The following is a 57671-nucleotide window of genomic DNA, read 5'->3' on the forward strand; positions in this document are numbered from 1 at the left end:
GTTTGGCAAGGTTATCAACAGTTAACCCATGCAGCAAGTGTTTATGAAATAATGACTCAATAAATTTGGGTAAGGCTTAGCTGACGGCAGGCAGGCTCCAGTGTCATGGCTCCTGCCTAACAAAAAGTGAAGAGCGCATCCGCCCATTGGCAGCAGTGAACTGTAGGAAAATATGATTTAATTTCTTAAATAGACATTTCGAATAAACTAAATTCATTTTTATGGCAAACAATAGCGTATCATTACACAGAGTACTAAAAGCATCGCCCGAAAAAGTCTTTCGTGCATTTACAGATGCAAATGCTATGGCATCATGGTTGCCTCCCTATGGTTTTCTTTGTACTGTGCATGAAATGGATGTAACAATCGGTGGAAAATTCAGAATGTCGTTTCATAATTTTTCGACCGGTAATGGTCATTCTTTCGGCGGGAAATATGTCGATGTAAAACCCAATGAATTTCTAAAATATACGGACACGTTTGACGATCCGAATCTTCCCGGGGAAATGATTACCACGGTCTGGTTACAAAAAGTCATTTGCGGAACTGAGATCAAAATTATACAGGAAAATATTCCACCGATGATACCTGTGGAAATGTGCTACCTGGGTTGGCAGGAATCGTTGGAAAAATTGACAAAACTTGTTGAGCCTGAAATCCCTGATGCTTAGAAAATCCGAACCTGGCAGACGTGGTGCAGGAGGTGGCATTCTGATTATGCGATGAAGCATGATGTGATAACAAACAAATTTACAAAACATACAGCCATGCGGATACCGGTTATCATTTTCATATTGCTGCTTTCCCGTGCTTCAATTGCTCAGACTTACAGGCCGGATTTGCAGGATAAAAAGCAGACATCCTTAACCAAACGGAGTGTCAGCAACATAGATGAGAATGGTAAAAAGGGGATCAGGATTGAAGCCGGTGAAGGTGGAAACCTTTTAGTCCTGAACAATATTGTTTTCAGCAATGGTACGATAGAGTTGGATCTGAGAGGCCGCGATAAGATGGGACAAAGTTTTGTCGGTTTTGCATTTCATATTCAGAACGACAGCACATATGACGCAATTTACTTCCGGCCTTTCAATTTTTCAAATCCAGACACCCTTCGCCGATGGAGAGCTGTACAGTACATATCAAATCCTGAATACGACTGGAGCAAACTCAGGGAACAGTTTCCCGGGAAGTATGAGAATAAAGTGAATCCGGTACCGGATGGGAATGACTGGTTTCACTGTAAGATTGTTGTAAAAAACAAACAGGTAACTGTCTTTGTAAATAATTCTACCACACCATCGCTGGCGGTAATACAACTGAGTAACTGGAAAGAGGGGAAACTGGGGCTCTGGGTGGAAAACGGTTCTGATGGAAGCTATGCAAACCTGGTAATAATGAAAGAGTAGGAGAGAACCTTTATTTACATTGTATCGATCGTAACAAACGCACTGGGACTGATGTTTTGTTTCGTAACATAGCTCCAACGCAAACTCGCAAAGGTTTTAACCAATCTTTAGAAATAGTCTTGTTAAATACATTTATTGATCAAATACTTCCTTTCTTTGGGCGTTAGCAAAATCTGACTCTTAATCCAATGAAGATTACGACCATTACTGCTAAGCTCATTCTTGCTTTTTGTTTGTCATTTGCAATTGTGCGCGCCCAGGATAAATCCCCAGACAGAATTGCTGTCACAGCAAAACGAATGATTGATGTCCGGACGGGTAAGGAAATTACAGATGCTGTCATTTTAGTTGAAAAGAACAGGATAACCGGTGTTGGCTCCAATCTCAGAATCCCGGATAGTGCACAAATAATTGCTCTTGGCGATGTAACGCTTCTTCCCGGGCTCATTGATGCACACACGCATCTTCTTCATCAGTATTATTCAAAATATGGCGACGACAATTCCAACAGAATTCTTGAAATGACCCAGCTTGGTCCTGCAAAACGGGCTATGCTGGGTGTTCGTTTGGCGCGTGAAATGCTGGACGCTGGTTTTACTTCGGTGCGTGACCTGGGGAATTCCAGTGTCAATGCAGATATCGCTTTGAGAGACGCGATCAATAGTAATGATGTTGCAGGTCCGAGGATGTTTGTATCGACAAGAGCGCTTTCTCCAGTGGGTGGACAATTTCAGTCGGTTACACCGGAAGCCCAGCATTTATTGAACCAGGAATATGTTCAGATCAGCGGAACAGAAGAGGCAAGAAGAGCTGTGCGACAGGCCATTTACGACGGTGCTGATTGTATAAAGGTGATTGTCAATTCAGGTTCGCGCAGATTATCTGTGGAGGAGATAAAGGTGATTGTTGAAGAAGCAAAACGCGCAAATCTTCCCGTTGCTGCGCATGCAACAGACGGGGATGGTCCATCTATGATCGCGGCGGAAGCGGGTGTGAGTTCTATCGAGCATGCCTACACGATTTCAGAAACCGTACTTGCCCTGATGGCAAAGAAGAATATTTTTCTTGTACCTACCGATGCAGCCGGCGTTGCTAAATACCAGGAAAGAATAAAAAGGGCGCTGAAAGCCGGAGTACGAATTGCGATAGGCTCGGATATTTACTACGAATTTTCCGGAATGACACGCGGGCAGGTGAGCGTGGGCATGTACAAGACCTACCTCGCATCAGGAATGACCAGTATTGAAATTCTTCGTGCTGCGACAATTAATCCTGCCGAATTGATCGGGAATAATTCCATCGGCTCGCTTGAGGTGGGTCGGTTTGCGGATATCATTGCAGTAAAAGGAAATCCTTTGACTGATATCAGCGTATTGGAAGGAGTGGTTTTTGTGATGAAAGATGGAAAGGTGTATAAGAAATAAAAAATCGGTCTTAAAAATTCCGGGCAATCAATAATCAATGTACACATAGCAAAATATTAATCTGTGCCTTATACCTTGTAATCTCTTTATGCACATTCGGTCAGGCTGAACCTGGATTTGAAAAAATTCTCGCGCTCCGGTTCCCGCATAAATCATCCGTTGATGGAAACTGGGTTTATAATTCAGACATTGCTAGTATAAAAAAGATCGAAAAACAACTGGTAAAAGCAGTTTTTCCAAACATCGATTTTTACGACGTAATACTGACGAATTCATTTGGATTTGAAATTTACCAGGGAAGCTGCCTCATTTTATATGATAGAGTGTCTTCAAAAGTTGAATTGATTGAGCCAGTTTGGTATGGAGGTACAAACAAGTCGATTATAAAAAAAATTGTAGGGAAGAAATTTTCTGATCAGGCTTCATTACTGAATTTTCTGACAGAATTTCACGAATTAATGCTTGTAGGGTCCGGTGGGAAATACATAGCAACTTCGCTGTCAGAAAGGGTTGTTACTTACAATTTGGTACAGATTAATGGTTCTGCAAATACCGGATCAAATTCCGGGGATGATGTATGGCTTAAAATAAAGGTTCGTACAAGAAAATCCAGAATCGTCAGATACAAAGAAATCAACCGATGGTGATCGTTCAGTTATTGCCTGTTAGTATCACTGGTTTACTTCTGAATAGACATGGCAAGGTAGAATTTACCTCGCCGCGCCACCATCAATAGTCAAACATACGCCACTCACAAATGATGCTTCATCGGATGCCAGGTACAGGTAACCGTTAGCAACGTCATCCGGATAACCCCATTTTCCCAGCGGGATCTGTGCAATGCTTTGCTTTTTTACTTCTTCAGGCATTTTGTCTGTCATCGCGGTATAAATAAATCCAGGTGCAATGCAATTGACGGTGATATTGAATTTTCCAAGTTCCATGGCCCACACTTTTGTCATACCAATGATGGCTGTTTTTGTAGCAACATAATTGGTTTGTCCGAAATTGCCGCGGATAGCCACATTGGATGAAGCTGAAATGATGCGTCCGTAATTCTGCTCTTTCATGATCGGTGCAACAGCTTGTGTACAATTGAATACACCGGTAAGATTTACCGCCAGGACATCATCCCATTCCTGCCTGGACATTTTCAGCAATGTTCTGTCTTTGGTGATACCTGCGTTGTTGATCAGAATATCAATCCGGCCAAAATGTTTATGGGCCTCTTCAACAGCATTCAGCACAGCTTCTTCGTCCGTCACTGACACTTTTTGAAAAATAGCATCACAGCCTTCTTTTTTCAAAGCTTCCACGACTTCATTTCCCTGATCGGTCAGGTCCCACATGATGACCTTTGCTCCCTCGCGGGCGAAACGTTGTGTAGTTGCCAGGCCAATTCCATTCGCACCGCCGGTGATTAAGGCTACTTTGTCTTTCAGTCTCATGGATTACTGTTTTTATGCAATGTAATCAATGAATTAAAATATTTATTGCAGGAAAACTTTTTTTATATTGTTTGTCAAACTGCCTTAAGAAATATGAATCGGATACTGCTTGTTATTTTGATCATCTTTGTGTCATTCTCGCAAACGTTAGTTGCACAACCCGGAACACTAACCGAAGCTGCTCCGGAGGCGGGTGGTTTTTCCGGAAAACGACTTTCGCTGCTGGATTCAGGTATGAGCAGCTGGGTGCAGAAAAACTGGGTGAATGGGTCGGTGGCATTGATTGCTCGAAAAGGGAAAATTGTGTTTTATAAATCCTATGGTTATAACAATCCTGATACAAAAGAAGCCTTAAACAAAACCGGAATATTCAGGATTGCTTCACAAACCAAAGCAATCACGACAGTTGCAGCAATGATACTATGGGAAGAAGGAAAATTTTCGCTGGATGATCCAGTTTCAAAATTTATTCCTGCTTTTGCTAATCAGACTGTGCTGAATACATTCCATTTAAAGGATACAACATACACCACCGTTCCTGCTAATCGTCCTGTGACTATCCGGGATTTACTTACGCATACTTCGGGTCTGGGGTATCCGGGTATTGGTACTGCTGAAGCAAATGCGATGTATGCGAAAAAGCAGATTACCGGAGGTACGGGAACTAAGGAAGAGCGTTCGTTGGCGCAGGCAATGGATGTATTAGGTGGTACGCCTTTATTATTTCAGCCCGGAACAAAATGGATGTATGGACTCAGTACAGATCTGCTGGGATATCTCATTGAAGTCTGGTCAGGAATGACGTTGGAGGAATATTTTGCAAAGCGCATTTTCCAACCTCTGGGTATGGAGGATACATATTTCAATGTACCGGCTTCGAAAGCGTCACGGGTCGTTAATTTTTTTCAGCAGGATTCAACAGGCGTTACAAAGAAAGAAGACAAAGTCTGGGGTGGCACACTCGATCTTTCGTATCCTACTCAGCAGAAGAAATATTTTTCTGGCGGAGGAGGATTGAGTTCCACGATTTATGATTATGCTGTATTTCTGCAGATGTTGCTTAATCAGGGAGCCTATGGAAACACTCGTATTCTCTCACACAATACTGTCCGCATGATGACGATGAACCAGATCGGTGATTTGTTCGTCAATGGTTCAGAAAATAAATTCGGTTTTGGTTTTTCTATCATCACAGACAACGGCAGCAGACTGGGTCCGAGCCAGGCGGGTACATATGCATGGGGCGGTGTGTTTTCCACTTCCTATTGGGTCGATCCGAAAGAGAATATGTTCGCAATTATTTACAGACAAATGTGGGGGCCACATGTAACGGATACGGATAGGGCTTTTAAGCCGCTGGTATACCAGGCGATCAATGATTAGTTACACTCTGGCATTGAACTTGAAGGTTTACAGTTGAAAGTGGTAGCTGAGGTGCATAGAATGATATTGGTAACAGCTGTAAAAATCAGCATGTGACCAGAGAAACTGTCAAATAGATCGAATTTATTTCAGCCAGTTCACGACTAACAACCAGGAAAATCCCTATGATCATCATTTGTATTCAGATCAGACCACGAATGATCTGCAGGACCTATTAAAACATGGTTATAAAGAGTTTGAAATAAATGTGGCAAGGCCTATTATTGAAGAACGTTCAGAAAAAGTATTCCTGAATAAATACAAAAAAATGTCAACAACCTGCCAGAACGTTTTTCGCAAAGCAATGTAGATTCTGTGGGAATGATTGGCACTAAAGTTCATCACCGGTACCTGAAGAATTACGAATCTAATTTTTTAGATTGTTATGGCCTTGCTGAAGAATTTCTAAATTCTGTCTCGTTTAGTAATACTGTAGGCACCTGCATGTGTTTTCACCTTCTGCTGCTGTAATTTTCTCTGTTGTAAATGGTGTTTCATCCTTGGAAACGCCTACCGCGATTTAGTAAATTTGTAAAGATTGATGCCGGTATCGATCAAATCCATCAGCGGCTGCCGATGGTGAAAATTGTTAGCTAACACTTCGCGAAGACGAATGGATGTGTGGATGTAGTGCTGGGTACCCGGGCACATCCGCTATATCCATTTGTTTAAAAACTGGAGGTGGAGGTGGGGGAGGGAGGGCCCGCAGGGCTGGCTGTGGAGTCGCTTTTTGGGGTAGAAAATGAGAAATTATATCAGCATCAATCGGCAAATTCGAACATGATATAAAACCGTGCATAAGAAATTAAGATTTCAAATAGCTTTCCATTTCTTTTTAAAACGTTTTAATGTGTCTGTCATTAAATCAGTTGGACAGCAGATTATAGTTAAGCTTTCAAATCCAATGGTAATTTCTTTGCAGCGATAAAAAATAACACAGCCGAAAATAATTCGATCACAACAATGATAGACATCGCCCATCGCAATGATTCATTCTGCAACGAAGGTGCAAGCTTGTCGCTGATAAATCCGATCACCAAAGGACCCAGCCCCAGTCCAATGAGATTGAGGATGAAAAATAAAATAGCCGAGGTCATAGCGCGCATGGACGCAGGCACCAGGCTATGCGCCACAGCAATCGATGGACCCAGATACATACCTTGCAACGATGCACAGATGCCCAGGCAGACAATGGATACAACCGTTTGTTGAATGAATAAACCCCCTAAAGCAAAGAGACTGGCCAATACAACAGATACAGCAGGAATGCGCAGGTACAAACGTTTGTCATTTTTTCCATAGCGATCCGTCAGATAGCCGCTGAAGAATGTACCAAACGCTCCTCCGATCCCGAAAAACAATCCGAGCACAATTCCGATTTCCGTACTTTTCATATGGTGCAGTCTCGATAGAAAAGACGGCGACCAGTTACTCAATCCGTAAATACAAAAAACATTCAGCGCGGTAGCAAATGACAAATAAGGAAACGAGTTCGTGGAAAATAATTTTCTGAATACACTCAAAACCGAACCGGATTCATCGGCTTTTTGTGCATTTACATCAGTTGATCCTCGAAGAGGTTCTTTCACGGTAAAGTAAAATAAAAGCGAAAACAAAACGCCGGGAATGCCAAGTGCAAAAAACGCAGTTCTCCACCCAAGTGTTTGATTGAGGTATCCGCCCATCAGAAATCCGATCATGATACCAAAGTAGATGCCGGAAGAATATACCGATAATGCTGTTGATCTTTTCTCCGGAGGAAAATAGTCGGATATCATTGCATGCGCCGGCGGACTTCCACCCGCTTCACCAACACCTACGCCTATACGTGCCAGTAATAGTTGTAAAAAATTCTGTGCGCGGCCGGATAATGCTGTCATCAGACTCCAAAGTCCAAGAGAAGCAGCGACAATGTTCCGGCGACTTGTTTTATCTGCCAGTCTCGCAATCGGCAAACCCAAAGTCACATAGAAAATGGCGAAAGTAAATCCTGACAACATACCTAGCTGCGTATCTGAAAGTTTCAGTTCTTTCTTTATTGATTCCTGCAGAATGACGAGCAACTGACGATCGATAAAATTAAATATATATACCAGCGTAAGCATGGTCAGTACGAAGTAGCGATAAGAGTTGCGGCTTGAATTATTCATAATGCAAACGAAGAATACAGATAACCATTATCTTTTGGCATGGCGTTCCCTTAATGCAGATTTCAGGAATTTACCTACAGAAGTTCTGGGTATCGCATCTATAAATTCACATTCATCCGGCAACCAGAATTTCGCGAACATTCCAGAAAGAAATTCAATCAATTCCCTGGATGTCACCGATTGTCCTTCTCTCAAGACGACGTAGGCAAATGGCCGTTCGATCCATTTTTCATCTGGAATTGCTATGACTGCTGCTTCCAGAACTGCAGGATGACCCATCAAGGCGTTTTCCAAGGCGAGAGAACTGATCCATTCGCCGCCGGATTTGATTACATCTTTACTGCGGTCCTTGATTTCGATAAATCCATCATGGTCGATTGTAACGATGTCGCCTGTTTTAAACCAGCCATCATCGGTAAATTTTTCTCTTGATTGATCCTTGTAATATGATGATATGATCCATGGTCCGCGCACTTCGAGTTCCCCCATGGCAATTCCATTTCGGGGAATCAGTTCACCGGAATCATCTCTGCCCCTCGTTTCAACGAAGGGAACAGGCAGGCCCTGCTTAATAGCGTAATCATATTGAGTCTCCTTATCCTCATTTGATAGTTTGCTGGTGGTGACTGAAGTTGCTCCTAAAGGCGACATTTCCGTCATACCCCAGGAGTGGAGAACGCGAATACCATAACGTTCATCGAATGCCTTTACAAGATGTCGCGGCATAGCAGAACCACCCAGAATCATTGTGTGCAACGCCAGATCATGGTTTACCGGATCTGCATCAAGTCTGTTGAGCAGGCCCAGCATTACTGTCGGTACGCCGGCCGTAATCGTTACTCTTTCTTTTTCGAACAAGCTGATCAGGTTGTCTGCATCCAGATAGGGTCCGGGGAAAACCTGTGTTGCGCCGGTAAATGTGCAGGTATAAGGTAAGCCCCACGCACATGCGTGAAACATCGGCACTACCGGTAACAAAACATCTCTTTCGTTAACTCCTACATCTCCGCAACTGAACATGAATGCCATTGCGTGCAATACAACAGATCGATGTGAATACAAAACGCCTTTCGGTTTACCTGTCGTTCCGGAAGTATAGCACATAAATGCTGCGGCGTATTCATCTTCTTCAAAGGGTTTGAATTTTGATGCATCACCGCTGTCCACAACCTGTTCGTAGTTCAAATATCCATCGGGTATTGCTTCGTTTGTTTGTGGAATGACAATCACCCTTGATGAATTTACTGAAGACCTGAATTTTTCAAACAGTGGCAGCAACACCTGGTCCACAACCAGTACTTTATCTTCTGCATGATTAACGATATAGCTCAGGTCATCGTGATTTAAGCGGATATTGAGAGGATGTACAACCGCACCAATGGATGGCACTGCGAAATAGGCCTCCAGATGTTGATGATGATTCCAGCTCAGCGTTGCGATGCGGTCGCCTTTTTCGACGCCCAGTTCTGTCAATGCGGTAGCCAGCCTTTTCACCCGCAATGAAAAATCTTTGTAGGTGTATCTGTGAATTCTTTTATCCGGTAATCGCGTAACGATTTCCTTGTGAGAAAAAAGGGATTCTGCCCTTCGCATAATAGTAGGAATAGTAAGCTGATAGTCCATCATCAGACCTTTCATACGGCATAATCGTTTGTTGAGCCTGAATATAGTTCAAAAAATATTTTATCCCGAATTATCCCCCGGCAATGACGGCATGCGATGAGATTCAATGGACTATGATAATCATCGAAATCTTCACGTTTAAATCACGAAAATGCCTGTTGTTTTCAACGCATTTTCCGGCGAAAAAAGGGTGTCACACCTCCCAGGTTTATAAGACCTTCAAGGTCTAAAACCTGCCAGGTTTCTAGACCTGGCAGGTCTTATAAACCTGCCAGGTTTGAGAGACCTGCGAGGTCTTAATACCTGCCAGGTCTGAAATTCTGCCTAACTTCAAGGAATAGTATTTGCTTAGTCTTTTCACTTAGACCGCAGATCATAAGATTTTCATCACGTCGTTATTTTTCCGTTGATTGTTACTTTAAGAAACCACCTTATTTAAATACTTCACTATTCAAAATAGTAGGATGAATAAGTCATTATGGTGGTTCAAATTGACGTCAGTCTGCTTTTTCCTGGCATTGTCGTTCGCGTCAGCAGCCGGACAGGATACAATATCCATAAAATTCGATATTGAAAAAGAGGGGAAAATTATCGACAGCCTCGATAAGGAGTTTGCAAAACATTTTCTCAACGGCGACTCAGCAGCGATATATTCCATGTATGCAAGAGATGCGAAATTTGAAGACCTGAAAGGTGCTGAAATCCTGCAGTCCTGGGGAAAGCATATAAGAAATTCCATTGCGATGGACTCGCGAAACCTGGTGTTTACAATGACCTGTCTGTCGACAGACCTTGAATATCTGGTGGAACTGGGCATTTATGAATTCCAGGACAGCAACGGCGCGACCAAATACAAGGGAAAATATTGCGTCATCTGGAAGCAGGAAAATGGCATGTGGAAAATGTTTCGGAATATGGGATTGTAGATGACTTCACTAAATTGGAAATTCAAAAAAAAAGTATGCATTTTATGACGCTAACCAGGACAGTAATTTTATTGAAGAATACAAACCTTGAAGTAGATATTCGCCCTGCTAAAGCGATTCGTGAAAAACGAAAAGAAGAATAATTTTACATCGTTCAGTACTTCCCGCTAGCCATTCCGGAATTAACCAATTTCCAGTTTCCTTCAGAAATAACTTCAATGTTTCCATCAACTACTTTAATGGCAGTCTGGTCGTCGATCAGGTAAGATGGGATGTCGATAGTCTCTGCAAGCTTTTCGAGATTAGCGAGCGAATTCCCGGGAAACCATTCATGGTCCAGGTGAGGATGTATTGCAATATCAACTAAACCAAGACATTTATCGGAGCTGGCAGGAAGCGTATGATTTCCATATGTGGTACCATAACGGGTCATGATCATACTTCCGGCACTAAGCCCAATGTATACCAGGTTGCTGAATGATGGTAGTATTTCGGCTAGTCCTGATTGTTGCATCCAATAGGTTAGGTATTGACAATCGCCGCCGCCGACCAATAAAACGTCCGTCTGCTCAAGTAACGGAATCCAAAGTTCCTTTTTGATGCTGGGTAAAGCGGTGAGTTCAAGCAAGCCCAGTGTATTCCACCCAAGATCGCAGAAGGGGTCACCCAATGTTCCGCAGATCACTTTGCGTACGATCTCACCGCCATCAGGTATACCGTAAATCGCGGTAGGTACAAACAGAGCATTCGCTTCTGATACAGGTTTACCAAGGAGTTCCACCAATGCATAATGGATACTTGCATTGCTTATACCTGCGGACGTAAGAAGAAGTTTCATTTTTATTTACTTCGGATGAATGGTTGAATCTGGAAAGGCTGATTCAGGTTTTGAAAATATATTATAAATCGGGCCTGATCAACAAGGGCACTAATATTTCACCAAATGATTCATATATACATTACATCGCAGTCACACCACAAACGTTGGCGAATTATTTATGCATATCCGGTTTGCAAGGAAGTGTAACCGAGATAATTTTCTATATTTATTAAATCCCTCTTATCAATGTACCTGAAAATTCCTTTTTTATTTTTTTGCATGGTTGCTGTAGCACAGGGCTATAGTCAATATTCCCTGATTGGCAGGTGGCGTCGCGTTGACCCTGATCAGAAATTACAGAACACCAGCAATAAGAAGCTCAACAGAGGCGATCTTGAAATCAGGATTGATTCGACTTTTCATATTGCGGGAGACACTGTTACTAGCTCCAGCCTGCCTGGCTGGTATGTCGGTCAGGAATATCATGGGAAATGGGATTTAAGAGGTAAAAATGCGTTGACCTTATGGTTGAATCCCGGCGGGGATAAAATACCTGTAAACTATATTATCATTGAACTGACTAAACGTAAATTGGTATTAAGATCCTCACTACATCAGGATGATAAACACCATGATATTACTTACCTGCGTTTGTGATGAGGGAGTTGAATGAAAATCAGAGTGGCACCGAATTCCCTGACTTTTGTACTTTTACAATGCAATTTAACTTCTGTAGGAATTAAACATTCCTGTCATGAAATCCGAAAAGTCTCTTTTGGTATTCTTCCTGCTCGTTGTATACATTAGTGCCTGTAATCTGAATTCCTCCGCACCGGAGAAGGCATTTATACATGATCTTCACTTAAAAACAGGAGAAATTATTTCCTGCGGACCTCCTGATAAGGAGTTTGGTACTGTGAGTTTTGAAACATCCTGTGATGAAAAAGTGAAAGCTGACTTTAATACCGCCTTAGCGCTGCTTCATTCCTTCGAATATGATGAGTCAGAAAAAATGTTCGCTAAGATTATAGATAAATCACCTGGCTGTGCGATCGCATATTGGGGTGTTGCTATGAGTGTTTATCATGCTTTATGGGAGCCTCCGTCTGAAGCTGATCTTATAAAGGGATCCAAAGCTGTTTCCATTGCAAAATCGATCTACAATAAATCCGAATTGGAAGCCGGTTTGATTGATGCTCTCGCTGCGTATTATAAGCACTGGGAGAAATCCAACCCACGCGCAAGAAGTATCCAATTTGAAAAAGCTATGGAGGATGTTCATAACAAATTCCCTGCTAATAGTGAAGTGTCAATATTTTACGCACTGTCATTGAATGCCTCTGCAGATCCATCTGATGGCTCATATATAAACCAGAAAAAAGCAGGTGCGATTCTCGATTCGCTTTATAAAGTTCAACCCAATCACCCCGGAATTGTTCACTATATCATTCATACATACGATTATCCGGTGATTGCCAGCCTGGGTTTGCCTGCTGCAAAAAGATATGCGCAGGTGGCGCCTTCATCAGCGCATGCTTTGCACATGCCTTCACATATATACACACGTCTCGGGATGTGGGATGATTGCGCTGAAATCAACCTGCGTTCTGTTGAAGCTGCCAAATGTTACGCGCATTCCGCAGGAATAATGGGGCATTGGGATGAAGAGCTGCATGGACTCGACTATATCGTGTACGCATATCTGCAAAAAGGAGATGAAGAGGCTGCCAGAAAACAGGTGCAATACATAGAAACAATCAAGGAAGTCCATCCGGTTAATTTCAAAGTTGCATACACTTTTGCAGCTTCGCCTGCAAGGGTTATGCTTGAGAATAGAAACTGGCAGGGTGCTTCGGAACTGCAATTGCATCCTTCAGATTTCCCGTGGCAGAAATTTCCCTGGCAGGAATCTATTGTACATTTTGCGCGACTGTTAGGTGCCGTACATACAGGCGAAATGTCTGCAGCAAAAACGGAGCTCGCAACGCTGAGTGTATTAAGAGATACGTTGATTCAGCAAAATGATAAGTACAAATCAAACCAGGTGCAGATCCAGGTTAAAACCGGAGAGGCCTGGATTGCCTCGATGGAAAATAAACAAACGAAAGCATTGACTTTAATGAAAGCTGCTGCTGATATGGAAGACAGCGCATCAAAGCATCCCGTTACGCCGGGAGAGGTTTTACCCGCTCGTGAACTGTATGCTGACATGCTATTTCAGTTAAAACAATATGACCTGGCATTGCAGGAGTATGAAATGGCATTGCAGAAAAGTCCGAACCGTTTTAATAGTTTGTATGGTGCGGGCGTTGCTGCTGAGAAATTGGGTGATAAGGGAAAAGCTATCAACTACTACGAACAACTGGTATCTGTAGTCGGTTCCGGATCACATCGACCTGAACTCATTGCAGTAAGAGAGTTTCTGAAAACACACAATAGTAGTGTGCGGAAATGAACTATGCATTTTTATTTTCAATTGATTTCGGCTTCGTAGACAAACAAGGAATATGAGAAAAGTAATTGCTGTAATGAATATGTCTCTCGACGGATATTGCGATCATACCGAAATGATTGCAGACGATGAAATGCATCAGCATTATACTGATCTGTTGAATAGTGCCGACACCTGTTTGTATGGAAGAACTACCTACCAGCTGATGGAAGATTTCTGGCCAATACTGATCAGAAAACCGATGGGCGTGAAAGCGATGGATGATTTTGCTGTGGCGATCGACAGGATTTCAAAAGTAGTTTTTTCTCATTCATTAAAAAACGTCAGCTGGAAAACGGCAAGATTGGCAAAACACGATATCGAAGAGGAAATTGCTGAAATCAGGAAACAGCCTGGTGGAAATATCCTGGTGGGAAGCCCTGGCTTAATTGTATCGACGACGAATCTCGGCCTTGTTGATGAATACCAGATCAGCGTGCAGCCGACGATCATTGGAAAGGGTTTGCCGCTCTTTAAAAATATCCAGGAGAGAATCAATCTCAGGTGGATAAAGTGTAAAACATTTGGCTGCGGTGCAGTAACGCATTATTATGAAACGAAAAGAGATTAGATATGTATCGGCATTCATCCGTCCTTGTGATAAGCCCGGCAGATGTCTGAATGATACGATTGGGCTGGAAGCTGATTTTTTCGATCTTACCCGGGCGGTATCACCCAGGACGTTTTTATACAATTTACTTGCAATCATCGATCTATATTTGTCCGAAAGAAAAATCGACAATGGACAAATTAAAAATATCGTCTGCCCAGTTCGAAAATAAAAGTGGCGACAAGGCGTACAATCTTTCAGTCATCGACAAACTTTCAAGACAGGCCGCGGAAGAAGGATCGGATGTGATTGCCTTTCATGAATGCTCCGTCACTGGTTATACTTTTGCGATGCGTTTGTCAGAAGAAGAAATGCTTGAACTGGCAGAAGCCATACCCGATGGTGAAAGTGTGCAGCAGCTGATAGAAATTGCAGGAAGAAATAACATTGCAATTCTGGCCGGATTGTTCGAGAAAGATAAAAATGACCAACTGTTTAAAGCCTATATCTGTGTGGATAAAAACGGGTTGCTTGCAAAATTCAGGAAGCTGCATCCTTTTATCAATCCGTACCTGACCCCAGGAGATAGTTATTGTGTTTTTGAACTGAACGGATGGAAATGCGGAATACTCATTTGTTATGATAACAACATTATCGAAAATGTGCGCGCGACAAAACTACTCGGTGCAGACATCATTTTCATGCCGCATGTAACGATGTGTACACCATCATTGCGACCAGGTGCTGGTTTTGTCGATCCTAAACTATGGGAAAATCGTGAGATCGATCCTACATCATTGCGAATGGAATTCGACGGATTGAAGGGACGTGCCTGGTTAATGAAATGGTTACCCGCACGTGCATATGACAATGGGATATACGTCGTATTTTCCAACCCGATCGGGATGGATGATGATCAATTAAAGAACGGCTGTTCGATGATCCTTGATCCTTTCGGTGATATTCTTGCCGAATGTCGTATGCTGGGGGATGGTTTCGTAACGGCAACGATCACACCGGAAAAATTAAAACAATCCGGTGGTTATCGATATCTAAATGCAAGGAGACCTGATTTATACAGAGACATTATCGGAGTCGCACACAAGTCGGAACAAAAAGTTGTTTGGTTGAATAAAGAGAAAATGGAGTAGAAGACCAGGTGAAAAATTCAGTTGAAAAGCAATAGAGAGTATTCAATAAGATCTGAAGTCAAGGTAATTGAAATTGCATTTAAGTGATGATTTGAATTCTGTAGAATTTCCCAGGCGATGAAAGAAATACATTGTCCCGGAGTGATTTCAATGGCGCCAGCCTTCCGCTGCGGCAAAAGTGGACTTTTTAAAGCCGGGCGTTAAGCAAACAACATGTTATATAAAAACAGCCCGCCTGTATTATTAATGACGATGACGAAAAAATTCAATGCCCGGTTAACAAAGACGTTCTCGCAGTCGAAAAAACAGGTTGTCGAATGAAAACAACCATTGGTCGAAAAAGCGATTGTGCGACAGCGTTACTTTCTGGATAATGCAATCTATTGGATATCCCCGCGTTTTTTGATTTAGCCCCGCCGGGTTTACGCATTGAAAACTAACTAAAAGAAAAACATATGATTGTTTACGGAACCAGGAGCAAGGAACTTTCAAAAGAACATTTGGTTGATAAATGCCCCAATTGCGGAACACACAACAGTGTTGATGTTTATGTATTTCAAAAATATGCACATGTTTTCTGGATACCACTTTTCCCAATGAGTAAAATCGGTGTGAGTGAATGTTCGCATTGTAAACAGGTGGTCAGGAGTAAGGAGATGTCATCGACTTTAAAATCAAATTTCGAAGAGATTAAAAGTCGTGTCAAAACCCCCATCTGGACATTTTCCGGTTTGGCGCTGATAGCAATTATTATTACGGTTGGTTTCATCAGCGATAAAAAGAAAGACGAACGAAATGCACAATGGATTTTAACTCCACAGGCAGGAGATTTTTTTGAAGTTAGAACTGATACACGACAATACACGCTTTTTAAAGTTGACCAGGTGGAAGGTGATTCCGTGTTTATCCGAATGAGCAGTTACGAAACAAATAAAATCTCAGGTCTGACTGACCTTAAAAAGAAAGAATTTTCGGAAGATGTGTTTGGTTTTGCAAAGTCTGAGTTGCAAGACATGCTCGGTAAAGGTGAGATCATCGATATTGAAAGGAAATAACTGACAAACTATATTGCATTATTGCGACCACTCACAAATTTTCATTTGCTATCGGCGCAGTTCATAATTTTATGAGATCGGTTTGATTGTGAAAGTGAATCCGATCAGTTATGTCAAAAGCTGCAATTACCGGCATCGCACCTTTTTTCATCGTTAAAGATATTCGGTTGCATTGGCGTTTTACCGTGATCGTCTTGGCTTTGAAGACACCTTCCGGGGACCATCCGAAAACGATATCTTTTTCGGCATTGTGCAACGTGGCGCTTCGATGATATTTCTGAAATCGATTGGTGTGGATCCTGTTCCAAATTATACACGTGATAACAAACAGGGCATTGCGCGCGTTGGGATGCCTACATGCATTTCCCGATCCGGATGCACTGGCTGCGGAATTCACCTCCCGCGGTGTTGAATTTTTTCTGCCCCTCAACGACGATTATGATCAGGAAGATGGCTTACGAGGTTTTGAAATAAAAGACGCAGATGGATATGTGTTATATTTTGGAAGAACGAGAGAAAGATGATGCTATAAGATCCTTCCGCTTTCCACCAAAGTGCATTGCTCAAAAACAAAGGAGAATATTCTGTCGAAATAGCGTTTTTTTCACTTGTTTTTTCAAAAAATCCGTTCGAATTTGCTGAAAGCTCCCAGGTATCCGATACTTGCAAGTATCGGATACCTGGCGGGTTTTGCCGGATCAACTTTCAGGAGAGGTATACTCATATGATAAAAAACGAAAGCCAACAGAACTTTGATGTTAATTGCCCGGTAGTATATTGTTCTGCTTTCCGAATTGGGAACTAATGGAAAACACATTCTAATGGAAATGACTGACCTTGCCGCCTACCTGGTTATACTTTCTCTTTTTTGTTTTTCCCGAAATGAGCTGACGTTTAAGATCAGTGACAGCCTATCTTAATATCCCCACATTTGGTGGTAGTGTGATGCTGAATTATTTCCGATGTTTATGTTGCGTTAGCTATCATGCATTATGATAGAAAGAACCCACATTCCCACCGTACCTTAGTAGTGGACTAATTTAATGTCTAATAATAAAAAACAAATATGAACCCGAACAAAGTTTTATGGGAAAAAGGTGATTTCACAAAAATTGCTTCGACTATGCGTGACAGTGGCGAAGAGCTTGTGGCCAGTCTTGGCGTGAAAAAAGGCATGAAAGTTCTTGACCTTGGTTGCGGCGATGGCAACACTGCCATTCCGTTTGCAAGAACCGGTGCCGATATCATTGGAGTCGATATCGCGCAAAACCTGGTGGATGCAGGTAATGAAAGAGCAAGAAAGGAAGGTCTTGGCAATATCCGGTTTTTTGAAGGCGATGCTGCTGATCTGAATGGTCAGAAAGATGGAGAGTTCGACCTGACCTTCAGCATCTTCGGTGCTATGTTCGCATCAAATCCGTTTAAAGTTGCAAATGAGATGGTACGTGTTACAAAGAAAGGAGGAAAAATCATTATGGGAAACTGGATACCAAATGATCCTACATTGGTTGCCCAGATATTAAAAATCAGTTCTGCATATACACCGCCGCCGCCCGAAGGATTTATTAGTCCTATGACCTGGGGCGTTGAGAAAAATGTAATTGAGCGCTTTGGTGCTGCAGGTATCCCTGAAGAGAAGATTTCGTTCGAAAGAGCACTTTTCATTTTCAGAGCACCTTATTCACCAAAAGAATATGTAAGTGTGTTTAAGAATTTCTACGGCCCGACAATGAATGCATTTGATGCGGCTGCTAAAAACGACAAATCTGATGAGTTGCAGAAGGAACTGGAAGATTTGTTCAATAAACATAATACTTCTGCTTCAACTGACAAAACCGAAATCACTGCAGCATATCTAAAGGTGACTGTTCAGTGTTAGCGTGGTTTAATATCATCTGGTTCAATTCAGAATTCTAATGTCAGAATTCTGAATTGAACTTTTATCTTGTCTTTGAATCGATCTTTTCTGAAAAGACAGAACTAATAAAAATGGGCAAACATTTTCTGCAGGGCATTGACACGATCATTATCAGGGTTTCTGATATAGAACAATCAAAAACATGGTACACTGAAAAGCTTGGCATGTCTGTGATGTTTGAAGAAGAAAATACCAGGCTCGTCGTTTTGGATACTTTTGGCCCGACAAGTTTAACCATCTGGGAAACACCGGAGAAGATTTCCGTTAATCCGAATAGTTCTTCTTATCCAATATTTAAAACGCCCAATGCAGAAGGCTCGCGTCTTGAATTGATAAAACGTGACGTTAAAGCAGGAGAGATTAACACAGATGAATTTGTTAGTTCTTTTGTTTTTTATGATCCGGATGGTAATATCCTTGAGCTTTGCCAGGTACATTGATAAAAACCCGGTTGCGGAATTGAATGCTTTTAAAAATAAAGGGGATTTCAGCATCATTTAGTTAGTGATTTTCCGATGCGCCGTCTGCATTACTCTTTTTCGCCAGGCCTGGGATTAAATCAAGTCCAATGTGTGGGTGGCGAATTCCAACTACATGATTTATTCAATTCAACATTTCTTCGCGTCTTCGGCGTATATTTTTCCCCGCCTTCAGCATTACGGCTGTTCACCTGGCCGAAGGCTTTTTAATCTCTCATAAGGCTGCAGATCGCATTGCACTTCTCAACACCGCTGGCTTTTTTACTCCGGAAATCCTATTTTCATATCTCACTAATCACAAACCATGAGAATAACATTCTTCGTCGCTCTGCTCTCGTTCTCAACAAGTCTCTCTGCTCAAACAACAGCCGACGAGATACTCGGCATCTGGCTCACTGCAGGAAAAGAACCAGCCAAGATCCAGATCTATAAAACCGAAAATAAATTTTATGGAAAGATTGTATGGATGAAAAACCCCACCGAAGCAGGTGTCGTTCGTACAGACAAAAACAATCCAGATAAAAACAAACGGAGCCAACCCATAGTCGGACTACAGATTCTCCGAAGTTTTACATTCGACGGCAAAAAGGAATGGGAAGCTGGAACGATCTACGATCCGGAAAACGGAAAAACTTATAGCTGCTATATTTCATTAAAAGACAAAAACACGTTGAAGGTCCGTGGATATATTGGCGTCAGTCTGTTGGGCAGAACCGAGATCTGGAGCAGAAGTTCCCTGTGATCATTGCTATTGCCGGGAACATGTATATTTTTATAGCTGGTTGCTGGTCGAAAATCAGTACCTGCGTGTATTTATTAATAAATGAGATATGACAAGAAAATTTGCCCTGCTTTTCACCGCGTCTTTAGCATCTTCTTTTGTTTACGCACAAAGAACCAACTGGGATAGCCTCGGAAAAGAATCTGCAAAAACAGAAGTATATAGTCCTGTTCCTCCTAAAGTCACTCCAGGTGCAACACCTGCTGATGCTCCTTCAGATGCCATCGTTCTTTTCAATGGTAAAAACCTCGATGCCTGGTATGGTAACGATAGTACAAAAGCACCGGGCTGGACGATTGCTGATGGCATTATGACTGTTAATAAAAAATCCGGCGGTATCATGACCAAACAAAGGTTCATGGATTACCAGATGCATATTGAATGGAGAATTCCTTCAAACATCACAGGTAAAAGCCAGGCCCGCGGGAACAGCGGGATTTTTCTTGCTTACCTGGGCATCGAGAATACTTATTTCGAAGTCGGGTATGAAGTGCAGGTACTTGATAATTTCACCAACGAAACATATGTAAACGGCCAGGCCGGATCGATTTATAAGCAATCGATTCCTCTGGCAAACGCATGTAAAAAACCCGGTGAATGGCAGACGTACGATATCGTATGGCACGCTCCGCGTTTCAATGCTGATGGCAGTTTGCAGAAAGCAGCAACAGTAACGGTGATCCATAATGGAGTTCTGGTACAGGATCATTATGAACTGAAAGGAGACACTCCATGGATCGGCGCACCAGAGTACAAAGCACACGGCGCTTCTCCGATTCGTCTTCAGTCGCATGGCGACCCCAGTGAACCCGTGAGTTTCAGGAATATCTGGATAAGGACACTTTGAGGAGAATATAGAATACAGAATACGGGATACAGGGAAGAAAACTGAAAACAATAAACTGAAAATACCACCTGACATCAGGTAGTCTGAAAACAGGCAAGCGGATGCATTTCGCTCCGGGGAGCGTCCTGTTTGAATCTGAATTCATAATGCTCAGTACGGAAAACAGAAAAGAGATAAAGTTTACATAGAAGTTAGCAATTCACTGTACAGACGGCATTAGTTCTGTTAACCTGCCGACCGGCAAGCAGTCGGACAATTTCCGTAACGACAAAATTCTTCAGATTTCGTCTATGGTCACAGCGCTGCAGCCTTGAATCAGCCAGCCTTTAAAAAATGCAGGAGAACGCATTAAATTATTAATATTGATGTCACCTTTTAAATTTACCCAAAACATTTTTATCTCCTGACTTCGTAAAGCCTATTTTAAAAATGTCGCCTGAAAAATTCGCGATTACAATTCATATGGTATCAAGCCTCGATGGCTTTATTGCCAGAAAAGACAATAGTGTTTCCTGGTTTGATACGTCTGATCATTTTGAAAAAGGCGTAGATATCCCTGATGAAGAAGAATTCAACAAAACGGTGGACTGCTACATCATGGGATCACGTACTTATGAACATGCGCTTGAATTGTCCGGAAATTATGGATGGGCCTATGGAGAAACGCCGACAATTATTGTTTCTCAACGATCACTTCCGGTCAACAGAAAAAATGTTGAACTCTACAACGGCAGTCTGATGGAACTCATCGATTGTCTAAAATCAAAATATAAAAATGTCTGGCTCGTTGGTGGCGCACAATTAGCAAAGGAATTTATCAGACTGCATCTTGCAGATGAGTTAAGGATTTCAATTTTACCGATCATGCTCGGTGATGGTCTTCTGTTGTTTGATCACATCGGCATTGAACAATCATTGCACCTGAAAAATGTGACAGGATTCAGGAATGGAATGGTGGAGTTGTGGTATGAGATAAATAAAACAGGATACGGAATGCAGAATACAGGAACAGGAAGAAAGTGAAAACTGAAAACTGGGAAGAAGGCAATAAGCAAAAAAGAAAAACAGAAAGCAGTAACAGTAAGAAATCGTATTGCTAACTACTCAGTTCGCTTATTCTGCTATGTGCCTTCTGTGACCTACGTGGTTCAAAAAAGTTCCTTTGTTTTTTGAACCACGTAGTTCATATAGGTAACATAGGCACAATAGAAAGTTTTCAAGTGGTTAAGAAAATTAGAAAGGAGCTGAAAACAGGATGTTTTCTACTAAATGAGTGTTATCCACTATGTGCCTTCTGTGGTTAAAAAGAACTGAAAACTGAAAAACGGGCTGCTCAAAGCTGTAATCAGCGAACTATTCCCCCGTCTCATCATCCGGTGCATCAACAGGCTTGGATTGAGGGGATCCTTTCTGTCGTAAGAAAATAGAAAATATTACAATTGCAAAAACAGAAAGAAATTCACTCTGCCAGTTCTGAAATGATTCAAACCAAAATCTGCTCTTGCCTAAATACTGATGAAAAGTAACAGCAGCCAGTTCCTTCGCGGCGCGTTTTTCATTTTCATCTTTCAGACTTCCATATAAATGCAATGCGAACGATAGAATGAATAAAAAAAAGAAGGCAATGCTCAGGGAGTTCTTGTAGAGCTTTAAAATCAATCCTCCTCTCTTCACCGGCCACGGCGCGTCCTTTTTCTTAGGATCTGGTTCACGATCAACTTCCTCAGGTTCATCACAGCTTTTCGATTCTGATGAACCTTTCTGTCGTAACGAAATCGTCAGCAATACAAACAATCCCATCTGCAAAAATTCACTCTCCCAATTCTCAAAGGTCGCCTGGATGAAATGACCTGATTGAAGATATGCTCCCATCGATAGAGGAGCTTTGTTTTCTTCTTCCAGCTCATCGTTGTTGTGATTAAACCCCGTAAGGATTTGACCGCCGAGCGATAAAATAAATAATGCGATAAATACGATTGACAATCCGTTGTTGCGTATGTACTTTTTCATGACTATCGTATCGGATTACTAATTCTGTACCAGCAGGCATAAGTTTTGACCATATCACCATGTCCGGCTGATTAATCAACATTAAATAATCCAGATGGCAACCACAAAGAGTGCAACAAATTCCCCCAATCATCGATATTTCAGATGGAAGGCTGTAGAGTGCGATATACAAACCGAAAAAATTACCCCGGTCCGAAAAAAAATTCTTTTCGGACTTACGAAGAATTTCAATTAGTCATTTCAGACGGTCATAATCGGACAGTTTGCCTTTTCGGAAACAATTTAAACGTGTAGACTACGGAGGAATTCTCAATGAGAAATGGCCTGAGCGTTTCCATTTATGGATGTATTATAGATTTTCTCTTTACTCTACTCTCTTACCTCTGACACATAAAATCTTAAGACATGAAAGCAGCCGTGATACATGGTGCGAGCAAGATCAGTTACGATACCGTTGACGACCCGAGAATCGAAAAAGACAGAGACATTATTTTAAAAGTGACAGCAACAGCTATCTGTGGATCAGATCTGCATATTTATTCCGGTGGTATTCCGCAACCCAGGCCTATGGTATTGGGTCATGAATTTATGGGTATTGTCGAAGAAACAGGAGCTGCAGTCACCAATCTGAAACGAGGCGATCGAGTGGTAGTTCCATTTCCAATTGCATGCGGTCATTGTTTCTTCTGTGAACATCATTTACCTGGTCATTGCGAAAACAGCAATCCTATGAACTATGGACCTGAAGGAGGAGTAATGACCGAAAAGGGTGGTGCATTGTTTGGCTACACTGATTTGTATGGCGGATACAATGGAGGGCAGGCTGAGTATGTGCGCGTACCGTATGCTGATTATGGTCCGCGAAAAGTTCCGGATAACTTAACAGATGAGCAGGTTCTCTTCCTTACAGATATTTTCCCTACAGGTTATACGGGTGTCGACTGGGCAAATCTTCAGGGTGGAGAAACTGTAGCCATTTTCGGTGCAGGCCCTGTGGGAATAATGGCTGCAAAAAGTGCATGGCTGAAAAATGCAGGAAGGGTAATTGTTGTCGACACACTTCAGTATAGGCTTGATAAAGCCAGGCTCGCAGCGAATGCTGAAACTTTACTGTGGGAAGATAATGGTAAAAATGTAATTGAAGGTATCCGTGCAATGACGCAGGGTCGCGGTGCTGATGTGTGTATTGAAGCTGTAGGATTTGAACCCGAAAGAACTTTCTTCGATAAAGCAAAAGCATTGATTAATGTGGAGAAAGGTTCACCAAAAGTACTTGAAGCGTGTATGAGTGCGGTGAGACGTGGAGGTTTTGTGTCAGTACTTGGCGTATATCCGACGCCTTATGATAATTTTCCGATTGGTCAGTTTTTTGATAAAGGAATAACATTGAAAGGAGGACAGGCTCCTGCACAGAAATACATTGACCTTCTTTTGAAATATGTAGAAGAAGGCAAAGTAAAACTTGATGATGTCATCACGCATCGTCTCCATCTTTCAAAAATTTCAGATGGATATGAAATGTTTTATGAGAAAAAAGACAATTGCGTGAAAGTGGTATTGAATCCCTGGCAATAAATATTGTGCTTTCCTTACTGAGATGTTCAGAATTCCGCTGAACCCCACACTTTTTGTGTAAATGAAATGATTGTAATGAATGTGAGTAACATTCGGCAATGAACTATTTAGACTAAAACTGAACCCACAAAAATCAAATCATGTTAACCGAATCTTTAATTAGCAGGCGAAAAGCGATCGCAGGATTATCAGCCGGGCTCACGACTGCGATAGCGGTGCCAGCGTTTGCGAATGAAAAAAATTCACCTGCAACAATGCAGGAAATCATCGACCCAACCAGTAAATATCCAAAGCCCCCTTTCAGGTCTCAATCCCAGCCCTGGCCCGGTCTTGCAAACAAAATGGATCCAAAACCTGATCACGGCGAAAAATCATACAAGGGATCCGGTCGCCTGAAAGGAAGAAAAGCCTTGATTACTGGTGGTGATTCCGGAATTGGAAGAGCAGCTGCTATTGCATACGCACGTGAAGGTGCAGATGTTGCCATCAATTATTTTCCTTCTGAAGAAAACGACGCACAGGAGGTGATTGCATTGATGAAAGATGCAGGAGTGAAGGCTGTCGCTATTCCCGGCGATCTGCGCGATGAAGCGTTTTGTAAAAAAATGGTGGCCGATGCGGTACAGGCATTGGGCGGATTGGACATTCTCGTCAACAATGCAGCACGTCAGCAGACAAGAGCTTCGATACTCGATGTGTCATCCGAAGATTTTGATGCAACGATGAAGACGAATATCTATGCGCCCTTCTGGACGATCAAGGCTGCACTACCGCATCTCAAACCCGGATCAGCAATCATCGGAACTTCCTCGGAACAGGCGGAGAATCCATCTGCGGAACTTTACGACTACGCACAAACGAAAGCGGCGACTTCGAACTATGTGAAGTCGCTGGCCAAACAACTCGGTCCGAAAGGCATCCGTGTGAATGCGGTCGCCCCTGGTCCGGTATGGACACCTTTACAGGTAAGCGGCGGAGCGACACAGGAGAAGCTTATGAAGTTTGGCGGGAATACGGCCCTGGGCAGACCCGGACAACCCGCTGAGCTTGCTTCCATTTTTGTTCAACTCGCAGTGGAAGATGCAAGTTTTGCAACAGGTAGTGTTTATGAATCCCATGGCGGTGGAAAAGTGGAATGACTCTAAAAGGTTAAATCCTTAGTCATTAATTCTTCAACAAAATATCAGAATCATGGAAAGACTAAAACAATACGTACTGATTACCGGGGGCACTTCCGGTATCGGACTCGAACTTGCGCGCATATTCGCGCAGAATGGTTATAACCTCGTGATCGTCGCCCGTGATGAGATCGATTTGCAACAAACAAGGGAAACATTATCGGGATATGGGGTGGAGGTAGAAACCATTGCAAAAGATCTTTTTGACAACGACCAGGCCTTTGAAGTATATGAAGAGGTTAAGGCAAGAAACATCACCATAGATATTCTAGTGAATAATGCCGGCCAGGGACAGTACGGTGAATTCAAAGACACGGACATCTGGCGCGAACTCTCTATCATTCAATTGAATATTTCCGCCCTTGTTATTCTTACAAAACAATTTCTTTTTGAAATGCTCGAAAGAGGTTCGGGCAAAATTCTCAATACATCTTCTATTGCGAGTAAAGCGCCTGGGCCTTATCAATCGGTCTATCATGGAACGAAAGCTTTTGTTCAATCGTTTACAGAAGCCTTAAGGAACGAAGTGAAAGACAGGGGAATAGTGGTAACCGCATTGCTGCCGGGCGCAACAGATACTGACTTCTTCAACAAAGCGGATATGCTGGATTCGAAGATTGTCCAGGAAGGAAAACTTGATGACCCTGCAAAAGTAGCCCGGGATGGTTATCATGCGCTGATGAGAGGAGATGATATGGTTGTTTCAGGATTTAGGAATAAGATCAACGTGGCGATGAGCAATATTTTGCCTGATGAGTTTGTTGCAAATAATATGTCGGATAAACAGGAGCCCGTGAACAAAAAAACGGGCAAAAAATAATTGAGCGTATCTAAAAAATTTAATTCGATGGCTAATACGTATAACAGCCGGGATGTCTATCCTGGCTGTTTTTATCATGCTTACGAAGGATTTGTTCGCAAAATGATTTTTAAGGATTGACAGTTAGTATGTGCAAATTACCAGACGCTGTCATAAAATTTTATTGCGACTGTTTGAAACTGGATGAAAAATTATTTCCGAACTTTGAAAACGAATGCGGCATAGGGTTTGACTTGTTATAATACCAGGCCATCCACCCCCAATTCCCAATATCTTTTGAATTTATTAAACGCTGTGCCCTTGGCGTATTTTTACCTTTTCAAAATTACCAGGCTATGCGAACAGAAAAGATTAAAGCGAAGACCAGGGTTTTGGAAGAGCTTTTAAAAATCCAACCAGATTCTAAAATTGAAAAGCTTTTTAAAAAAGATCCTGAACCGAAAAAAGAAAAGGAAGTTAAGTCTCACAAACTTCCGAAGTCACAGGAGAGGATTTTCAAACCGAAGAAACACGATTTTCTTTGAGTGATGAACTCTTGAGTCTGATTCCTGAAACATGGGTTTACACTATTGTTTGATAAATGTTGTGGAGTTTTTCAACATAAAAGCTGGATAATCATCTCCGGTCAACATCTGCAGTTGGAATAACCAGCATACCGTGTTGCATTTATATTTCATTTGTTTTTTCTGCTTCACCGCTTTTGGTTTTTTTATTCCTTCCTGTATTCCTGTATCCCGAATTCTGTCTTTTCCCTTTCAGTTGAATTTAAAATATGCGTAGTACAATGTAAACGAAAACACAATGTGCCCTAAGAAAATTACTACATAAAATAATTTCCATGGCGCATCCAGTCTGCTGCCGTCTCGGATCTTTTTCAAAGTGATCCAACTCACGACAGCAACCACGCCGAGAATCAATCCGCACGTAAGCCAATCACCGAACACGGGTGTCGTCTGTAAAAGTTTTGGTGCCCAATAGAGGCACACAAACGCAAAGAATATCCCGATCAGGTAGTGAATGATAGTTGCTAGAGCCCAATAAGGAAAAAAATTCTTCTGATTTACGCGTTCTGATTTTCTTTCGAGAAGGCGGGTCAGGATCCTGATCACAAAAAGATTTTTCTTCAGCAGCATCGCTGCCATGTTCGTGAACAGTGTCATCACGGCTGTCGCTGCCAAAGTAGATAAAATAATTTTTGCTATCATTTGCAGGTAGAATTATTTCTTAAATACAAAGATATTGCTCTGCTATTGATCTGATGTGATATACAAATGGTTCCGGCATGCACCGGAACTGAAAACCGAAAAGGGTCACCCAAACCTTGAGAGGCTGCTTAGCGAACAACGAACAACGAACAACGAACAACGAACAACGAACTTGTTTAAACTATCAACAACGAACTGTAAACAATATACAGGGTGTTCCCGCCCTGAACCGTGAACTATCCACTTTGAACTCCCTCGTGGCATACACTTTGAAACCTGCAGGTTAACTAATACGATTTGTTATGCTCAAAAGAGACGGCTACACACATAGCTTGTGGCAGGATAATCATGAGCCATACCTACCTGTGAACAAACCTGACCCTAAAACTATTTTTGATGTCATCATTGTTGGAGGGGGAATCACCGGGGTGAGTACAGCATATCAACTGCAAAAAGCAGGGAAAAAATGCCTCATAATTGAAGCATATAATTTGTGTTTTGGTACAACAGGCGGCACTACTGCTCACCTCAATACCTTATTGGATACTCCCTATTCGACGATAGAAAAAAAATTTAATGAAGAGAAAGCCAGACTTGTTGCTGATTCTGTTCAGGATGCGTTGAAATTGATAAAGGCCAATATCAGAGATCTGGACATCCGGTGTGAGTATGAAGACGCTGATGCATATCTTTTTGCTACCGATGATAAGCAGGTAAAAGATCTGGAGAAAATTGTTGAGGCAACTGTAGAAGCGGGCCTCCATATGGAATTTATTGACCAGATACCGATATCGCAGGAATTTTTAAAAGCGGCTTATATAACTGGCCAGGGAAAATTCAATCCCATTCCTTATGTGATGTCTCTGGCTGCAGAATTTGAAAAACTCGGCGGAAGAATGCTGACGCAGTCGCGCGTGATGGAGGTGAAGGAAGAGGGCGACAAATTGAATGTAAATACAGAAACAGATACCTGGATCGCTGATCAGCTGATTTACGCAACACATATTCCTCCGGGAGTAAACCTCCTGCATCTTCGTTGTGTTCCGTGGCGAAGTTATGCGCTGGCAGCAACATTGGCAGACGATAACTATCCTGATGATCTGATTTATGATATGGAGGATCCGTATCATTATTATCGAACACAGACAATCAACGGAGAAAAGTTTTTGATCGCGGGAGGAAAGGATCATAAAACGGGGCATGAAGAAAATACGGAAAGGCCTTTTCAACTTCTGGAAGCGCATGTCCGGAAATATTTCGATATAAAACATATGGTAAATGAATGGTCCTCCCAGTATTACGAATCTGCGGATGGGCTTCCTTACATCGGGCACCTGCCCGGCACACCTGAAAGAATTTTTGTTGCAACCGGTTTTGGCGGAAACGGAATGATCTACAGCAGTGTTGCTGCGATCGTGCTGAGAGATATGCTTACAGGCCTTGATTCGCCTTACGAAAATTTGTATGATCCGAACCGATTGAAACCGGTTGCTGGTTTCTCCAGTTTTGTACAACACAATACCGGAGTCATCAAAGAATATTTTAAAAAGCTTATACCATTTGAGAAGATCAGCACCTTGTCAGAACTGGCGGCAGGCGAAGGGAGACTCGTGCGGTTCGGAGATCATTCCATCGCACTTTCAAAAGATGCCTGGAACAGGTTTCATGCAGTAAGTCCGAAATGTACACATCTGGGTTGCGAAGTACAATGGAATATTGCAGAACAATCCTGGGATTGCCCATGTCATGGTGCGCGCTACAATACGGACGGAAAGGTGCTGAATGGTCCGGCACATGAGGGGCTGGACAAAATAGCGGTTGATGGTCAACGTGAGATACAGGCCAATCATAAAGGTCTGAAAAAAGATTTTTAAAAAAAGGATTTCATAATAAGGAAAGTATCCGTTTGCAAAAAAATGCATTTGCTGCTCTATTGCGTGAATTCAGAATACTAAACAGATTATTCAAACTCTAAAACCACAACGATGCCTACACAGGAAAGTAAACTTCCCGATAATGTTCCCGTGAACAGAAAGACCGAAAACCTGGAACCGGATATGGAAATCGCCACCGGAGAATTTATGACGACGGACCAGGGCGTAAGAATTAATAATGATTCCGATTCGTTAAAAGCCGGTGATCGCGGTCCGACTTTGATGGAGGATTTTATCTTCCGGGAGAAGATGACGCATTTTGATCACGAGCGCATACCTGAGCGCATCGTGCATGCGCGTGGCTCCGCAGCCCATGGAGTATTTCAACTGTATACTCCTTTACCGCAATTAACAAAAGCAGGATTTTTGAATAAGGCAGGACAGGAAACGCCGGTGTTCGTGCGGTTTTCTACGGTTGCCGGTTCGCGCGGATCAACAGATCTTGCTCGTGATGTTCGTGGCTTTGCAGTTAAATTTTATACTGACGAAGGAAATTTTGATCTGGTGGGAAATAATATGCCCGTCTTTTTTATCCAGGATGCAATCAAATTTCCCGACCTCGTACATGCCGTTAAACCGGAACCGCACAACGAAATTCCGCAGGCGGCTTCAGCGCATGATACTTTCTGGGATTTTATTTCCCTGATGCCGGAATCCGCTCACATGATCATGTGGCTCATGAGCGATCGGGCAATACCACGGAGTTTAAGAATGATGGAAGGATTTGGTGTCCATACATTCCGACTGGTTAATGATAAAGATGAATCGCATTTTGTGAAGTTTCATTGGAAACCTTTGCTGGGTGTTCATTCTGTAGCGTGGGACGAAGCACAGGTGATATCAGGAAAAGACCCTGACTTTCATCGCAGGGATCTCTGGGAAGCGATCGATAAAGGAATTTTTCCTGAGTGGGAATTAGGTATACAGGTAATTCCCGAAGCGGATGAACATAAATTCGAATTCGATCTTCTTGATCCAACGAAAATAATTCCGGAGGAATTAGTACCTGTGCAGCGCATCGGTAAGATGACATTGAACAGGAACCCTGATAATTTTTTTGCAGAAACTGAACAGGTGGCATTTCATGTAGGCAACGTGGTGCCGGGTATTGACTTCACCAATGACCCATTGATGCAGGGTCGTTTATTTTCATATACGGACACGCAACTGATCCGTCTTGGTGGTCCCAACTTTCATGAAATTCCAATCAACCGATCAATCGTTCCTGTACATAATCATCAGCGTGATGGTTTTATGCGTCAGCAGATCAACAAAGGACGCGTAAGTTATCATCCCAATTCGCTGGGCAGCGGATGTCCTTTTCTCGCAGGTAAAATGCAGGGTGGATTTACATCTTTTACGGAAAAGATTGATGCGCAGAAAATACGCATGCGCAGTAAAAGTTTCCGCGATCATTTCAGCCAGGCGACATTGTTTTTCAACAGCCAATCTGAACCAGAGAAACAACATCTCATCGATGCCCTTTCATTTGAATTAGGAAAAGTTGAAACAAAAGAGATCAGGGAAAGAATGGTATCGATACTTTCTATGATTGATGATGGACTGGCGGCGAAAGTGGCGCTGAACCTGGGTTTGAAAGTTCAGAAACCGGAAACACCCATCAATAAAAATATTCCTGCTGATGGTAACCCGGATGATTACGAGCCAGTCATCATGAAGAGCAGCGTGGAAAAATCAGCACCGCTGTCAATGGTAAATACAGTGAAGGATTCCATTGAATCCAGAAAGATTGCCATTCTTGTTGCTCAAGGTGTTGATGAAAACAGCCTCATCGAAATGCAGGATGCCTTAACAGAAGCCGGAGCAGTAGCCGAGATAGTTGCACCAAAACTCGGAACGCTGAGTGCTGAAAAGGATACGATCGTTCCAGTGAAGCATAGTTTTCTCACTGCTTCGTCAGTAATGTTCGATGCAGTATATGTACCGGGAGGAATAAACAGCATCGGTACATTGATGAAAACACCGGAAGCGATTTATTTTATAAACCAGGCATATAAACATTGCAAACCGGTTGCTTTTGATGAATCAGCCAAAGAGATTCTTGCAAAAACGAATATTGGTGAAAAAGATGACATCGATGATGGTATTATCGTCGGTGGCGATGTGAAGTCACTGGCGACAAGTTTTATTGAGGCGATTAAGCAACATCGGTTCTGGGAACGGGAAGCGTTTCATAAGAACCCGGCGTAAGAAGGAGACGGCAGACGGCAGGAGTTTATAGGTTTTATTTTTCCGCGTTTCCGATTCAATGATTGATTTGTTTCTATGTGCTTAATTTTTTAAACCACATAGTCACATAGAAAACACAGGCACATAAGAAGGATAGATTTCTTTGAGTGACAGGCTTCTTATGTGCCTTCTGTGTTCTATGTGGTTCAAAAAAGATCTACACACATCACGCAAACATAAAACTGGAAAAAGAAATCCCAAACTTGATAATACAGAAGTGCCGATTGTCATGCAGAAAAGCGTCTGCTATGGCAACCGACCACTGACACCGTCTGCTCCAAAAAATATCCAATGAACAATTACACCCAATACGTAGGTATCGCTGCCGGTATCTTCACCGCAATATCAATGTTGCCGCAGCTGATCAAAATAGTCAGAACGAAAAAAGCAGAAAGTGTTTCCCTTTTTATGGTCATAATTCTGTTACTCGGTCTATCCGCTTGGGTACTGTATGGATGGTTGAAAAAAGACTGGCCAATAATAGTGACAAACGCATTTTCAATTGTAGTGAATGTGCTGATTTTTATTTTTTCTGTCAGGTATAAACAAAAAAACGGCGACGGGAACTGAAAACAGAAGCAGAAACTGACACAGAAATAGAAAACAGAAAACTGAGAACAGATAGGAGATTAGTCGTAGAGACGCGATGCATCGCGTCTCTACGACTAATCCAGGCAGAATGCACCTGGCATGACAGCTGACAACCAAAAAAAAATAAAATAATCTATGAGCCTGATCTGCTATCATGCATCGCATGAACAATTTCCACCTTCTGAACTGCTCCGTCTTTCTGTGCTTGCAGAGAAGACCGGGTTCCAGGGGATACATTCTTCCGATCACTTTCATCCCTGGAGTTCAAAGCAGGGACAAAGTGGATTTACATTCAGTTGGATCGCTGCTGCAATGCAGGCGACACAGATTCCATTCAGTATGGTATGTGCGCCCGGGCAGCGATACCATCCTGCGATTGTAGCGCAGGCGATAGCAACGCTGGGAGAGATGTTTCCTAAACGATTCAGTATTGAACTGGGCAGTGGTGAAGCACTGAATGAAGCTATCACCGGTGATCCTTGGCCCGATAAAAAATCAAGGGATCAAAGACTTCTGGAATGTGCAAAAGTGATCCGGTTATTATTGCAGGGAAATATTGTTGATTTCAACGGATTGGTTACAGTGAAACATGCGAAGCTGTATACACTACCCGAATTTGTACCCGAATTATTTTGTGCTGCGCTTACCAATGAAACTTCAGCATGGGCGGGTACCTGGGCGGATGGTTTGCTCACCACAGGAGGAGAAGAAAAAGATATACTCGAAAAGATGAAATCATTTTATAAAGCGGGCGGAGAAGGCAAGCCCGTGTTTCTCCAGTTTGCATTTTCTTATGCGCATTCGATCGAAGAAGCTAAAAATGGCGCATATGATCAATGGCGTTCGAATGTGATCGACTCGGAGAAATTTGCCCGGTTTTCAACGGTAGAAGAGTTTGAAAAAGAAGGAGAAAAAAACTCTGTAGAAAGTGTAATCGAAACTATCCGGGTTTTTGATGATATGGAACAGATATCCCATGAGATTGATAAAATGAAATCAACCGGTGCCGCGAGAATTGTACTACACAATGTAAATACCAACCAGGAAGAATTTATCAGAGATGCGGCTGTTCTTTTCCGGTAGTTAAAATTTTTGACGATGATGAACAAAACAATTTTTCAGTTTTTTCATTGGTATTTTCGGAAAGAAGATAATCTCTGGAACAATTGTGCAGATCAATCTGAATATCTCTCCCGCCTTGGTGTTACTGATATCTGGTTGCCGCCAGCATATAAATCGGCGATCGGAGCCGATGAACCCGGTTATGCAGTATATGATCTTTTCGATTTAGGTGAATTTGATCAGAAAAATTCTGTTCGTACCAGGCATGGAACCAAGGACGAGTACATCAACTGTATAAAACGACTCGCTGAAAAAAATATCGATGTTCTTGCCGATATCGTGTTAAATCACCGGATGGGAGCAGATGAAAAAGAAAAAATCCGGGTGACGAAGTTCAAAGATGAAAATCGGCTTGAACCTCAGTCAGGTGAAATGGAGATTGAGGCGCATACCAGATTTACATTCCCGGGCCGCCAGGGAAAATACTCAGACTACATATGGGATGCACAAAGTTTTACCGGCGTATGTGAGGATGGAATACCCGCCATAATTCATAACGAATGGACTAAAGACGGATGGGATGAAAACCTGGATGAAGAGCAGGGGAATTATGATTATCTGATGGGATGTGATGTAGAGTTCCGGAACCCGAATGTTCGTGAGGAGTTGGTGAAGTGGGGCATATGGTATATTGAAACAACCGGAGTAAAAGGTTTTCGGCTGGATGGCTTAAAACATATTCCGCAATCATTTTTTCCGGAGTGGCTGGATCGGATAAAGAAACATTTCAACAGGGATTTTTTTACCATAGGTGAATTCTGGAAAAATGACCTGGCGATGCTCGAAAAATTTATTCAGCTGACCGATGGGCGAATCCAGCTCTTTGATGTTCCGTTTCATTTCAATTTGTACGGGGCATCAAAAGAAGGACGCAATTATGATCTTCGTCAGATCCTTGACAACACATTAGTGACCAAAGTACCACAGCTGACTATTACGTTTGTCGACAATCATGATACGCAACCTGGTCAGTCTTTGGAATCATTGGTAGAACCATGGTTTAAGCCACATGCGTATGCACTGATTTTATTAAGAGAAGGGGGTATTCCCTGTATTTTTCATCCGGCACTTTATTCTGCAACCTATAAAGAAAAAGATGAAAAAGGAAAGGAAAAGGAATTTACTATTCCGAAAATTGACATACTGGACATTATGATGAAAGTGAGAGCGCAGCTGGCTTATGGAAAACAAACAGATTATTTTGACGACCCTAATGTTATCGGATGGGTTAGGAGTGGTGTTGAAGAAAAAGCGAACTCCGGACTAGCTGTGTTAATTACCAATAAAGAGGAGTCATCAAAAAAAATGAGTTTGGGAAAAGAGCATGCAGGAAAGACAATGGGAGATGTGGAACGAAAGTTTGACGATGTAACATTGAATAACGAAGGCGTTGGCGAGTTCCATGTTGCTGCGGGTTATTGCAGTATCTGGACGTTTAAAGGCGCCCTGAAATAGATTTAATGTAAGCTAATGTTTTGATTTACAGGCGTAAAGTAGAGGTATCTAGAAAGTGCGCAGGGATTGGCATGGTTATCGATTTAACCAGGATAATTCCAACCGTCCCAGGAAAACATACATCAGGCATCACACCCTTTGAAAGTGATAATGCTAATTTTTGCTTATTTCACTTTAAACAATTGTTATGGTTTCTGAAAATGCGCGAGCTGATATTCAACTTCTGAAAATTAAACTTGCATTTGAAAAAAGAAATTTTCGAAACGCGCTCAGAGATGATTTTGAGTTTTCTTATCTGAAAAATATTCTTAGCCGCATCCGTTCGATAGAAAAAGATCTTGTGCGTTCTGATTTTAGATTAAAAAGCTGATTTGATGTATCAGCGATCCGATGCAGAGCTACATTGAAGAATTCTATTTTCATTATTCTAAGAAAGAAACTTTCATGTTTATTAACTCCCGGATTACACGTAGCTAATCAGTTGCCGTTTATTTGGGATATAAAGTAAAGTTGCATTGCGAGGCACAATCTCCCAAAACCCTTCAGTTGCTTTCATTCGAAAAGTCATCTTTTTTCAGCGGCAGAATTTTCACAATGCCCGCCCGATACCAGGAAAATTTGTATTGTCTAAGAATGTGCCGGACCGGGTTTCTGAGCTTCAGGCTATTCACAAGGACTCTTCAAATTCTGTAGAATGAATAATGATTGGCCGGGTTAGGAAAATAATAAAACCCCAATAAAAACGCTGGCAATTTAACAGATAGTTTCCTGGTGCGGTGATGTTCTTTACGTATATTCTTGCGGACGGCGGCATATAAATTGATTCTCGTGAGCGAATTATTCACTCACGATGAGACAGATATTCTATTCGCATAAAATTTTACTTTGTTTAGCTTTTTCATTTTTAGTTTCTCATATCAGTGCCCAGGAAAAAATTCAGACTGACCGACCCGATCAATCTGATGGCGCATCGGTCATTTCAAATGGGAAATTTCAGTTAGAGTCCAGCATCATATATGCGAGAATTAAGGACTCAGCAGGATCATATATTTCATCTACGCTTTTGCGGTATGGTTTATTCAAAGGCTTCGAGTTGCGCGCAACAGCTGAGCAAGGAAAGAACCGCGATCTGTATATCAGCGAAACCGTACAAGGATTTTATCCATTGACCATCGGATTCAAATCAGAATTATTACAGGAAAAAAAGTACACGCCCGCAATATCGCTTGTAGGATATCTTCAGCTGCCTTTTACTAACCACAACAGCAAGGGCTATTACTGGTCACCAGCCCTATTTCTGATTGCAGAAAAGAAGATTGATCATCTGATGATTGATGTGAATGTAGGCCCGAAACAGGCTGCATTTTCCAATGAATGGTCTGTGCAGTTCAGTGGAGATTTAAAATACGAAGCAGGTGAACATCTGAATGTTTTCGGTGAATATTTTGCGCAATGTGACTCTCACCAGCCGCAGCACAATGTAGATTTCGGCGTGCAGTTACTCGTTACAAAATCGGTGGAACTTCACGTGGCTGCAGGTTCCAGTATTCATTACCGACCACACAATTATTTTCTTTCGATCGGTGGAGGCGTAGCCTTTTAGAACGGCTGCAGGTTTACAGCCACCATGTAGTGTTACCGGAAATGTTCACCTGCTGCAAGTTTAACACCATCAATAAAAATAAATAGCCCCGAGCTTAAGTGGTAAGACAAAAGCATCGGGGTGTTTCAGAAGAACTAAATCTTTCTGCGACTGCATCTGGTTAAAATTTTGTGCCATCAAAAAAGCGTATGACTTTCATCCGGACTAAATGTAATATTAGGGCCGATGTCTCTGATTTTCGCTACATTTCAAAAAAAATAGAATGAAGTCTGGTCCGATTATTCTTATTGAAGACGATGAAGATGATAAAGAGATTTTTCAAACCTGCCTGGCTGAATTAATCGTGACCAATAAACTTATTTGGTTTAACAACTGCGCTGAAGCTTTTCATTATTTGAAAACTACCTCCGAGCAGCCATTCATAATATTCAGTGATGTCAATTTGCAGAAAATAACCGGTATCGAGTTTAAGCGCCAGATCGATTCGGACCCCCAGCTTCGACGAAAAAGTATTCCATTCATTTTTTATTCAACCTCAGTGTCTCAGGATACGGTAGATAAAGCCTACATCGAATTGAGTGTACAGGGCTTTTTCCAAAAGAAAAGTTCTTTTCTCGAGGTTAAGAATTCAATCCATATGATTCTTAGATACTGGAGCGAATGCCGGCATCCTAACACAAGATAGCGAAGAAACATGCCGGCTAACCGAACTTTGAATTTGAATGCCTAAGACGATCTCTGAAGTATCCCCGGAGCCGGATAGTTAGGATGCGGAAATTGCATAGTTTTATGAGAATGGGAGAAGTTTCGACTAACCTTCGCTCCCGCACGAATAGGGAGATTCATAGAATTAACTGCTGTATTTTTTCGAAGATTTGCACGGAGCTTTATGCTTTTCGCGCCGGATGGATTCAAATCATAACTTCCATTTAAGATGGTTCATTATGGAGTACACAGTGCTTCAAATAAAAACCGAACAATACAGATGAACCACTAAAGTTATTTTGTCCTATGCCTTCACGGGAGCACGGAAATTATTCCGGAAATTTTGCCCATATAATTTCAGACGATGATATCAGCAAAAATCAGTGGGAGATTGGGTAGTTAATTCAGCATTTCTTGTCAGGCCCACCTCGATGTGTATTTCGATCAGTCATCTTCTAAAGTCTGATCGTAACTTAAGGCATTCGGTTTAGTGGAAAAAGCAATGCAATCAAAAATGCTGACTGCATTGCTATCAGGCCAAACACAAATAATTATTCTTCTTCCTCTTCGCTTTCCTCCCCGCCTTCCTGTTCAGCTTCCCAGTTGATATCGTTTTCTGCAATTTCAGTCAGACCAGCATCTGTTTGTTTTTCTTCTTCGAGAGTTGCAGCCAGGAGTTCTGCAACATCATCACGACCCATGGTGCGTGCAAGTGAAACGAGTCCGCCATAAGTTGCGATTTCATAATGCTCTACTTTTTGAGCCGCCATGATGATACCTACATCACGGGTCATAGAACCGTCCTCCGTTTCTTCAACAATCGATTCTCCTTCTTTGATCAGGCCCTCCATTGCATCACATTTCTTGGCCTGCGGCTTTTTACCCATCAGTTCAAAAACCTGTTCAAGCCTTGAAACATGTTCTTCTGTTTGTGTAATATGCTCCTCGATTGCATTCTGCAGCTCTTCAGTGGTTGCTGCATCCTGCATTTTTGGTAGTGCCTTCGTAAGTTGCTTTTCCGCCCAGTAAATATCTTTCAGACTGTCGTGAAAAAATTTATCCAGTTGAGAATTACCTTCTACAGGCTCGCGTTTCAGTGAAGGTCTTTTCGAATCCTTTCCCGCTGTTTTATTGTTGCTTTTGTTTGCTGTTTTCTTAGCTCCTTTAGCGTTTGCCATGGTTGATTTTTTGGGTGTGTTAATAATCTGTTTGTGTCAAATCCTATGCCCGCTGGTCTGTTATTCGCATAGGAATCAATACATGGTAAAAGCATTGAAAGGCATTTCAATTTTACCCGGCATGAATAAGCAAATGAAGACAAAAGCAGATGTGAAGAAAATATTGATTGAACCACACGTTCAATTCATCGCTGATTTCTTAATAGAAAAAAAAGAGTCAATTTCTGTGGCGGAAAGTGTTACCGCTGGCCTGATGCAGCTGAAGTTAGCGTCGGCAGAAAATGCCTCGGAATTTTTCCAGGGAGGAATGACTGCGTATAATATCGGGCAAAAATATCGTCACCTGAAAATCGATCCTATCCACGCCGCCACAGTGAATTGTGTTTCGCAACAAATTGCTGAACAGATGTCCTTGTCAGTTTGTGAAATGTTTTCCAGTCAGTGGGGGATAGGCATCACAGGTTATGCGACGCCTGTACCGCAAGGCGGGTTTAAGCTCTTTGCATTTTATTCTATCAGTTATAAAAACAGGATCGTTTCAAAAGGAAAGATATCAGCCGCGGAAGAAAAGCCAGACATTATACAGGCTTTGTATGTTTCATCAGTATTCGAAAAACTGAGACTTTGTATGAAGCAACACTAAGCGTAATGATTAATTCCGCATTTTCATCCGGCACAATTTTTTATCCATGTATAAAAAATTACTACTATGGGAGAAAATTCCAGTAAGAAGAATGAAGATGGCAGGCGGGTAAGTCAACAACCTGAAGAGCAGGCATACCAAAAATCGGAAGCAAAAAAAATCACAGGCTCTTCTTCCAAGTCAAAGTCAAAGCCCACTAAATAACATTTATTTCAGCCCATGCCTCAAGGCAGATCAAAAGATCGGTAGTGAGGTTTTTCATATTTTCCAACCATAGCCCCTTGAAACATGAACACCATAACGTTTCAGATCAGGTTTCTTTACAGAGGTACCAACTATACAGCCGAAGCGATACGATATAGTAATCATTTTAATGAAGTTTACTATATGGTACAGGAGCTCCGTCCTTTCCGAAGGATGGAGTCGAATGTTTTCTCTATTGACAAATACGAAAAACGTTTTGAATTCACCGGTGGGTACAGCCCGCTGAAGCTGGCGATTGCCCACGCCATTGAAAAGGCCTGCATTGAGAGGAATCTTTCCTGCTTCGAAATCGAAGAGCATACAATATTCTGAATGAATGCAGAATTTTCTCTTTACCGGGTATTAAACACCAGGCTGTTTAGTCTATTTTATTTTTACTTTGCATCTTTGCGGAACGTCATAAGCTATTGAATAAAAATATGCGCGAACCATCTATATTTTACATGCAAACTCTGCACTGGAAATCCATAGTACAGGAGATTATGGACAAGGGAGATCAGAATTTAAAAGACACCATTACCATCCTGCCCGTCCGCGATCCGGATTTTAATCATTACCTGGTCGTTTCGCTTTCTGACACTGGAGATGAGATCTTTCAGAAATTAGGTGGCACACTATTGGAGAACCAGGGTTTGAAGGAAAGAATTTCTGCTTTGCCGAAAAAACCTTTATTCGGTAAAAAAGAAAACCTGGACTACATAAAATAGTGTCTGATTGTTGTCGATCAGGGACGGTGCGTTCCAAGCATCTTCTTAATGAATGCTATAATCTCTCGTGAATATTTATTGTCGAAATACTCAAAGCTGTGCCCCTGTTCTTTATTCAGCCGGTCAGCTCTGAAAATCTTTTTGCCATCGGCGTTTTCAACAATCATTGGAAATTCGGGCAACTCAATATCTGATGAGGATTTTTCAATCCGGATGTTTATTGGCTCCGGGTGATGTTGTGTTGTATCAATATCGAAAAAGACTTTTGCTTCACCTTCATCCCATTTAAAAAGATTTTCAAATGCGGCCATCTTTCATTTTTTTTTTGACATTAATCCGTTTCCGGGAAATGAAATATCAAATACCGCTCCAACCCGATTTGTAATGAAAATTCCGGCATGACCAAAATGCCCGGGGTAAAAATACCTTTATTTAATTGACTGTTGAAGCATGGCCGGTACATTACTCAACATTTGTCATATAACTGTTGACAATTTTGGCAATAAAATGTTCTCCGCCTGGTTTTACCCAGGTGTTCTTTAATGATAGGAAGATTGCATCGTAAACATTTTTTCTTTGTATGTGCCAGCCAGTGTTTTTTCAATGTGTACTCTTTCTTCCAATGCAGAAAATCAAAGCTGTAATTACGCACCTCCCTGATCAGTTCGGAAAGTTTGCGCGATGGAATGCATTTGATGATACTCAGTGGATGAATTTTCGTTCTGTACAATACTTCGTTCTTGATGATATTCCCTGAACCAGAGAAGATATTCTGGTTCAATAGCGCGTCACAAGCCAGCATTTCCGGTGAAGCCATCAATTTTTTTCGCGCAGCTTTCGCGTTCCATTCATCAGCCATAATATCTGCATCCCAGTCATAGATTTCGTCCAACGGAGTATCAATGATTTTTAGTGAGCATGCATAAAAACTAATAAATCCTTTTCTGAAAGTCAAACGAAGTCGTGGCGATGCATCTTTTTCTTCATTTATTCTGTAGGATCCAAATAAAAGAAAGTGAATTCTGACCGAAAATCCATGAAAACAAATAAGGAAATGTTTGCCCCAACTTTTGAATCCGATAATTTTTTGATCTGCGATTCGCTGAATATCTTCCTTGCTGTTACCCGTAACTGCAATTACTTTTTTGTTTTCAAAAGGTTTTACCAGCTCTTTCAGAATAACAATTGACGGGCCTTCAGGCATGCTGTCTGTTTAAATGTAGCCAGTTAAAAACCAATGCCAGATGAGTTGGTCTTGCCGGTATTCAAGAAGTGCAGTTACATCAGATGGCTATCCGGTTTTCCATTTCAGTTTAGAGTTTCATATGAAATGATTGCAGGTGGGGAATTGAGTATCCGGCGATGCTATGAATAAAATCCCATATATGAGTGAGAACTGTGTAATAAAAGGGGCGTAATAAACGAAAGATAGTTACACAAAAAGCCTGAATGAAAATTTTTACAAACGATGTAACGGCGATTCACTTCTATTAAAATTCAATCCTGTCAGTTTCAGATTGAAAATAAAACGCTGTGCATTTTCTGCTTTTGCCAGATGGGGCAAGGGTTTGAGAGTCCACCAATTTCTGAATGCAGGCGAAAAGAACTGCCACTAACAAATAATTGAAAAGCCGGTTCATACTTTTTCGTAAAATACCCGGTTGCATGGCACGGGATTTAAACATTTACTTTCGGTTTTTCATAGGAATTGGAACTTACACACGCGGCTGGGATGTCTATCTTGGCTTTTTTTTGAAAGCATTTTTTTTAATCCGACCTCAAGAGAACGAGACTGAACCTCAAACCACAAAAAGCATTAGCCATGGGCTGATGCTTTTTCTGTCAAAACTTAATGGTTAGCACCTGCCGGACCAATGTCCGGATATTTTGGTAATCTCTCTATATCTGTGAAGGGCTATGGATTTTAAATGGGCCGGGTGTATACCTGGCTTTTTTCATTCGTGCAGACATTAGTGGAAATGCATCTGGATTTTTGGGAAATGACGAATGCCTGAGGTGTATACAATTTAAGATGAAATTTCCTGGTGTTAAGTGAAGTGTGTTTTCCAATTTTAGTAATTGGAAATGATTTGATCGATCAGACCACACCGGACTCGCCGGAAACCGTGTGTGTACCGGAGAGTCGGCGGCGAACGATTCTCTGCCAGCTCCTGGGTAATTGTTGACAACATTATTTGACGCAGCCAGACTCGCCTCAGGCGTTGCGATGGCAGTGATCTGATCTCCGGGCCAGGGTCAGTTGTGCAAAACAGCGAATGTGAATATGAAGTTGACGCCTGCACTTGTTCTCAATTTCATTCTATCGCTGACATCAACTTGTTTCGCTCAAACAAAATTGCATTTACGATGTCAACACCTGGCGCCATCCGGGAACTGCATGTTATTCTCGCGGCGGAAGATACCGCAATCCTTCGCTGACGAGCTACAGGAGAATAGTGCTGAATCATTAACACGAAACTGAAAATCATCGTAAACTCTGGAACGGTACAAGCTCATTCCCGATGCTGATTTTAAACGTAGTCTTTGATGGTAAACAATGCCAATGGTCGGATCAGATCAATTGGCTGATTTGACCTGATGGCAATGGCATTAAATTTCTTATGCAGGGAATTTCAATCATTATATTCGCTGAAAAAAAATGCAGTACCTGGGATTTCTTGCTTGTGCAACGGCGATTTTCTATGCAGGTAGAAAACTTTCATTTTATGGGGATCTTCTGGCAGAAAAAACCGGGCTGAGTAAGGGTTGGATTGGTTTGATACTGATGGCTTCCGTTACCTCATTACCGGAATTAATGGTCGGTATAAGTTCTTCAGCTATTATCAAATCTGCCGACCTGGCTGTCGGGGATATCCTGGGAAGTTGCGCATTTAACCTGGGAATACTTGCAGTGATGGATGCGTTTAGCCCTGGACGTAAGCCTTTATTCGGGATCGCTTCCCAGAGTCACCTGATTAATGCAGGCCTTGGAGTAGTTTCCGTGAGCCTGGTCGGACTGGCTTTGTTTCTGCCATATGATTACCCGATTATGCCATGGATTGCCTTATCAAGTATTGTTTTTATTATCGTATACTTTTTATCTGTTGCCATAATATACAGGAATGAAAAAAAACTGGCGGCATTGAGTCCCGTAGCGCAACAACATGATGAGGAGGGGAAAAGACTTCCGTTAAAAAAAATCATTCTCTTCTACAGTCTTTTTGCCATTGTAATTGTTCTCGCAGCGCTCGCATTGCCTTATTTTGCCGAACAGATAGCAGAATCCACAGGGTTAGGTAAATCATTTGTAGGTACGCTCTTCCTGGCTGCTTCTACTTCCTTACCGGAAATAGCTGTATCACTTGCTGCCATCAGGGCTGGATCGATCGACCTGGCAGTGGGCAATCTGCTGGGAAGTAATATTTTCAATATTTTCATTCTTGCAATTGATGATATCTTTTATACCAAAGGATTTCTCCTGAAAGACGCTTCTGAATTTCATCTTATATCAGTGCTGGCAACCATAATGATGTCGGCAGTTGCAATCATAGGATTGAGTTACAGATCGTCCACCAAAAAATTTGTGCTTGCACTTGATTCGGCTATAATTTTCGGCGTATATATTGTATCACTGGTTTTTATTTATCGACTTACTGCCTGACCCGAACCAAGCTTTTCAATAATATGAATTGCATTCTGAACACCGTTCTCCGTGTTCAGTTTTGTCTGCATTAATTGTGCATGAGCTTGCAGCGAACTGTCATTTACAAGTCGGTCTGCGGCTGAAAGCAGATCAGTCAACGTTAGCTTCTTTGCAGGGACGGGTTTACATGCGAGATTCTTTTGATATGCGATAGTTCCCCAGAAATGCTGATCGCCTAAAGGGTACAATACCGGACAGGTGAAAAAGGGTGTACCGGCGCGTAAGCATGCGGCGATGGTGCCTATTCCTCCATGATGAATTACACCTTTCACGAGCGGGAAAAGTTTCTGGTAAGGAGCTGACTCCACGAGATGAATATTTTTATTTTTGTTGAAACTTTCCGCCTTTTGTAGTCCCCAGCCCTTGATAATGATGAGCCGGTATTTACTGGAAAGACTATTTAGTGCATCATATACATTTATTTTCGTTTCAAACGGCATGCTGCCGAGCGTAAAAGCAAGCGGCACTGTACCTCCATGGATAAAATCCAATGTCTTCTGATCAGGTTCCTGTTCTTCTTCGTCGAACCAGAAACCACTGAAGTAACTGGAGTTCGGGTAGTCGTTCGGTTGAGTAAGAAAATGCGGACTTATTCCATAGATCGAAGGCAATGGTGGCTTTTTGAATTTTGTAGTGATGCCGATTTTTTTCCGGAATTCATTGATGGGTTTATTCATCATTTTTAATCCGAGATCTGTAAGTTTATAGCTCGACCTGTTTAAAAACCGCGGAAGGTGCCAGGAACTGAAAACAGGATTACCAAATTCACTGGTGGGTTCGATAGCCGGAACAACATTCGTTTTTATAAATTTTGCATTGCAATTGTCCATGAAGTATTCGGCCATTGCTTTTACGTGAAACAGTACGCAATCGCTTTCTCTGGAGATTGAATAAAATGTTTCCAGTGCACTGATCATCATCGGATAAATAAGCCGGTGTAAATGTTTGCGGGCGCTGAGCGGATTGCTCATCATTTTTTTGCCTTCTTCCGAATTTAAAATGGCCTGGAAATCAGCTTCGACAGGTACAAAGTCAATATTATAGGATTCGATAAGCGAAGAAAAGTTTTTCGCAGTTGCTATTACAACCTCATGCCCGCGGCTCTTCAGCGCTTTGCCGAGAATTGCAAAAGGCTGTATATCGCCACGGGTGCCTAGTGTAAGCAATGCTATTTTCATTTATGCAGCAATTACAATTTTTGTCGAAAGATTACCTGGCAGGAGAAATGCCATACGCAATCATCTTCGTAAACTCTTTTATCAGGTCGCCGGGCTTTCTGAATATCTTCGTAAATGCTTCGTTGCTCACCAACGAACCATAGGATAAAATCAATTGAATCAGAAAATCGATATTAACATCGTCTCTGATCAGTTTTCTGTTTTTTGCTTTTTTAAATTCAGATTTTATCAGCTTCCATTCTTCCTGTGTTCTCTGGTTAACATACGCTCTCAGTTCCGGCCCGGGATTACCATAAAAATCCTGGATGAATTCTTCGCTGATTCCCCTGGTCCCTTCTGATTTAAGGTCGATCATGTTTTTCAGGAATTCTTCTGCAGTCGAAGATGCAGATAATATGATTCGGAATTTCTCATTCGCTGCATTCACGGAAGTATCAAAGACGTGTTTGGCCAGTTCCGTTTTATTGGTGTAGTAACGGTAGAAAGTCATCCTGGAAATGTCTGCTTTCTTACATATATCTTCCACGGAGACCTTTCTCAATCCAAATTTCCAGAAGAGAACTGAAGCTGCTTCAACGATCCTTGTTTCTGTAATCTCCATCAGCAAATATTATAGAATGTGACAAAAATAGTAAAAATGGAATATAATCGTAACATTATTCAAAATTTATATTGCTGGCTTTTTACAGTCCATCCGTTCCGGCTTCACTGATTACGCAGGGAGTTTGACCAGGTGATTATCAAATTACAGTGAAGGAAATCCGGTATGGTATGGCCGGGAAGCACTGTATTATTTGTCTTACATTCATACCCGACTAATCAGGTGGATATGAAGAAACAGATCAGATCCGGTTTCGTAATCATTTTTTATGCAGTGATTCTTTTACGTGCATTAAATCTCTCTGGTCAGACCAATCGTGTCATGGAATTTTTTCCGCAGGGAACCATCCTGCATAGCAATGTTCACTACAGCAAGGATACCATCGCAAAACATTTGCTCGATATCTATCTTCCGGCAAATGCAAAAGGGAAAATACCCCTGGTGATTTTCATTCATGGTGGTGGCTGGATGCACAATGATAAATACGCTGACATGGGATATATGAAAAAAACCGTGGCAGAGATTGTATCCAGCGGTTATGCGCTTGCATCTATCGATTATCGGTTCAGTTCACAGGCGGTATTTCCTGCGCAGATACAGGATTGTAACCAGGCCATTTCATTTTTATACGACAACGCCGGTAAGTACGGTTTCGACAGAGCGAAATTTGCAGTCATGGGATTTTCTGCGGGCGGACATCTCGCTTCCATGGTCGGTCTTTCAAGAAACAATAATGTTGAAGGGTTTTTTGTGCCCCGTACGAGCAGGTTTTTCCAGATCAAAGCGGTCGTTGATTTTTATGGTCCTTCAGATCTGTTGTTATTTCCCGGCAGCGAAGACCCTAAATCTCCCGAAGCATTGTTGATTGGTGCTGCTCCATTTGACAGGCCTGATCTTTCCAAAAAAGCAAGTCCGGTCACCTATGTCGATAAAAATGATCCACCTTTTCTGATCATCCATGGAGAAAAAGATGATCAGGTGCCACCACGGCAATCACATTTATTGAGTTCCTGGTTACGAATGGTGGGTGTTCCGAATGAATTGATCATTGTAAAAGATGCACCACACTACGGGCCGATGTTTGATGTGGATGAGATCAGGAGTAAGGTGATGAGTTTTTTGAAGAATGTATTGAGGTGAGGTAGCAGGAAGGATAATGGCGGCAGGAGATTTACTTCAGCGAACGTAAGAGGCAACAGGCAACAGATACAACGCTGTGAGGCTGCTTTTTTCGATATCTGTTCCGTCAATAGAAAAAATAGATTCGACGAAGAATTTTGAATGCATTGGGTTATTGCAGAAAAACACTGACCTGTTCTTATTGCCTGCTGACTATTGCCTTTCTTCACTGTTTCTGTTCACTGTCTCTGTTCACTGTCTCTCCTTATACAATATTATCCTGTTCATTTGCCTTGTTCGCATGAATGCCCCGGTGTTTTCCGGATGAAACAGTTTTATTTATATTGAATCATGAGAGGTTATTTACTGAGTTTTCTCCTGATGATTTCTGTTTCAGTCCCGGCGCAAAAAAACGTTTCTTTTTCTGATGCAAGGCGGAATGTTTCATTTGATCTTAACTGGCGTTTTTTAAAGGACAGTCTGGTGAATGCTGAACAAGAAAATTTTGATGACTCCCGGTGGAGAAAACTGGACCTGCCGCACGACTGGAGTATTGAGGACCTGCCACGAAATTCCGAAGACACCATTTACGGACCATTCGATAAAAAAAGCGTCGGTGCCGGATCAACAGGCTTTACCGTCGGCGGAACCGGCTGGTACAGGAAAAAATTTGTAGTAAAAACTGCAGATCTGCATAAAAATTTCACCATTTATTTTGACGGTGTATATATGAATGCTGATGTGTGGGTGAACGGTCACCACCTGGGCAATCACCCTTATGGATATACGCCTTTCTACTATGATCTGACTCCTTATCTGCATGTACCAGGTCAGGAAAACGTAATTGCAGTAAGAGTTAAAAATAAGGGGAAGAATTCACGCTGGTACAGTGGTTCCGGTATTTACCGCAATGTGAAATTATTCATCACTGATCCCCTGCACATAGAACCATGGGGCGTGTATATAACAACACCTCAGGTATCTGCCGAAAAAGCAACAGTACATATCAGAACAAGTACATACCGTCCGCGGAATAACCAGCAAAAACTAATTCTTGTTACTACCATTTTTTCTGATGCAGGCAGGCAGGTTGGCAAAGTTCAATCCGACATTGCTGCCGGGCGAAAAGGAGAAGATACCAGCGCACATAGCATTGTGATCACGAGGCCAGCTTTATGGTCGGTGGAAACACCTGTTTTATACAAAGCAGTCTCTGAAGTAAAAGAAAATAACAAAGTAATCGACAGGGTGGAAACGAATTTTGGAATCCGGAGTATTTCATTTTCTGCAGAGAAAGGTTTTCTTCTGAATGGGAAGAAGCTGTTGTTAAAAGGCGGTTGCGTGCATCACGACAATGGTCCGCTGGGTGCCGCAGTTATTTATCGCGCAGAAGAAAGAAAAATACAACTCCTGAAAAAGAACGGTTTCAATGCGGTCCGTACGAGTCACAATCCTCCCTCTGCACAATTTCTTGAGGCCTGTGATCGGTTAGGGATGCTGGTTATAAACGAAGCATTCGATATGTGGGAGCATCCAAAGAATCCGGAAGATTATCATCTCTGGTTTAAGGAATGGTGGAAGAAGGATCTGGATGCAATAATTCTTCGCGATCGCAATCATCCTTCTGTAATCATCTGGAGCGTAGGAAACGAAGTGTATGAACGGGCTGATAGTCCGGGTATAAGAATAGCAAGACAACTTACGGAAGAAACCCGTCGTGTGGATCCAACCCGACCCGTAACCGTTGCTCACTGCGAATTCTGGCAGCACCCGGGTTACAAATGGGATACGACTGCAGCTGCTTTTGCACTCCTGGATATTGGCGGATACAACTACATGATGTCCGAGTACGAGTCTGATCACAAAAAATTCCCCGATCGTATTATTCTCGGTACAGAATCTCATGCCCTAACAGCATTGGAAAACTGGAACTTGGTAGAAAAGCATCCGTATGTGATCGGTGATTTTGTCTGGACAGCTTTTGATTATATGGGAGAAGCTTCTATCGGGCATACTACATACGACAGTATAAAAAAGAGACAGGTACTGCTCGGCTGGCCCTGGTTCAATGGATGGTGTGGTGATCTCGATCTTATCGGCAACAAAAAACCTCAGTCATATTATCGTGATATTGTCTGGCATAACAGTAAGATTGAAATGGCTGTACACCGGCCTGTTCCGCAGGGAATGGTTGAAAATGTAAGTGCCTGGGGATGGCCCGATGAACTGCAAAGCTGGACATGGCCCGGCCAGGAAGGAAGGCGGTTGCAGGTGCGTGTGTTTTCGCGTGCGCCGATTGTAAGATTGCTGTTGAATGATAAAGTGATGGAGGAGAAAACGATTGCAAAAGACAGTATCACCGCAACATTCGAAGTGCCTTATCAGCCGGGTGTACTCAAAGCTGTTAGTATAGAAAATGGAAGACAGACCGGTGCTGTTGAACTTAAAACAACGGGTGCGCCTACACGATTACGTCTCGTGCCCGACCGGCCAACTATACGGAATGATAGAAATGATTTGTGTTATGTGATGGTAGAAGTTGTTGATGAGAATGGAGCCGTGGTTCCGGAAACAGAGATCGATATCCGGTTTTCTATCAACGGGCCCGGAAAGATAGCAGGTGTCGCTAATGCAAATCCTGTTGAGCTCGCAAGTTTTCAGCAACCACATCGCAGGACTTTCAATGGACGATGCCTGGTGATTGTGCAACCAGTCGGAGGTAGTGGGCCGGTCACTTTAAAAGCAATTGCCAATGGCTTGAAAGCTGCGGAGCAGCTGATTAAGGTGGGAAAATAATTTCTGTTTTCTGGGATAAACTTGAATTTTTCTTCGGTAGATCTTTGGCAGATGCTGTATTAATGTCGGATGAAAGTCAAACCGCAAAGCCAGCAGCCAGGTATACAGCCCGCAAAGAAAATACAAAGAAGTTGTATGTTTTAAGTTGTATGATTTAGGTTATCTCCTGATTGTTACAGAAGATTGTTAAACTGAACATTCCAATTCGTCAATCGCAGATCAGCACCCGTACTTCCCTTGGCTGTTCCTTTGCGAAAACCTTTGTTGTTTCCTTTGCGTTTTGATGTTGGCTGTTGAAAGCTGTGGAACAGTACGCTGGCAATTCGCAGCAGTGAGGAAGTTAAGCGAATTAGCAAAAAAGCGAAGGTGGGGGAACGAGCGGTAATTAGAAATTGAGAAGAAACCAATAAATCTGATCATCAAAAGTGCAAGATTCTACTCCAGAACATAATTTACACCATCATACTGGAAACCCACAATCCCTGAACGATCAGCAATAAATAAAGAGTCAATTCCATTTGAATATCCTTCGTTATGGAGCAGCAAAATTACATCCGGGTACTGGTGATTTCCAATATTTACGTTGGATAATCGCTTTGCAGATTTTCCCTGTCCGGACTTTGCAAAAATATCGCACATCACAATATTCGGTTCCCCCTTACTGTAAGCATTCAGGCACAGCCAATTTGAAGACCTGAGAGCGAGATGAATGGAGTCTGTTCTCGCATCGTTCAGGTAGAGAGTTGTTTTTATATATTGGATCTGGTAATTCTCATCGCACTCGTTGACCACCAGCTCTGTTTTGTCTATGGCATTAATTCGGAACACATGTGTATTGTTGCCATTGTCCGTAAACATCAATTCCCTGTTGCCAACTGCAGGCAACCAGCTTTTTTCTTTTCCTAACAACATTGGCTTTGTGGTACAGTTGGTGCATTCCATCGATGAGGTAAGGAAGTATATAAAGAGCAAACTCACTATCAGAAGGTTTCTTTTCATAGACACATGCTGTCAGAATCTCATCGCGGAATACCAGCATCAAAGGTGAATCAGGAACCGGTAAAATTCTCTGATGCCGGATGTCAAAGATAAGGTTAATCACGGTACAGGGGGCAGCCAAATTCAGCGAGACAGAACGTCCCCGGCATCAAATAGAACTGCGTATAATCAAGGTCGGTTGTATAGTGTGCGAATCCTTTTCGATAATGAATTGCAAAGGAATTTTGATGTCAGCGTTGGGGCGGATGTAAGCGCGAAAGCGCGAAATGCCTTGCACCTGGCCGACGTTAATTTTCGTTTTCAAATTCGCCTCCTTATATTCAGCATTTCTACAAAATGCAACAGTTCAACGAACAACGAAAAACGAACAACGAACAACGATGAACGAACAACGATGAACCAATAATCAGCAATCCCTGATTAATTCGCTGTTGATCCGACAGCAACAGGAGCCATTGCAGCCTTTTTTATTTTGATAATCATTTTAACCCGGTACAACAGAAACACAGCGGCCAGGCCGATGATCATTACGATATAGCCAAGGGTATTATAATGTTCGAGCGGACTATGCGTGGTTTTTTGTACCACGATACTGCCGGCAACAGCTGCGCCGATACCTCCGGCGATTTGTTGTAAGGAAGAATTGATACTCATGAAAGCGCCGCGGTCCTGCATTTCAGGAATGGAAGTCGTTAGCGCCATCGCAGGTATCATGCGACTGAAAATGGTTGCCATCATGATCACGTTAAATACCATGATGATCCACAACGGCTTCGGAGTAAGGTTCGTGTATATGCCCACCAGTACCATCATTGCCAAAGAAGCAATCACAAACAGATTAAATTTATCCATCCGGTCACTGAGTCGGCCAACCAGTGGCATAACGATCAAAGATGCGACGCCTGCTACCATAAAAAGCAATGGAAGCTGCGTTGCGGTGACGTGCAGATTATTAACAGCAAAAGCGCTGCCGAAAGGCATCATCATAAATCCACCGATAGAAAGGAATGCGGTAGCTGCAAAACCGATACGATAATTCCTTTTTGAAATTGTCCTGTAAAAATGCGTGAGCACGGAATGATCATGCTGCATTTTGAGATGTGCCGTGACAGGCTGCAATTTCAGAATAATGATAATGCAGATGATGATCGCGAGTATGGCTATCATAATAAAAGCCGACTGCCATCCCCACAAATTGGCCAGGTGAAGACCGATGGGTATTCCCAGCACCTGGCTCGCGCTCACACCGATCTGCATAATGCCCATCACGCGTCCTCTTTGTTCGAGCGAAAAAAGATCTGTTACGATGGCCATTGAAATGGAACCGATCACGCCACCAAACAATCCAGTAATAAGCCGTGCAGCCAGCAGCAGGGGATAGGTATTTGCCAGTCCGCAGAACACCGTTCCTGCAATAAAACCGGTATAAAAAAACAACAGGAGCTTTTTCCGGTCGTAACGGTCAGCAAAGCCGGCTGTCAACAGGCCGGAAATCCCTGCGCTGAACGCATATACAGAAACAGCGAGGCCGAATTGATCCGGCTGCAGGTCCATCGATTTTATCAGAAAATCCCCCAGGGGAGACATCACCATAAAATCCAGGATCACGGAGAACTGCGTCAGAGCGAGTAAAACAATTGCAAGGACCTGGTAGGGAGTAAATGCCGGCGGTTTGCTCATGGGTGCAACTTTACATGAAGCCAGCAATATTAATGCATTCAGCCGGAGATTAAAATCAAATGAGAAATTATTTCTGTAGGCAGGATGCCGGCCGGCCCCAACGTCTCAACGTTGTATGATTCAACAGGTTGGGAGTGGTTTTTATGAAATCATGTTTCAGAATTTCTTGAGATTTGGTATGGAATTTTATCACTACGTAATTGAACCCAGGAGTTCAAACCGGGATTTTCATTCAACCATTTTAAATTAAAAAAGATGAAAAAGTTAGTATCAGCCGCTGCCATCTGCCTAATGCTCCTGTCATGCGATGAAAAAAAGATTTCTGCATCTGATGTACCATCAGCTGTCGTATCCGCCTTCAACCAGAAATATCCCGGAGCCTCTGATGTAAAATGGCAGATCGAGAAAGAAAACGATAAACAGATTTACGAAGCGGAATTTAAAATGGATGGTAAACAGATCGATGCTGAGTTTGATGCTGATGGAACCTTTATAAGAGAAGAATAGGTGTCGTCATCACAGTTCTGCAACCAACTTAAAATTCATAAGATCAGATTTTGTGAATAGGGGGGGATTTGTTTGTCAGTTTTACCATAGGCGCTTACAGAAATTTATTCACGCTATTAGCTGTAATATCTTCGATCATTATATACTAAACAACTTCTCTTTGCCGGGAATACGCAAGGGCGCTAAGGACGCTCTAAGATAAAAACTTCGGACAACCTTCGCGTCTTCGAGGCCGTCACCGGGTTGATTTCAGAAACTTTGCATTTTTAGCGTCAGAGTAGTATTATTGACGCGTGGAATTTAAATAGACTATAGTGAACGTCTTCACTTAGTAAATTCTTCACCGTTGAAATATAACTTATGATCAATCCTCACCGAATCATTTTATCAGCATTATTTATATCAACAATTTGCGGTGGAATGCAATGTGACAAAGAAGAGTATCAACATCATTTCCTGGAGAAGGTGGAACTTTCCCCTGAAAGAAAAAGTTACAATGTTGGCGACACCATCTGGCTTCAGTATTCAAATCCCGACAACAGGTTTTTTGATAGATTCAAGCGCCTGGATTTAGGTATCGATTCCGCTTTAATCAGTTTCGAGCTAAAGCTTAATGCACAATACAATACGCCGGTCGGACCACCTGATGGTTTTTGTGATTTTGTAACTGCAGGAGGTGTAAACAACGGACGCTACCTGTATGATTATCGTACTTCGCTGTCAACAATGATTGGCTGTGATAACAATGCCTATAATTTCAAAATCGGCGTAGTGCTCAAGCAAAAGGGAATTTACAGCCTGGAGATGCCTTTGGACTTTTCATTGCAGTCATGCCCGTTAAGAGCGAACAGAATTCCACTTTCCAGGATAGAATATCAATTCAATATTATTGATGGAAATAAGGAAGTCTACCAGGCAATTCCACTTTCCCTGCGGATGGACGGTAGTGGATATATGGAAAATGAAATCGATAATAAGAGGGCGATGATGATTCAGGTGGATTAACCTGGTCGCCGGACTGATCGAGAGAGAATGTGAACAGGTCAGCCGGATTGACCTATGTGTGGGTAACAAAGGAAAAAACAAAAGGGGCGGAGTGCCCCTTCTTCTTACATCGTTGTCCCTGACGGATTGTTAACTGTGTTACCGTTTCTTGGTTTAAACATGTCGCCAAGCGGACCCATATTATCTGTAAATAATTTTTTGCCTTTTTCAATCAGAGAACTTCTTTCTTCGGGAGTCATTTTGCTATAGCGATAATATCCATAAGCCGCTGCTGCCGCAAGTAATAGTCCAAGGCCTTTTTTCTGTACCATAAATATTATTTTAAGTGATTTAATTTTTATGAACAGATGAAAAAACTATGCCTTCGTCTATGATCAGGTATTGTTTTCAGATATATCGATTAAGTGAGCAATACATTCCACAGTTTCAAATTGTGTTAACCAGGTAAATTATTGTCGTCGACGATATAATTCAATTCTGTTACGCCCGAACTAAACTGGTGGGTGGATAATAGCTTCAGATTTATTTTCTCTTTCATCCCAGTAAACAATGGAATGCCTTGTCCAAGAACGATGGGGTTTACAAAAAGCCAGTATCCATCGATGAGTTGTTGCTGGATGAGTATATGTGTTGCTGTCGGGCTCCCGAACAAAAGGATGTCTTCACCATCCTGTTCTTTTATTTCGTTAATTTTTTCAGATAGGCTATCGCTGATAACTGTTGTATTAGCAGGCGCTGCATCTTTCAATGATTTTGACAAAACAAGTTTGTGAATCTTGTTATACCATTTTGAATGCTCGATATCATGTTTGCTGGCATCTGGTTCCTTGCCTGCATTTGGCCAGTAACCTTCCATCATTTCATAGGTTTTCCGGCCATACAACGCAGTGTCACCTTTACCTATCCGTTTCCCGATATGATCAAAGAGCTCTTCATCTACTTTAATCCAGTCCATTTCTCCATTAGGCCCGGCCACAAAACCGTCGAGTGATATGTGCATGAATGAAATTATTTTTCTCATAATGTGTTTTATCGTTGTCGAAAATGGGTATAAATTACTTTTATTCCCGTTATTAAAGACTTTATTTTAAGATTCTTTTCAGCATAAAATTGCGGTGCTGATGGAAGGATTCAAAAGATTCCGGATCGACAACCATCTTTTTCAAAGACTCAACCCTCAGGAGTTTTCGAGGATATCTTTTGCTGTTAAATTACCCAGTAGTTCTGCCAGGCCGATCAGAATTCCTTCCGTTCCCCGGATATAACATAGCCGGTAAATGTTTTCATAGTTAACTATCTCACCCACGAGTTCTGCGCCTTTCTTTTGAAGCCTGGGAACCAATTCATCAATATTACTAACGTTAAACATCAGGCGCAGGTAGCCAAGCGAATTCACCGGCGCGGCGCGGTGATCAGCTACAGTAACAGGTCTGAGAAATCTGGAAATTTCGAGCCGGCTGTGCCCATCAGGTGTTGCCATCATTGCAATTTCCACCGATTGGTCTCCCAACCCTGTTACCTTTCCCGCCCATTCACCTTCAACCATAGCACGCCCTTCCAGTATCAATCCCAGTTCTTCGAAAAACGAAATGGCATTGTCCAGGGATTCCACAACGATACCGACATTGTGCATCTGTATTACTTCGCTTTTTGTCATGTGTTGAATTGTTTTATTTGCCACTGTGATCCAGGCATACGCAGCACCTAAATTATGGATATTGAACTTTTTTGCAGTAAACAGATTACAGAAAATTCAAAGGATTTGTTTTTAGCCTGATTCAATAAGCAAGTTCGAATCAGTGCAGAGGTAATTCGAGCAGGATAAATGCCGCTGATTCGTCACTATTGTTTATGATTGAAAAATTTTGTCGTCCCTCAATGACAAAGAAGCTCCCTGGCGATAGTTTTTTATCGTTTTCCTTACCATCTACTTTCGCGCTTACGAAAGAAGCATGTAGAGATACTAAAACGAATGATTGCTTATTATCGATCAGTTTAAAATCTTTTCCCTTCGGCAATTGAATACGATATGCTCTGATCCACGGAGTATCGATTTCAATGGTAAGGTCTGGCAGGGTCAGTGGCTTATGAATAAACCCACTGTCCTTATACAGAAGCTCTACATCCATCACATGGAAAGTATCAATATCTGCGTTCCACACACGATGAGTACGGGTATTGGGTGGTGATAAATTTTCGAAAAGAACAGTTCCTGAAGTCGAGGAGCCACCTGACGCTTGTCTTCCTTTATTCTGTGAGCCGGTTTTTGTATCCGAAAGCCTGATAAAAAGAGATAGTGTGTTGTGAATATGATAAAGAGACGTGTCGCCGGGAGGCAGAAGTACATTCAGAATGCGAATGTCTTTATTTTGAAAAACAAGGTGGTGCCGGGGTTCTTCGTGTACGGGTACTTGTCCGTAAACATTGGTCAGTCTAAGAACCAGAATAAGAAGGAATAATTTTTTTTGCAATGTTGAGTATTTACAGGGATTTGATCATCGCTAAGATAACGATCATCAGCGAGGCGCGGCCAAAAAGCTGGTTCTGAATAGATCAGGATTGGATTTGCCGGTAAAAGTCAGTAGACACGAAATAGGAAGCTGAACTAAGAATCAATTGACGTTTAAGAAGGGGGCACATTTCCGGGGAGTACTTTTATCGTTTTCGGATACCTGTTTCGGTAATGTATGGTCCTGCACTTTAGATCAATGCGATGAAACAAGGACAGTAACGGGCAATCCCTGATGATTGAAAATTGTTATCGTAATTGAAAAAGTTTAAAACCTAAATTCGATGAGTCAACTCATCACTATAGCTGATTTTCTCAGGTAAGTGTTTTCATTCAATTGCTGAACCATAAATTCAGCAACGTCAGCCCGGGGAACTTTTGGAATACCTTTCATTTCCATTTTTTCACCTGCTTTATATTTCCCGGTTCCGGGAGCATCAGTCATCAGAACGGGGTAAACCAAAATCCAATCAAGTGGGCTATGTCGGATGAGGTCATCTCCTTTTGATTTGTCTGCATATATATTTTTTAAGAACAATTTGTAGATAATCCTTTGAATAAAATCAGCTTGCTTAAATGTTTCTCCTACCCCAAAAGCAGAAAGAAAGATTAAGCGCCTGACATGCTTTTCATTCATTGCAGGAATTAATATGCTGACTGCATCAGAAATTAAATTTCCGGATTTTAAAGATTTTCCCACGCCGAGTGCACTGAGTACTGCATCCTTTCCCTCGAGTGATTTTGCCAGAATATCTTTATCGAGTACGTCTCCATGAACTATCGTAAGTCCCTCATGATGATGTTTCAGCCGGGATGGATGACGGGCTAATGCCGTTACCTCATGATTTTGCTGAAGAGCCTGGGTTACCAGTTGTTGCCCGGTTCCACCGGTTGCACCCAAAATAAGGACTTTCATTTTCGTTGTTTTGGGGTTACTAAAAGTTGCAAAGAAATTAATAATTGTTCCACATCGTATTGCATGTCTCTTTTGAAATCATCCGAAGCAAATGGATTTTATCCGGGATCTTTCAATTGTCCTTTAATATAGTTGTAACGATGAAAAAAACAGGCTTTTTAGATTATTAGCCTGAGCGATTTTGTATCATCTACCACGGGTAAGCATTGGAGCCCGGGCGATACTTAATAGCATGAATCCGGGCTTGCAACTTAGGTTGTTCAGAATAAAATATCCGTCATCCTGGATATATTCTACATCCGACTGCGGACGGCATTCTGCGTATGTTCCGGAACGTAAACTGTTATCCTGGATATCAACTTCAAAAATGAAATCTGTAATCCAGTTAATTTAACTATCCGAGAACCGTTTAAACAACCGCATTGTCACACAGTTGCCGGCATAGAAACAGTGATAGGTTCGAGGACGGTGTGTTTTTCTTTTGCCACTTTTTCCATTATTTCCGGATTGCCCATAACAGCCTGCATTCCATCCATATCAAAAACATCCACGACAAGCACAACCGAAGTCGGATCGTCTGTATCCTGAAATGTCTGGAATCCAGATGCAAATTTCGAAAACAATTCACTCCGATCCTTATGCCCTTTTAACCAGGTATCGATGTTTCCTACTTTGTGGCGAATGATAACTGTTGGCATTTTTGTGAATTTTGAAATTGATGCTTACTCTATGCAGTTTTCGGCTTCCCTGTTGCCTGATTGCAGATTTTACGTCGAATGAGGCCTCGTTCGACAACGGATGTGGAGTTACTATTGTAGGGAGTGAATTGGAGTGGTAAGGTAGGGATAATTATCCATTTGAAATTTCTGTTTTAAAACGAGGGCGGACAGGCTTCGTAGGGGTTTCAGCAAGTTGAAATTAAAAATG

The 57671-nt window shown here is 42.0% G+C and carries 57 protein-coding genes; 37 read left to right on the forward strand and 20 right to left on the reverse strand.

Annotation, left to right across the window (positions count from 1 at the left end; genetic code table 11):
• The first annotated feature begins 221 nt into the window (after nt 1-221).
• The 4 genes from P2W82_RS23890 to P2W82_RS23905 all read left to right on the forward strand — a co-directional run bounded on the left by P2W82_RS23890 (nt 222) and on the right by P2W82_RS23905 (nt 3477).
• A complete protein-coding gene (locus tag P2W82_RS23890) occupies nt 222-671 on the forward strand; it encodes an SRPBCC family protein (RefSeq protein WP_336518483.1) in 450 nt (149 codons plus the stop codon).
• 96 nt (nt 672-767) lie between these two features.
• Nucleotides 768-1406 carry a 3-keto-alpha-glucoside-1,2-lyase-like domain-containing protein gene (locus P2W82_RS23895; protein WP_336518484.1) on the forward strand — a complete coding sequence of 213 codons (639 nt, stop codon included), beginning with the start codon at nt 768-770 and terminating at the stop codon, nt 1404-1406.
• A 188-nt stretch (nt 1407-1594) separates the two neighbouring features.
• Nucleotides 1595-2830, forward strand: a complete 1236-nt coding sequence (locus tag P2W82_RS23900; RefSeq protein ID WP_336518485.1) for an amidohydrolase family protein — start codon at nt 1595-1597, stop codon at nt 2828-2830.
• Between the two features lie 323 nt (nt 2831-3153).
• Nucleotides 3154-3477, forward strand: coding sequence for a hypothetical protein (locus P2W82_RS23905; protein WP_336518486.1), 324 nt, complete (start codon nt 3154-3156; stop codon nt 3475-3477).
• 63 nt (nt 3478-3540) lie between these two features.
• On the opposite strand, the gene P2W82_RS23910 is transcribed toward P2W82_RS23905, so the two are convergent.
• Nucleotides 3541-4278 (reverse strand): beta-ketoacyl-ACP reductase, encoded by a 738-nt coding sequence (locus P2W82_RS23910; protein WP_336518487.1) that lies wholly within the window; start codon nt 4276-4278, stop codon nt 3541-3543.
• A 93-nt stretch (nt 4279-4371) separates the two neighbouring features.
• On the opposite strand from P2W82_RS23910, the gene P2W82_RS23915 reads away from it, so the two are divergent.
• The gene (locus P2W82_RS23915; RefSeq protein ID WP_336518488.1) at nt 4372-5661 is read left to right on the forward strand and encodes a serine hydrolase domain-containing protein; all 1290 of its coding nucleotides are present in this window, start codon (nt 4372-4374) and stop codon (nt 5659-5661) included.
• A 926-nt stretch (nt 5662-6587) separates the two neighbouring features.
• On the opposite strand, the gene P2W82_RS23920 is transcribed toward P2W82_RS23915, so the two are convergent.
• Complete coding sequence (locus tag P2W82_RS23920) at nt 6588-7850, reverse strand: spinster family MFS transporter (protein ID WP_336518489.1); 1263 nt, start codon at nt 7848-7850, stop codon at nt 6588-6590.
• A 27-nt stretch (nt 7851-7877) separates the two neighbouring features.
• A complete protein-coding gene (locus tag P2W82_RS23925; protein ID WP_336518490.1) occupies nt 7878-9488 on the reverse strand; it encodes a long-chain fatty acid--CoA ligase in 1611 nt (536 codons plus the stop codon).
• 449 nt (nt 9489-9937) lie between these two features.
• Between P2W82_RS23925 and P2W82_RS23930 the strand changes: the two genes are divergently transcribed.
• Nucleotides 9938-10399 carry a nuclear transport factor 2 family protein gene (locus P2W82_RS23930; protein ID WP_336518491.1) on the forward strand — a complete coding sequence of 154 codons (462 nt, stop codon included), beginning with the start codon at nt 9938-9940 and terminating at the stop codon, nt 10397-10399.
• A 154-nt stretch (nt 10400-10553) separates the two neighbouring features.
• On the opposite strand, the gene P2W82_RS23935 is transcribed toward P2W82_RS23930, so the two are convergent.
• Nucleotides 10554-11237: a Type 1 glutamine amidotransferase-like domain-containing protein gene (locus tag P2W82_RS23935; protein ID WP_336518492.1), complete on the reverse strand. Its 684-nt coding sequence runs from the start codon at nt 11235-11237 to the stop codon at nt 10554-10556.
• A 228-nt stretch (nt 11238-11465) separates the two neighbouring features.
• On the opposite strand from P2W82_RS23935, the gene P2W82_RS23940 reads away from it, so the two are divergent.
• The 6 genes from P2W82_RS23940 to P2W82_RS23965 all read left to right on the forward strand — a co-directional run bounded on the left by P2W82_RS23940 (nt 11466) and on the right by P2W82_RS23965 (nt 16990).
• Nucleotides 11466-11876 carry a hypothetical protein gene (locus tag P2W82_RS23940; protein WP_336518493.1) on the forward strand — a complete coding sequence of 137 codons (411 nt, stop codon included), beginning with the start codon at nt 11466-11468 and terminating at the stop codon, nt 11874-11876.
• A 97-nt stretch (nt 11877-11973) separates the two neighbouring features.
• Nucleotides 11974-13674, forward strand: coding sequence for a tetratricopeptide repeat protein (locus P2W82_RS23945; RefSeq protein WP_336518494.1), 1701 nt, complete (start codon nt 11974-11976; stop codon nt 13672-13674).
• A gap of 52 nt (nt 13675-13726) precedes the next feature.
• On the forward strand, nt 13727-14281 hold the full coding sequence (locus P2W82_RS23950; protein ID WP_336518495.1) for a dihydrofolate reductase family protein: 555 nt from the start codon (nt 13727-13729) through the stop codon (nt 14279-14281).
• Nucleotides 14282-14451: 170 nt separating this feature from the next.
• Nucleotides 14452-15411 (forward strand): nitrilase family protein, encoded by a 960-nt coding sequence (locus tag P2W82_RS23955; protein WP_336518496.1) that lies wholly within the window; start codon nt 14452-14454, stop codon nt 15409-15411.
• Nucleotides 15412-15866: 455 nt separating this feature from the next.
• Complete coding sequence (locus P2W82_RS23960) at nt 15867-16466, forward strand: zinc ribbon domain-containing protein (protein WP_336518497.1); 600 nt, start codon at nt 15867-15869, stop codon at nt 16464-16466.
• A 317-nt stretch (nt 16467-16783) separates the two neighbouring features.
• Entirely contained in the window at nt 16784-16990 is a 207-nt protein-coding gene (locus P2W82_RS23965; protein ID WP_336518498.1) for a hypothetical protein, read from the forward strand.
• A gap of 92 nt (nt 16991-17082) precedes the next feature.
• Here the strand turns inward: P2W82_RS23965 and P2W82_RS23970 are convergent, their stop codons facing one another.
• Nucleotides 17083-17283, reverse strand: coding sequence for a hypothetical protein (locus tag P2W82_RS23970; protein WP_336518499.1), 201 nt, complete (start codon nt 17281-17283; stop codon nt 17083-17085).
• A 249-nt stretch (nt 17284-17532) separates the two neighbouring features.
• On the opposite strand from P2W82_RS23970, the gene P2W82_RS23975 reads away from it, so the two are divergent.
• The 5 genes from P2W82_RS23975 (at nt 17533) to P2W82_RS23995 (ending at nt 21514) form a co-directional block, all read left to right on the forward strand.
• Complete coding sequence (locus P2W82_RS23975) at nt 17533-18345, forward strand: class I SAM-dependent methyltransferase (RefSeq protein WP_336518500.1); 813 nt, start codon at nt 17533-17535, stop codon at nt 18343-18345.
• A gap of 110 nt (nt 18346-18455) precedes the next feature.
• Nucleotides 18456-18824, forward strand: a complete 369-nt coding sequence (locus P2W82_RS23980) for a VOC family protein (protein WP_336518501.1) — start codon at nt 18456-18458, stop codon at nt 18822-18824.
• Nucleotides 18825-19167: 343 nt separating this feature from the next.
• The gene (locus P2W82_RS23985; protein WP_336518502.1) at nt 19168-19605 is read left to right on the forward strand and encodes a DUF2147 domain-containing protein; all 438 of its coding nucleotides are present in this window, start codon (nt 19168-19170) and stop codon (nt 19603-19605) included.
• Between the two features lie 88 nt (nt 19606-19693).
• Nucleotides 19694-20491 carry a 3-keto-disaccharide hydrolase gene (locus P2W82_RS23990; RefSeq protein ID WP_336518503.1) on the forward strand — a complete coding sequence of 266 codons (798 nt, stop codon included), beginning with the start codon at nt 19694-19696 and terminating at the stop codon, nt 20489-20491.
• A gap of 429 nt (nt 20492-20920) precedes the next feature.
• Nucleotides 20921-21514 carry a dihydrofolate reductase family protein gene (locus P2W82_RS23995; RefSeq protein ID WP_336518504.1) on the forward strand — a complete coding sequence of 198 codons (594 nt, stop codon included), beginning with the start codon at nt 20921-20923 and terminating at the stop codon, nt 21512-21514.
• Nucleotides 21515-21844: 330 nt separating this feature from the next.
• Here the strand turns inward: P2W82_RS23995 and P2W82_RS24000 are convergent, their stop codons facing one another.
• Nucleotides 21845-22501 carry a DUF6766 family protein gene (locus P2W82_RS24000; RefSeq protein ID WP_336518505.1) on the reverse strand — a complete coding sequence of 219 codons (657 nt, stop codon included), beginning with the start codon at nt 22499-22501 and terminating at the stop codon, nt 21845-21847.
• A gap of 405 nt (nt 22502-22906) precedes the next feature.
• Here P2W82_RS24000 and P2W82_RS24005 point away from each other — a divergent pair, with 405 nt between their 5' ends.
• From P2W82_RS24005 to P2W82_RS24020, 4 genes are all read left to right on the forward strand, one after another.
• Nucleotides 22907-24076 (forward strand): zinc-dependent alcohol dehydrogenase, encoded by a 1170-nt coding sequence (locus tag P2W82_RS24005; protein WP_336518506.1) that lies wholly within the window; start codon nt 22907-22909, stop codon nt 24074-24076.
• Nucleotides 24077-24216: 140 nt separating this feature from the next.
• On the forward strand, nt 24217-25215 hold the full coding sequence (locus P2W82_RS24010) for an SDR family oxidoreductase (protein WP_336518507.1): 999 nt from the start codon (nt 24217-24219) through the stop codon (nt 25213-25215).
• 52 nt (nt 25216-25267) lie between these two features.
• Nucleotides 25268-26074 carry an SDR family NAD(P)-dependent oxidoreductase gene (locus P2W82_RS24015; protein ID WP_336518508.1) on the forward strand — a complete coding sequence of 269 codons (807 nt, stop codon included), beginning with the start codon at nt 25268-25270 and terminating at the stop codon, nt 26072-26074.
• A gap of 335 nt (nt 26075-26409) precedes the next feature.
• Nucleotides 26410-26598, forward strand: coding sequence for a hypothetical protein (locus P2W82_RS24020; RefSeq protein ID WP_336518509.1), 189 nt, complete (start codon nt 26410-26412; stop codon nt 26596-26598).
• A gap of 231 nt (nt 26599-26829) precedes the next feature.
• Here P2W82_RS24020 and P2W82_RS24025 read toward each other — a convergent pair whose 3' ends face one another.
• On the reverse strand, nt 26830-27279 hold the full coding sequence (locus P2W82_RS24025) for a hypothetical protein (protein WP_336518510.1): 450 nt from the start codon (nt 27277-27279) through the stop codon (nt 26830-26832).
• 302 nt (nt 27280-27581) lie between these two features.
• On the opposite strand from P2W82_RS24025, the gene P2W82_RS24030 reads away from it, so the two are divergent.
• The 7 genes from P2W82_RS24030 to P2W82_RS24060 all read left to right on the forward strand — a co-directional run bounded on the left by P2W82_RS24030 (nt 27582) and on the right by P2W82_RS24060 (nt 36919).
• A complete protein-coding gene (locus tag P2W82_RS24030) occupies nt 27582-29153 on the forward strand; it encodes an FAD-dependent oxidoreductase (RefSeq protein ID WP_336518511.1) in 1572 nt (523 codons plus the stop codon).
• 111 nt (nt 29154-29264) lie between these two features.
• Nucleotides 29265-31424, forward strand: a complete 2160-nt coding sequence (locus tag P2W82_RS24035; RefSeq protein ID WP_336518512.1) for a catalase — start codon at nt 29265-29267, stop codon at nt 31422-31424.
• Nucleotides 31425-31754: 330 nt separating this feature from the next.
• Nucleotides 31755-32033, forward strand: a complete 279-nt coding sequence (locus tag P2W82_RS24040; RefSeq protein WP_336518513.1) for a SemiSWEET family sugar transporter — start codon at nt 31755-31757, stop codon at nt 32031-32033.
• A 156-nt stretch (nt 32034-32189) separates the two neighbouring features.
• Nucleotides 32190-33137, forward strand: a complete 948-nt coding sequence (locus P2W82_RS24045; RefSeq protein ID WP_336518514.1) for a TIGR03885 family FMN-dependent LLM class oxidoreductase — start codon at nt 32190-32192, stop codon at nt 33135-33137.
• A 15-nt stretch (nt 33138-33152) separates the two neighbouring features.
• On the forward strand, nt 33153-34631 hold the full coding sequence (locus P2W82_RS24050; protein ID WP_336518515.1) for an alpha-amylase: 1479 nt from the start codon (nt 33153-33155) through the stop codon (nt 34629-34631).
• An 850-nt stretch (nt 34632-35481) separates the two neighbouring features.
• Nucleotides 35482-36234 (forward strand): transporter, encoded by a 753-nt coding sequence (locus P2W82_RS24055; protein ID WP_336518516.1) that lies wholly within the window; start codon nt 35482-35484, stop codon nt 36232-36234.
• A 262-nt stretch (nt 36235-36496) separates the two neighbouring features.
• Nucleotides 36497-36919, forward strand: coding sequence for a response regulator (locus tag P2W82_RS24060; RefSeq protein WP_336518517.1), 423 nt, complete (start codon nt 36497-36499; stop codon nt 36917-36919).
• Between the two features lie 571 nt (nt 36920-37490).
• On the opposite strand, the gene P2W82_RS24065 is transcribed toward P2W82_RS24060, so the two are convergent.
• Complete coding sequence (locus P2W82_RS24065; protein ID WP_336518518.1) at nt 37491-38117, reverse strand: YciE/YciF ferroxidase family protein; 627 nt, start codon at nt 38115-38117, stop codon at nt 37491-37493.
• Nucleotides 38118-38238: 121 nt separating this feature from the next.
• On the opposite strand from P2W82_RS24065, the gene P2W82_RS24070 reads away from it, so the two are divergent.
• The 4 genes from P2W82_RS24070 to P2W82_RS24085 all read left to right on the forward strand — a co-directional run bounded on the left by P2W82_RS24070 (nt 38239) and on the right by P2W82_RS24085 (nt 39731).
• Nucleotides 38239-38760: a CinA family protein gene (locus P2W82_RS24070; RefSeq protein WP_336518519.1), complete on the forward strand. Its 522-nt coding sequence runs from the start codon at nt 38239-38241 to the stop codon at nt 38758-38760.
• 66 nt (nt 38761-38826) lie between these two features.
• Complete coding sequence (locus P2W82_RS24075) at nt 38827-38964, forward strand: hypothetical protein (RefSeq protein ID WP_336518520.1); 138 nt, start codon at nt 38827-38829, stop codon at nt 38962-38964.
• 84 nt (nt 38965-39048) lie between these two features.
• Nucleotides 39049-39336 (forward strand): hypothetical protein, encoded by a 288-nt coding sequence (locus P2W82_RS24080; RefSeq protein WP_336518521.1) that lies wholly within the window; start codon nt 39049-39051, stop codon nt 39334-39336.
• Between the two features lie 107 nt (nt 39337-39443).
• Nucleotides 39444-39731: a hypothetical protein gene (locus P2W82_RS24085; RefSeq protein WP_336518522.1), complete on the forward strand. Its 288-nt coding sequence runs from the start codon at nt 39444-39446 to the stop codon at nt 39729-39731.
• Between the two features lie 17 nt (nt 39732-39748).
• Here P2W82_RS24085 and P2W82_RS24090 read toward each other — a convergent pair whose 3' ends face one another.
• Both P2W82_RS24090 and P2W82_RS24095 read right to left on the reverse strand, forming a co-directional pair.
• On the reverse strand, nt 39749-40042 hold the full coding sequence (locus P2W82_RS24090) for a hypothetical protein (RefSeq protein ID WP_336518523.1): 294 nt from the start codon (nt 40040-40042) through the stop codon (nt 39749-39751).
• Between the two features lie 155 nt (nt 40043-40197).
• The gene (locus tag P2W82_RS24095; RefSeq protein ID WP_336518524.1) at nt 40198-40935 is read right to left on the reverse strand and encodes an endonuclease; all 738 of its coding nucleotides are present in this window, start codon (nt 40933-40935) and stop codon (nt 40198-40200) included.
• 1455 nt (nt 40936-42390) lie between these two features.
• On the opposite strand from P2W82_RS24095, the gene P2W82_RS24100 reads away from it, so the two are divergent.
• Nucleotides 42391-43392 carry a sodium:calcium antiporter gene (locus P2W82_RS24100; protein ID WP_336518525.1) on the forward strand — a complete coding sequence of 334 codons (1002 nt, stop codon included), beginning with the start codon at nt 42391-42393 and terminating at the stop codon, nt 43390-43392.
• Here P2W82_RS24100 and P2W82_RS24105 read toward each other — a convergent pair.
• On the reverse strand, nt 43374-44612 hold the full coding sequence (locus P2W82_RS24105; protein WP_336518526.1) for a glycosyltransferase: 1239 nt from the start codon (nt 44610-44612) through the stop codon (nt 43374-43376). The two genes, P2W82_RS24100 and P2W82_RS24105, sit on opposite strands and share 19 nt — an antisense overlap.
• Before the next feature lie 31 nt (nt 44613-44643).
• Nucleotides 44644-45213, reverse strand: coding sequence for a TetR/AcrR family transcriptional regulator (locus P2W82_RS24110; protein WP_336518527.1), 570 nt, complete (start codon nt 45211-45213; stop codon nt 44644-44646).
• A gap of 228 nt (nt 45214-45441) precedes the next feature.
• Here P2W82_RS24110 and P2W82_RS24115 point away from each other — a divergent pair, with 228 nt between their 5' ends.
• Nucleotides 45442-46353, forward strand: coding sequence for an alpha/beta hydrolase (locus P2W82_RS24115; protein WP_336518528.1), 912 nt, complete (start codon nt 45442-45444; stop codon nt 46351-46353).
• Nucleotides 46354-46683: 330 nt separating this feature from the next.
• Nucleotides 46684-49128, forward strand: a complete 2445-nt coding sequence (locus P2W82_RS24120; protein ID WP_336518529.1) for a glycoside hydrolase family 2 TIM barrel-domain containing protein — start codon at nt 46684-46686, stop codon at nt 49126-49128.
• Nucleotides 49129-49563: 435 nt separating this feature from the next.
• Here P2W82_RS24120 and P2W82_RS24125 read toward each other — a convergent pair whose 3' ends face one another.
• Both P2W82_RS24125 and P2W82_RS24130 read right to left on the reverse strand, forming a co-directional pair.
• Nucleotides 49564-50127 carry a hypothetical protein gene (locus P2W82_RS24125; RefSeq protein ID WP_336518530.1) on the reverse strand — a complete coding sequence of 188 codons (564 nt, stop codon included), beginning with the start codon at nt 50125-50127 and terminating at the stop codon, nt 49564-49566.
• Between the two features lie 420 nt (nt 50128-50547).
• Nucleotides 50548-51807 carry an MFS transporter gene (locus P2W82_RS24130; protein ID WP_336518531.1) on the reverse strand — a complete coding sequence of 420 codons (1260 nt, stop codon included), beginning with the start codon at nt 51805-51807 and terminating at the stop codon, nt 50548-50550.
• A gap of 255 nt (nt 51808-52062) precedes the next feature.
• Between P2W82_RS24130 and P2W82_RS24135 the strand changes: the two genes are divergently transcribed.
• Both P2W82_RS24135 and P2W82_RS24140 read left to right on the forward strand, forming a co-directional pair.
• Nucleotides 52063-52314, forward strand: coding sequence for a PepSY domain-containing protein (locus tag P2W82_RS24135; protein WP_336518532.1), 252 nt, complete (start codon nt 52063-52065; stop codon nt 52312-52314).
• A 360-nt stretch (nt 52315-52674) separates the two neighbouring features.
• A complete protein-coding gene (locus P2W82_RS24140) occupies nt 52675-53319 on the forward strand; it encodes a hypothetical protein (protein WP_336518533.1) in 645 nt (214 codons plus the stop codon).
• A gap of 104 nt (nt 53320-53423) precedes the next feature.
• Here the strand turns inward: P2W82_RS24140 and P2W82_RS24145 are convergent, their stop codons facing one another.
• The 6 genes from P2W82_RS24145 to P2W82_RS24170 form a co-directional block, all read right to left on the reverse strand.
• Nucleotides 53424-53630, reverse strand: coding sequence for a hypothetical protein (locus P2W82_RS24145; RefSeq protein ID WP_336518534.1), 207 nt, complete (start codon nt 53628-53630; stop codon nt 53424-53426).
• A 125-nt stretch (nt 53631-53755) separates the two neighbouring features.
• Nucleotides 53756-54340: a dihydrofolate reductase family protein gene (locus P2W82_RS24150; protein ID WP_336518535.1), complete on the reverse strand. Its 585-nt coding sequence runs from the start codon at nt 54338-54340 to the stop codon at nt 53756-53758.
• 156 nt (nt 54341-54496) lie between these two features.
• Nucleotides 54497-54976: a VOC family protein gene (locus P2W82_RS24155; RefSeq protein WP_336518536.1), complete on the reverse strand. Its 480-nt coding sequence runs from the start codon at nt 54974-54976 to the stop codon at nt 54497-54499.
• Between the two features lie 139 nt (nt 54977-55115).
• Nucleotides 55116-55790: a hypothetical protein gene (locus P2W82_RS24160; RefSeq protein ID WP_336518537.1), complete on the reverse strand. Its 675-nt coding sequence runs from the start codon at nt 55788-55790 to the stop codon at nt 55116-55118.
• A 327-nt stretch (nt 55791-56117) separates the two neighbouring features.
• Nucleotides 56118-56744, reverse strand: a complete 627-nt coding sequence (locus P2W82_RS24165) for an NAD(P)-dependent oxidoreductase (RefSeq protein ID WP_336518538.1) — start codon at nt 56742-56744, stop codon at nt 56118-56120.
• Between the two features lie 425 nt (nt 56745-57169).
• A complete protein-coding gene (locus tag P2W82_RS24170; RefSeq protein WP_336518539.1) occupies nt 57170-57442 on the reverse strand; it encodes a hypothetical protein in 273 nt (90 codons plus the stop codon).
• Nucleotides 57443-57671: the final 229 nt, after the last annotated feature.

The sequence above is a fragment of the Pollutibacter soli genome (genome assembly GCA_029269725.1).
Taxonomy (GTDB): Bacteria; Bacteroidota; Bacteroidia; order Chitinophagales; family Chitinophagaceae; genus Pollutibacter; species Pollutibacter soli.

Bases quoted from the DNA above. Each gene is read 5' to 3' on its own strand.
- P2W82_RS23930 (WP_336518491.1), top strand. From the start codon at position 9,938: ATGAATAAGTCATTATGGTGGTTCAAATTGACGTCAGTCTGCTTTTTC.
- P2W82_RS24020 (WP_336518509.1), top strand. From the start codon at position 26,410: ATGCGAACAGAAAAGATTAAAGCGAAGACCAGGGTTTTGGAAGAGCTT.
- P2W82_RS24110 (WP_336518527.1), bottom strand. From the start codon at position 45,213: ATGGAGATTACAGAAACAAGGATCGTTGAAGCAGCTTCAGTTCTCTTC.
- P2W82_RS24105 (WP_336518526.1), bottom strand. From the start codon at position 44,612: ATGAAAATAGCATTGCTTACACTAGGCACCCGTGGCGATATACAGCCT.
- P2W82_RS24010 (WP_336518507.1), top strand. From the start codon at position 24,217: ATGTTAACCGAATCTTTAATTAGCAGGCGAAAAGCGATCGCAGGATTA.
- P2W82_RS23900 (WP_336518485.1), top strand. From the start codon at position 1,595: ATGAAGATTACGACCATTACTGCTAAGCTCATTCTTGCTTTTTGTTTG.
- P2W82_RS23890 (WP_336518483.1), top strand. From the start codon at position 222: ATGGCAAACAATAGCGTATCATTACACAGAGTACTAAAAGCATCGCCC.
- P2W82_RS23910 (WP_336518487.1), bottom strand. From the start codon at position 4,278: ATGAGACTGAAAGACAAAGTAGCCTTAATCACCGGCGGTGCGAATGGA.
- P2W82_RS23970 (WP_336518499.1), bottom strand. From the start codon at position 17,283: ATGTGTTTTCCATTAGTTCCCAATTCGGAAAGCAGAACAATATACTAC.
- P2W82_RS24035 (WP_336518512.1), top strand. From the start codon at position 29,265: ATGCCTACACAGGAAAGTAAACTTCCCGATAATGTTCCCGTGAACAGA.
- P2W82_RS23990 (WP_336518503.1), top strand. From the start codon at position 19,694: ATGACAAGAAAATTTGCCCTGCTTTTCACCGCGTCTTTAGCATCTTCT.
- P2W82_RS24130 (WP_336518531.1), bottom strand. From the start codon at position 51,807: ATGAGCAAACCGCCGGCATTTACTCCCTACCAGGTCCTTGCAATTGTT.
- P2W82_RS24055 (WP_336518516.1), top strand. From the start codon at position 35,482: ATGAGACAGATATTCTATTCGCATAAAATTTTACTTTGTTTAGCTTTT.
- P2W82_RS23950 (WP_336518495.1), top strand. From the start codon at position 13,727: ATGAGAAAAGTAATTGCTGTAATGAATATGTCTCTCGACGGATATTGC.
- P2W82_RS24155 (WP_336518536.1), bottom strand. From the start codon at position 54,976: ATGACAAAAAGCGAAGTAATACAGATGCACAATGTCGGTATCGTTGTG.
- P2W82_RS24075 (WP_336518520.1), top strand. From the start codon at position 38,827: ATGGGAGAAAATTCCAGTAAGAAGAATGAAGATGGCAGGCGGGTAAGT.
- P2W82_RS24125 (WP_336518530.1), bottom strand. From the start codon at position 50,127: ATGAAAAGAAACCTTCTGATAGTGAGTTTGCTCTTTATATACTTCCTT.
- P2W82_RS24030 (WP_336518511.1), top strand. From the start codon at position 27,582: ATGCTCAAAAGAGACGGCTACACACATAGCTTGTGGCAGGATAATCAT.
- P2W82_RS24135 (WP_336518532.1), top strand. From the start codon at position 52,063: ATGAAAAAGTTAGTATCAGCCGCTGCCATCTGCCTAATGCTCCTGTCA.
- P2W82_RS23925 (WP_336518490.1), bottom strand. From the start codon at position 9,488: ATGAAAGGTCTGATGATGGACTATCAGCTTACTATTCCTACTATTATG.
- P2W82_RS24040 (WP_336518513.1), top strand. From the start codon at position 31,755: ATGAACAATTACACCCAATACGTAGGTATCGCTGCCGGTATCTTCACC.
- P2W82_RS23895 (WP_336518484.1), top strand. From the start codon at position 768: ATGCGGATACCGGTTATCATTTTCATATTGCTGCTTTCCCGTGCTTCA.
- P2W82_RS24100 (WP_336518525.1), top strand. From the start codon at position 42,391: ATGCAGTACCTGGGATTTCTTGCTTGTGCAACGGCGATTTTCTATGCA.
- P2W82_RS24015 (WP_336518508.1), top strand. From the start codon at position 25,268: ATGGAAAGACTAAAACAATACGTACTGATTACCGGGGGCACTTCCGGT.
- P2W82_RS23995 (WP_336518504.1), top strand. From the start codon at position 20,921: ATGTCGCCTGAAAAATTCGCGATTACAATTCATATGGTATCAAGCCTC.
- P2W82_RS24065 (WP_336518518.1), bottom strand. From the start codon at position 38,117: ATGGCAAACGCTAAAGGAGCTAAGAAAACAGCAAACAAAAGCAACAAT.
- P2W82_RS23935 (WP_336518492.1), bottom strand. From the start codon at position 11,237: ATGAAACTTCTTCTTACGTCCGCAGGTATAAGCAATGCAAGTATCCAT.
- P2W82_RS24045 (WP_336518514.1), top strand. From the start codon at position 32,190: ATGAGCCTGATCTGCTATCATGCATCGCATGAACAATTTCCACCTTCT.
- P2W82_RS24080 (WP_336518521.1), top strand. From the start codon at position 39,049: ATGAACACCATAACGTTTCAGATCAGGTTTCTTTACAGAGGTACCAAC.
- P2W82_RS24095 (WP_336518524.1), bottom strand. From the start codon at position 40,935: ATGCCTGAAGGCCCGTCAATTGTTATTCTGAAAGAGCTGGTAAAACCT.
- P2W82_RS24000 (WP_336518505.1), bottom strand. From the start codon at position 22,501: ATGAAAAAGTACATACGCAACAACGGATTGTCAATCGTATTTATCGCA.
- P2W82_RS24090 (WP_336518523.1), bottom strand. From the start codon at position 40,042: ATGGCCGCATTTGAAAATCTTTTTAAATGGGATGAAGGTGAAGCAAAA.
- P2W82_RS24025 (WP_336518510.1), bottom strand. From the start codon at position 27,279: ATGATAGCAAAAATTATTTTATCTACTTTGGCAGCGACAGCCGTGATG.
- P2W82_RS23955 (WP_336518496.1), top strand. From the start codon at position 14,452: ATGGACAAATTAAAAATATCGTCTGCCCAGTTCGAAAATAAAAGTGGC.
- P2W82_RS24085 (WP_336518522.1), top strand. From the start codon at position 39,444: ATGCGCGAACCATCTATATTTTACATGCAAACTCTGCACTGGAAATCC.
- P2W82_RS23985 (WP_336518502.1), top strand. From the start codon at position 19,168: ATGAGAATAACATTCTTCGTCGCTCTGCTCTCGTTCTCAACAAGTCTC.
- P2W82_RS23940 (WP_336518493.1), top strand. From the start codon at position 11,466: ATGTACCTGAAAATTCCTTTTTTATTTTTTTGCATGGTTGCTGTAGCA.
- P2W82_RS23945 (WP_336518494.1), top strand. From the start codon at position 11,974: ATGAAATCCGAAAAGTCTCTTTTGGTATTCTTCCTGCTCGTTGTATAC.
- P2W82_RS24120 (WP_336518529.1), top strand. From the start codon at position 46,684: ATGAGAGGTTATTTACTGAGTTTTCTCCTGATGATTTCTGTTTCAGTC.
- P2W82_RS23975 (WP_336518500.1), top strand. From the start codon at position 17,533: ATGAACCCGAACAAAGTTTTATGGGAAAAAGGTGATTTCACAAAAATT.
- P2W82_RS24170 (WP_336518539.1), bottom strand. From the start codon at position 57,442: ATGCCAACAGTTATCATTCGCCACAAAGTAGGAAACATCGATACCTGG.
- P2W82_RS24150 (WP_336518535.1), bottom strand. From the start codon at position 54,340: ATGAGAAAAATAATTTCATTCATGCACATATCACTCGACGGTTTTGTG.
- P2W82_RS23960 (WP_336518497.1), top strand. From the start codon at position 15,867: ATGATTGTTTACGGAACCAGGAGCAAGGAACTTTCAAAAGAACATTTG.
- P2W82_RS24165 (WP_336518538.1), bottom strand. From the start codon at position 56,744: ATGAAAGTCCTTATTTTGGGTGCAACCGGTGGAACCGGGCAACAACTG.
- P2W82_RS23915 (WP_336518488.1), top strand. From the start codon at position 4,372: ATGAATCGGATACTGCTTGTTATTTTGATCATCTTTGTGTCATTCTCG.
- P2W82_RS24070 (WP_336518519.1), top strand. From the start codon at position 38,239: ATGAATAAGCAAATGAAGACAAAAGCAGATGTGAAGAAAATATTGATT.
- P2W82_RS24005 (WP_336518506.1), top strand. From the start codon at position 22,907: ATGAAAGCAGCCGTGATACATGGTGCGAGCAAGATCAGTTACGATACC.
- P2W82_RS24115 (WP_336518528.1), top strand. From the start codon at position 45,442: ATGAAGAAACAGATCAGATCCGGTTTCGTAATCATTTTTTATGCAGTG.
- P2W82_RS24145 (WP_336518534.1), bottom strand. From the start codon at position 53,630: ATGGTACAGAAAAAAGGCCTTGGACTATTACTTGCGGCAGCAGCGGCT.
- P2W82_RS23980 (WP_336518501.1), top strand. From the start codon at position 18,456: ATGGGCAAACATTTTCTGCAGGGCATTGACACGATCATTATCAGGGTT.
- P2W82_RS24050 (WP_336518515.1), top strand. From the start codon at position 33,153: ATGATGAACAAAACAATTTTTCAGTTTTTTCATTGGTATTTTCGGAAA.
- P2W82_RS24140 (WP_336518533.1), top strand. From the start codon at position 52,675: ATGATCAATCCTCACCGAATCATTTTATCAGCATTATTTATATCAACA.
- P2W82_RS24060 (WP_336518517.1), top strand. From the start codon at position 36,497: ATGAAGTCTGGTCCGATTATTCTTATTGAAGACGATGAAGATGATAAA.
- P2W82_RS23920 (WP_336518489.1), bottom strand. From the start codon at position 7,850: ATGAATAATTCAAGCCGCAACTCTTATCGCTACTTCGTACTGACCATG.